Source organism: Mesorhizobium sp. G2-6-1 (assembly GCF_055809095.1).
Genome location: NZ_JBVVTF010000001.1, coordinates 109,524 through 166,393, shown reverse-complemented (window position 1 = coordinate 166,393; position 56,870 = coordinate 109,524). Strand labels below are relative to the sequence as shown.

Annotated in this window: 53 protein-coding genes and 4 pseudogenes; 39 read left to right on the top strand and 18 right to left on the bottom strand. The window is 59.7% G+C overall.

The window, feature by feature from the left end; translation table 11 throughout:
• Nucleotides 1-436: 436 nt before the first annotated feature.
• Complete coding sequence (locus AC0L7S_RS20410) at nt 437-1,345, bottom strand: LysR family transcriptional regulator (RefSeq protein ID WP_473474549.1); 909 nt, start codon at nt 1,343-1,345, stop codon at nt 437-439.
• Nucleotides 1,346-1,462: 117 nt separating this feature from the next.
• Here AC0L7S_RS20410 and AC0L7S_RS20405 point away from each other — a divergent pair, with 117 nt between their 5' ends.
• The 9 genes and pseudogenes from AC0L7S_RS20405 to AC0L7S_RS20365 all read left to right on the top strand — a co-directional run bounded on the left by AC0L7S_RS20405 (nt 1,463) and on the right by AC0L7S_RS20365 (nt 10,857).
• A complete protein-coding gene (locus tag AC0L7S_RS20405) occupies nt 1,463-2,404 on the top strand; it encodes a ring-cleaving dioxygenase (RefSeq protein ID WP_473474548.1) in 942 nt (313 codons plus the stop codon).
• 112 nt (nt 2,405-2,516) lie between these two features.
• Complete coding sequence (locus tag AC0L7S_RS20400) at nt 2,517-3,686, top strand: low temperature requirement protein A (RefSeq protein WP_473474547.1); 1,170 nt, start codon at nt 2,517-2,519, stop codon at nt 3,684-3,686.
• Nucleotides 3,683-3,820, top strand: a pseudogene (locus AC0L7S_RS20395) (NAD(P)H-dependent oxidoreductase); the annotation flags it as partial. The gene AC0L7S_RS20400 and the pseudogene AC0L7S_RS20395, both read left to right, overlap by 4 nt.
• Before the next feature lie 439 nt (nt 3,821-4,259).
• Nucleotides 4,260-4,955 (top strand): GntR family transcriptional regulator, encoded by a 696-nt coding sequence (locus AC0L7S_RS20390; RefSeq protein WP_473474546.1) that lies wholly within the window; start codon nt 4,260-4,262, stop codon nt 4,953-4,955.
• Between the two features lie 923 nt (nt 4,956-5,878).
• Nucleotides 5,879-6,871 (top strand): ABC transporter ATP-binding protein, encoded by a 993-nt coding sequence (locus tag AC0L7S_RS20385; protein WP_473474545.1) that lies wholly within the window; start codon nt 5,879-5,881, stop codon nt 6,869-6,871.
• 34 nt (nt 6,872-6,905) lie between these two features.
• Complete coding sequence (locus AC0L7S_RS20380; RefSeq protein ID WP_473474544.1) at nt 6,906-7,784, top strand: ABC transporter permease; 879 nt, start codon at nt 6,906-6,908, stop codon at nt 7,782-7,784.
• The gene (locus AC0L7S_RS20375) at nt 7,781-8,554 is read left to right on the top strand and encodes an ABC transporter permease (RefSeq protein WP_473474543.1); all 774 of its coding nucleotides are present in this window, start codon (nt 7,781-7,783) and stop codon (nt 8,552-8,554) included. Before AC0L7S_RS20380 ends, AC0L7S_RS20375 begins: the two co-directional genes overlap by 4 nt.
• Before the next feature lie 23 nt (nt 8,555-8,577).
• On the top strand, nt 8,578-9,624 hold the full coding sequence (locus AC0L7S_RS20370; protein WP_473474542.1) for an extracellular solute-binding protein: 1,047 nt from the start codon (nt 8,578-8,580) through the stop codon (nt 9,622-9,624).
• Nucleotides 9,625-9,675: 51 nt separating this feature from the next.
• Nucleotides 9,676-10,857 (top strand): amidohydrolase family protein, encoded by a 1,182-nt coding sequence (locus AC0L7S_RS20365; protein ID WP_473474541.1) that lies wholly within the window; start codon nt 9,676-9,678, stop codon nt 10,855-10,857.
• Between the two features lie 233 nt (nt 10,858-11,090).
• On the opposite strand, the gene AC0L7S_RS20360 is transcribed toward AC0L7S_RS20365, so the two are convergent.
• Together AC0L7S_RS20360 and AC0L7S_RS20355 are read right to left on the bottom strand one after the other, a co-directional pair.
• The gene (locus AC0L7S_RS20360; protein ID WP_473474540.1) at nt 11,091-12,518 is read right to left on the bottom strand and encodes an amidohydrolase family protein; all 1,428 of its coding nucleotides are present in this window, start codon (nt 12,516-12,518) and stop codon (nt 11,091-11,093) included.
• A gap of 28 nt (nt 12,519-12,546) precedes the next feature.
• Nucleotides 12,547-13,236, bottom strand: a complete 690-nt coding sequence (locus tag AC0L7S_RS20355) for a GntR family transcriptional regulator (protein WP_473474539.1) — start codon at nt 13,234-13,236, stop codon at nt 12,547-12,549.
• 193 nt (nt 13,237-13,429) lie between these two features.
• On the opposite strand from AC0L7S_RS20355, the gene AC0L7S_RS20350 reads away from it, so the two are divergent.
• The 16 genes and pseudogenes from AC0L7S_RS20350 to AC0L7S_RS20275 all read left to right on the top strand — a co-directional run bounded on the left by AC0L7S_RS20350 (nt 13,430) and on the right by AC0L7S_RS20275 (nt 30,297).
• Complete coding sequence (locus tag AC0L7S_RS20350; protein WP_473474538.1) at nt 13,430-15,004, top strand: ABC transporter substrate-binding protein; 1,575 nt, start codon at nt 13,430-13,432, stop codon at nt 15,002-15,004.
• 91 nt (nt 15,005-15,095) lie between these two features.
• A complete protein-coding gene (locus tag AC0L7S_RS20345; protein ID WP_473474537.1) occupies nt 15,096-16,079 on the top strand; it encodes an ABC transporter permease in 984 nt (327 codons plus the stop codon).
• A gap of 10 nt (nt 16,080-16,089) precedes the next feature.
• Nucleotides 16,090-17,016 (top strand): ABC transporter permease, encoded by a 927-nt coding sequence (locus AC0L7S_RS20340; RefSeq protein ID WP_473474536.1) that lies wholly within the window; start codon nt 16,090-16,092, stop codon nt 17,014-17,016.
• 5 nt (nt 17,017-17,021) lie between these two features.
• Nucleotides 17,022-17,990 (top strand): ABC transporter ATP-binding protein, encoded by a 969-nt coding sequence (locus AC0L7S_RS20335; protein WP_473474535.1) that lies wholly within the window; start codon nt 17,022-17,024, stop codon nt 17,988-17,990.
• Nucleotides 17,987-19,060 carry an ABC transporter ATP-binding protein gene (locus AC0L7S_RS20330; RefSeq protein WP_473474534.1) on the top strand — a complete coding sequence of 358 codons (1,074 nt, stop codon included), beginning with the start codon at nt 17,987-17,989 and terminating at the stop codon, nt 19,058-19,060. The genes AC0L7S_RS20335 and AC0L7S_RS20330 overlap by 4 nt, the downstream gene beginning before the upstream one ends.
• A gap of 10 nt (nt 19,061-19,070) precedes the next feature.
• Complete coding sequence (locus AC0L7S_RS20325) at nt 19,071-19,733, top strand: flavin reductase family protein (protein ID WP_473474533.1); 663 nt, start codon at nt 19,071-19,073, stop codon at nt 19,731-19,733.
• A 7-nt stretch (nt 19,734-19,740) separates the two neighbouring features.
• Nucleotides 19,741-20,490, top strand: coding sequence for an aspartate/glutamate racemase family protein (locus tag AC0L7S_RS20320; RefSeq protein WP_473474532.1), 750 nt, complete (start codon nt 19,741-19,743; stop codon nt 20,488-20,490).
• Nucleotides 20,491-20,503: 13 nt separating this feature from the next.
• Complete coding sequence (locus AC0L7S_RS20315; RefSeq protein WP_473474531.1) at nt 20,504-21,697, top strand: amidohydrolase family protein; 1,194 nt, start codon at nt 20,504-20,506, stop codon at nt 21,695-21,697.
• Nucleotide 21,698: 1 nt separating this feature from the next.
• The gene (locus tag AC0L7S_RS20310) at nt 21,699-23,183 is read left to right on the top strand and encodes an amidohydrolase family protein (protein ID WP_473474530.1); all 1,485 of its coding nucleotides are present in this window, start codon (nt 21,699-21,701) and stop codon (nt 23,181-23,183) included.
• A 399-nt stretch (nt 23,184-23,582) separates the two neighbouring features.
• Nucleotides 23,583-24,191 (top strand): plasmid pRiA4b ORF-3 family protein, encoded by a 609-nt coding sequence (locus AC0L7S_RS20305; protein ID WP_473474529.1) that lies wholly within the window; start codon nt 23,583-23,585, stop codon nt 24,189-24,191.
• Between the two features lie 50 nt (nt 24,192-24,241).
• Nucleotides 24,242-24,826, top strand: a complete 585-nt coding sequence (locus AC0L7S_RS20300; protein WP_473474528.1) for a hypothetical protein — start codon at nt 24,242-24,244, stop codon at nt 24,824-24,826.
• Nucleotides 24,827-24,922: 96 nt separating this feature from the next.
• Nucleotides 24,923-26,451 (top strand): annotated as a pseudogene (istA, locus tag AC0L7S_RS20295) (IS21 family transposase).
• Complete coding sequence (gene istB, locus AC0L7S_RS20290) at nt 26,441-27,238, top strand: IS21-like element helper ATPase IstB (RefSeq protein ID WP_473474527.1); 798 nt, start codon at nt 26,441-26,443, stop codon at nt 27,236-27,238. Before istA ends, istB begins: the two are co-directional and overlap by 11 nt.
• Nucleotides 27,123-27,602: a DUF5372 family protein gene (locus tag AC0L7S_RS20285; RefSeq protein WP_473474526.1), complete on the top strand. Its 480-nt coding sequence runs from the start codon at nt 27,123-27,125 to the stop codon at nt 27,600-27,602. The genes istB and AC0L7S_RS20285 overlap by 116 nt, the downstream gene beginning before the upstream one ends.
• Entirely contained in the window at nt 27,596-28,798 is a 1,203-nt protein-coding gene (locus tag AC0L7S_RS20280; protein WP_473474525.1) for a recombinase family protein, read from the top strand. The genes AC0L7S_RS20285 and AC0L7S_RS20280 overlap by 7 nt, the downstream gene beginning before the upstream one ends.
• Nucleotides 28,799-28,875: 77 nt before the next feature.
• Complete coding sequence (locus tag AC0L7S_RS20275) at nt 28,876-30,297, top strand: ISKra4 family transposase (protein ID WP_473474499.1); 1,422 nt, start codon at nt 28,876-28,878, stop codon at nt 30,295-30,297.
• A 144-nt stretch (nt 30,298-30,441) separates the two neighbouring features.
• On the opposite strand, the gene AC0L7S_RS20270 is transcribed toward AC0L7S_RS20275, so the two are convergent.
• The 5 genes and pseudogenes from AC0L7S_RS20270 to AC0L7S_RS20250 all read right to left on the bottom strand — a co-directional run bounded on the left by AC0L7S_RS20270 (nt 30,442) and on the right by AC0L7S_RS20250 (nt 37,434).
• Nucleotides 30,442-30,888, bottom strand: a complete 447-nt coding sequence (locus AC0L7S_RS20270; RefSeq protein WP_473474524.1) for a hypothetical protein — start codon at nt 30,886-30,888, stop codon at nt 30,442-30,444.
• A gap of 110 nt (nt 30,889-30,998) precedes the next feature.
• The gene (locus AC0L7S_RS20265) at nt 30,999-32,624 is read right to left on the bottom strand and encodes a peptidoglycan D,D-transpeptidase FtsI family protein (RefSeq protein WP_473474523.1); all 1,626 of its coding nucleotides are present in this window, start codon (nt 32,622-32,624) and stop codon (nt 30,999-31,001) included.
• Nucleotides 32,625-32,880: 256 nt separating this feature from the next.
• A complete protein-coding gene (locus AC0L7S_RS20260) occupies nt 32,881-33,612 on the bottom strand; it encodes a transglutaminase domain-containing protein (RefSeq protein WP_473474522.1) in 732 nt (243 codons plus the stop codon).
• Between the two features lie 134 nt (nt 33,613-33,746).
• A complete protein-coding gene (locus tag AC0L7S_RS20255; protein WP_473474521.1) occupies nt 33,747-34,652 on the bottom strand; it encodes a hypothetical protein in 906 nt (301 codons plus the stop codon).
• Between the two features lie 806 nt (nt 34,653-35,458).
• Nucleotides 35,459-37,434: pseudogene (locus AC0L7S_RS20250) on the bottom strand (M23 family metallopeptidase).
• A 289-nt stretch (nt 37,435-37,723) separates the two neighbouring features.
• Here AC0L7S_RS20250 and AC0L7S_RS20245 point away from each other — a divergent pair.
• The 4 genes from AC0L7S_RS20245 to AC0L7S_RS20230 are packed head-to-tail and all read left to right on the top strand — an operon-like array spanning nt 37,724 to nt 41,992.
• Nucleotides 37,724-38,131, top strand: coding sequence for a hypothetical protein (locus tag AC0L7S_RS20245; RefSeq protein WP_473474520.1), 408 nt, complete (start codon nt 37,724-37,726; stop codon nt 38,129-38,131).
• Between the two features lie 57 nt (nt 38,132-38,188).
• On the top strand, nt 38,189-38,872 hold the full coding sequence (locus AC0L7S_RS20240; RefSeq protein ID WP_473474519.1) for a MerR family DNA-binding protein: 684 nt from the start codon (nt 38,189-38,191) through the stop codon (nt 38,870-38,872).
• Nucleotides 38,869-39,549 (top strand): hypothetical protein, encoded by a 681-nt coding sequence (locus AC0L7S_RS20235; protein ID WP_473474518.1) that lies wholly within the window; start codon nt 38,869-38,871, stop codon nt 39,547-39,549. The genes AC0L7S_RS20240 and AC0L7S_RS20235 overlap by 4 nt, the downstream gene beginning before the upstream one ends.
• 13 nt (nt 39,550-39,562) lie before the next feature.
• Nucleotides 39,563-41,992, top strand: coding sequence for a heavy metal translocating P-type ATPase (locus tag AC0L7S_RS20230; RefSeq protein WP_473474517.1), 2,430 nt, complete (start codon nt 39,563-39,565; stop codon nt 41,990-41,992).
• Between the two features lie 64 nt (nt 41,993-42,056).
• On the opposite strand, the gene AC0L7S_RS20225 is transcribed toward AC0L7S_RS20230, so the two are convergent.
• On the bottom strand, nt 42,057-42,392 hold the full coding sequence (locus AC0L7S_RS20225; protein ID WP_473474516.1) for a YnfA family protein: 336 nt from the start codon (nt 42,390-42,392) through the stop codon (nt 42,057-42,059).
• Nucleotides 42,389-42,802: a MerR family transcriptional regulator gene (locus tag AC0L7S_RS20220; protein WP_473474515.1), complete on the bottom strand. Its 414-nt coding sequence runs from the start codon at nt 42,800-42,802 to the stop codon at nt 42,389-42,391. The genes AC0L7S_RS20225 and AC0L7S_RS20220 overlap by 4 nt, the downstream gene beginning before the upstream one ends.
• A 77-nt stretch (nt 42,803-42,879) precedes the next feature.
• Here AC0L7S_RS20220 and AC0L7S_RS20215 point away from each other — a divergent pair, with 77 nt between their 5' ends.
• Genes AC0L7S_RS20215 through merA form a run of 4 tightly spaced genes read left to right on the top strand, consistent with a single transcriptional unit; the run spans nt 42,880 to nt 45,297 of the window.
• Complete coding sequence (locus tag AC0L7S_RS20215; RefSeq protein ID WP_473474514.1) at nt 42,880-43,272, top strand: mercuric transporter MerT family protein; 393 nt, start codon at nt 42,880-42,882, stop codon at nt 43,270-43,272.
• 23 nt (nt 43,273-43,295) lie between these two features.
• Nucleotides 43,296-43,622, top strand: a complete 327-nt coding sequence (locus AC0L7S_RS20210; protein WP_473474513.1) for a heavy-metal-associated domain-containing protein — start codon at nt 43,296-43,298, stop codon at nt 43,620-43,622.
• Nucleotides 43,623-43,632: 10 nt separating this feature from the next.
• Nucleotides 43,633-43,854: a mercury resistance system transport protein MerF gene (gene merF, locus AC0L7S_RS20205; RefSeq protein ID WP_473474512.1), complete on the top strand. Its 222-nt coding sequence runs from the start codon at nt 43,633-43,635 to the stop codon at nt 43,852-43,854.
• A gap of 18 nt (nt 43,855-43,872) precedes the next feature.
• A complete protein-coding gene (merA, locus tag AC0L7S_RS20200; protein WP_473474511.1) occupies nt 43,873-45,297 on the top strand; it encodes a mercury(II) reductase in 1,425 nt (474 codons plus the stop codon).
• A 573-nt stretch (nt 45,298-45,870) separates the two neighbouring features.
• On the opposite strand, the gene AC0L7S_RS20195 is transcribed toward merA, so the two are convergent.
• Together AC0L7S_RS20195 and AC0L7S_RS20190 are read right to left on the bottom strand one after the other, a co-directional pair.
• Nucleotides 45,871-46,479 (bottom strand): glutathione S-transferase family protein, encoded by a 609-nt coding sequence (locus tag AC0L7S_RS20195; protein ID WP_473474510.1) that lies wholly within the window; start codon nt 46,477-46,479, stop codon nt 45,871-45,873.
• Entirely contained in the window at nt 46,476-46,961 is a 486-nt protein-coding gene (locus AC0L7S_RS20190; protein ID WP_473474509.1) for a hypothetical protein, read from the bottom strand. The genes AC0L7S_RS20195 and AC0L7S_RS20190 overlap by 4 nt, the downstream gene beginning before the upstream one ends.
• A gap of 90 nt (nt 46,962-47,051) precedes the next feature.
• On the opposite strand from AC0L7S_RS20190, the gene AC0L7S_RS20185 reads away from it, so the two are divergent.
• Nucleotides 47,052-47,525 carry a MerR family transcriptional regulator gene (locus AC0L7S_RS20185; RefSeq protein ID WP_473474508.1) on the top strand — a complete coding sequence of 158 codons (474 nt, stop codon included), beginning with the start codon at nt 47,052-47,054 and terminating at the stop codon, nt 47,523-47,525.
• Between the two features lie 496 nt (nt 47,526-48,021).
• Here the strand turns inward: AC0L7S_RS20185 and AC0L7S_RS20180 are convergent, their stop codons facing one another.
• Nucleotides 48,022-49,119, bottom strand: coding sequence for an IS1595 family transposase (locus tag AC0L7S_RS20180; RefSeq protein ID WP_473474507.1), 1,098 nt, complete (start codon nt 49,117-49,119; stop codon nt 48,022-48,024).
• A gap of 488 nt (nt 49,120-49,607) precedes the next feature.
• Here AC0L7S_RS20180 and AC0L7S_RS20175 point away from each other — a divergent pair, with 488 nt between their 5' ends.
• A complete protein-coding gene (locus AC0L7S_RS20175) occupies nt 49,608-50,126 on the top strand; it encodes a hypothetical protein (protein WP_473474506.1) in 519 nt (172 codons plus the stop codon).
• On the opposite strand, the gene AC0L7S_RS20170 is transcribed toward AC0L7S_RS20175, so the two are convergent.
• Genes AC0L7S_RS20170 through AC0L7S_RS20160 form a run of 3 tightly spaced genes read right to left on the bottom strand, consistent with a single transcriptional unit; the run spans nt 50,115 to nt 51,339 of the window.
• Nucleotides 50,115-50,645: an ImmA/IrrE family metallo-endopeptidase gene (locus tag AC0L7S_RS20170; RefSeq protein WP_473474505.1), complete on the bottom strand. Its 531-nt coding sequence runs from the start codon at nt 50,643-50,645 to the stop codon at nt 50,115-50,117. The genes AC0L7S_RS20175 and AC0L7S_RS20170 overlap by 12 nt on opposite strands.
• A gap of 2 nt (nt 50,646-50,647) precedes the next feature.
• Entirely contained in the window at nt 50,648-51,016 is a 369-nt protein-coding gene (locus AC0L7S_RS20165) for an ImmA/IrrE family metallo-endopeptidase (protein ID WP_473474504.1), read from the bottom strand.
• Nucleotides 51,013-51,339, bottom strand: coding sequence for a helix-turn-helix domain-containing protein (locus AC0L7S_RS20160; protein WP_473474503.1), 327 nt, complete (start codon nt 51,337-51,339; stop codon nt 51,013-51,015). Before AC0L7S_RS20160 ends, AC0L7S_RS20165 begins: the two co-directional genes overlap by 4 nt.
• 153 nt (nt 51,340-51,492) lie before the next feature.
• Here AC0L7S_RS20160 and AC0L7S_RS20155 point away from each other — a divergent pair, with 153 nt between their 5' ends.
• The 4 genes and pseudogenes from AC0L7S_RS20155 to AC0L7S_RS20140 all read left to right on the top strand — a co-directional run.
• A complete protein-coding gene (locus tag AC0L7S_RS20155) occupies nt 51,493-51,714 on the top strand; it encodes a DUF2188 domain-containing protein (RefSeq protein WP_473474502.1) in 222 nt (73 codons plus the stop codon).
• 68 nt (nt 51,715-51,782) lie between these two features.
• A complete protein-coding gene (locus AC0L7S_RS20150; RefSeq protein ID WP_473474501.1) occupies nt 51,783-52,526 on the top strand; it encodes a plasmid pRiA4b ORF-3 family protein in 744 nt (247 codons plus the stop codon).
• 165 nt (nt 52,527-52,691) lie between these two features.
• Nucleotides 52,692-54,092 carry an ISKra4 family transposase gene (locus AC0L7S_RS20145; RefSeq protein WP_473474500.1) on the top strand — a complete coding sequence of 467 codons (1,401 nt, stop codon included), beginning with the start codon at nt 52,692-52,694 and terminating at the stop codon, nt 54,090-54,092.
• Between the two features lie 180 nt (nt 54,093-54,272).
• Nucleotides 54,273-54,593 (top strand): annotated as a pseudogene (locus AC0L7S_RS20140) (helix-turn-helix domain-containing protein); the annotation flags it as partial.
• A gap of 45 nt (nt 54,594-54,638) precedes the next feature.
• On the opposite strand, the gene AC0L7S_RS20135 reads toward AC0L7S_RS20140, so the two are convergent.
• Together AC0L7S_RS20135 and AC0L7S_RS20130 are read right to left on the bottom strand one after the other, a co-directional pair.
• Nucleotides 54,639-56,060: an ISKra4 family transposase gene (locus tag AC0L7S_RS20135; RefSeq protein WP_473474499.1), complete on the bottom strand. Its 1,422-nt coding sequence runs from the start codon at nt 56,058-56,060 to the stop codon at nt 54,639-54,641.
• A 454-nt stretch (nt 56,061-56,514) separates the two neighbouring features.
• Entirely contained in the window at nt 56,515-56,715 is a 201-nt protein-coding gene (locus AC0L7S_RS20130) for a hypothetical protein (protein ID WP_473474498.1), read from the bottom strand.
• Between the last annotated feature and the right edge of the window lie 155 nt (nt 56,716-56,870).

Sequence of the window (56,870 nt, the reverse complement as noted above, 5' to 3'; positions counted from 1 at the left end):
TGGCGAAAATTGCGCCTGTCATAACCCTATTCCAACATCTGAAAGTGTAGTGGATTGGGTGGTTTGAAATTCCACTGCCGGGGTTACGGTTCGGCGCAATTTCACACTCAGTGCCTGCCTAAATTGCAAAATTGCGGCGAACTTTGGTCAGCCGTTCAAAGAATTCTATTATTCTGATTTGACATCATAAATTGGCGCGAAATGATCACGATCGTTAGCAAATCTGCGTCAGCCCAAGTTGGGTGAATTTTTGCATACAATGCCAGTTTTCGCCGCGAGGGCCGCCTTCGACGGGCACAATTCAAAACTATCGAGCTTGCTGCCCTTATGGAATTGACAATTTCCGCAATCCTACGCATGGCCATCCTCGTTCTGGTAAGCGAGGCTTCGGTCGGGAACCCATGGATGCAATGGTTCTGTCTCCCGGCGACATGTCTTAATTGGATCGCCAAGGCCGCTCCCCCTCGAGTTCGACCAGAAGATGGTCAACAAAGCGGCGCAGTTTTGGCGGCATTGGTGTGATCGACGGCCAGAGAGCGACGATTGGAAGGCGTCGGGTTTCCATGTTTGGTAAGATGCGCTCCAGTCTGCCCTTTGCAATCGCCGGGGTGGCGATGAAGCCGGGCAGGATTGCCAAGCCCAATCCTTCGATGGCCATGTCACGCATCGCTTCACCGTTGTTTAGCGTGATGCGACTGTGAAGCGTGGGCGGAACACCTTTGCCAAGTTCCCAGAGTTGCGCATTCGACAAATGATGATAGCCGATGATCTGATGAGCACCCAGATCGGCCAATCCTGTTGGTCGTCCGTACCGTTCCAGATAGGCGGGGCTGGCGCAAGGAACAGCTTCATCTTCGCAAAGCTTGCGCTGCATCAAAGCAGTGTCTCGCAGATGGCCGATGCGTATGGCGATGTCGAAGCCCTCGCGCAACAGATCGCGCGCTCGATCGTCATAATCAATGCGCAGGTCCAGCTCGGGATTCTGCGCCGCGAAGCCAGCAATAATTGGTGATAGATAAAGCGCACCAAAGCTCATAGGCGCGGCAATCGAGAGCGTTCCTCGCAGGGTGTCGTCGCCCCTTCCACCCCAGGCTGCACTTTCCGCGGCAGCCGTGAGTTCGGCGAGAGCCGGTCGCAGCCGGTCGTCGAGCCGAAGGGCAGCCTCCGTTGGCGTGATACGGCCTGCATTGCGCCGAAAGAGAGCTGCTCCAAGCGTGAGTTCGAGATCGGAAATTCGTTTGCTGATGACAGATTTCGACAGGTTCATCCGAGCAGCGGTGGCGGTGATGGTGCTAAGCTCCATCACGGCAAGGAAAGTCTCGATTTCGTCAAAAGTGTAGCGCATGGGGCGAGCTTATCAGGTGTCGCGTTGTTCGCAATAACAGAACGCGGCATTCGCTACCGTATCGCTGGTTCGAAACGCTCATTGCGCCGATATGTGATGCAATGAAAGGAGGCCATCATGGACCTGACCGGAATCCACCACCTGACGGCGATTACTGCCAATGCACCTGCGAACAAGCGATTTTATAAAGACACGCTCGGCCTGCGGTTAGTCAAGAAGACCGTCAATCAGGACGACACATCCGCCTATCACCTGTTCTATGCGGACGGGAAGGCGACGCCGGGTAGCGACCTCACCTTTTTCGACTGGCCAACTGCCCCGGAACGGCGCGGTACCCATTCGATCAGCCGCACTGGGCTTCGGGTCGCTGAGGACAGTTTTGAGTTCTGGGCGGGTCGTCTGAGCGACGCGGGTCTGACGCGCGGCGAAGTCGCCGCATTGGACGGTCGCGCCACGCTCGATTTTGAGGACCCGGAAGGACAGCGGTTCCGTCTGACTGCCGATGACGATGGGATAGTGTATCCGTGGGACCGCAGCCCGGTGCCAACGGAACATCAGATCCGCGGGCTTGGACCCATTACCATCTCCGTGCCCAACCTTGACCCCACCAAAGTGATGCTCACAGACGTCCTGAATATGCGTGAGGCGCGGGATTATGCCAGCCCCGATGGCAAAGGCACGGTGCATGTGTTCGAGATGGGCAGAGGCGGGACCGCGGCCGAGCTGCACGTCGCCGTTCAGCCTGATTTGCCGGTCGCGCGGCCGGGCGCAGGGGCAGTACATCATGTTGCGTTTCGCACACCGGACATGGAAACGAGCCGCGAATGGGCGAAGCGCCTGAACGAAGCGCGCGTTCCCAACTCAGGCGAGGTCGAGCGCTACTATTTCCGGAGCCTTTACTTTCGCGAACCGAGTGGAAATTTGTTCGAGATCGCGACCGACGGGCCGGGATTTGCCGTGGACGAGCCGATGGGTGCCTTGGGCGAAAGCCTCGCTCTGCCTCCGTTTCTTGAGGACCGCCGCGTGCAGATTGAGGCCGGATTAAAGCCACTTGACTGACCTTACGGCCGCCGGGCCATACCGGCGGTCTACCCAAACGGACATTTCGTTTCGAAAATCCCAAATACAGGAAATAGGTTAGAACAAACGATATGGGCAAATCCGGATCGATATGACGCAAAATAACTTCTTCTACTTTGCCGCCCGTAATCCTGACGAGGCACACCGCCCAGCGACGCCGCTTGAACTGATGTTCGATCTGGCGTCGGTGATAGCGATCGCCGCCGCCGCCCATGGGCTCGCGCACGCCGTCGAAGAAGCCCATGTCGTGCAGGGCGTGATCGGCTTCGCATGCAGCTTCTTCATGATATGGTTGGCCTGGATGAATTATACCTGGTTCGCATCGGCCTATGATGACAATTCCTCTGCCTTTCGCATTGTTACCATGGTCATCATGTTTGGCGCGCTGATGTTGGCGGCAGGCATCGGGGCGGTTTTTGAACATGAGCGGATCTGGTTGGCTCTGCTGGGATTCATCGTTATGCGGCTCGGGATGGCGGTCTTCTGGCTGGGAGCCGCAAGGGGCGATCCGGATCACCGCTCAACGGCGCTGCGCTATGCCAGTGGCATTACCGCGATGCAGCTCTATTGGATCGCGTTCGTCGTGCTCGTGTCGCCGACCTCGGCGGTCTATCTGCCGCTTTTTTTCGTCGGCGCTACGGGAGAACTGGCCGTTCCGGCCCTTGCCGAGCGTCACGGTGTTACTACCTGGCACCGGCATCACATGATCGAACGATATGGACTGTTGAACATCATCGTTCTGGCTGAAGTGTTCATTGCGATCACGGCGATGATCCAGATTGAGAGCGGCGCAGCGTTTCCCGATCCCAGATCTCTCTGGCTGGCGGTTTTGTCGGCTGTCATCGCTTTCTCGCTTTGGGGCATCTATTTCACGGACGATGAGCATCTGGCGAGTGACGAACTGGGCCATGCGCTGCTCTGGGGCTACGGCCATTTCGTCCTCTTCGCCGCCGGAGCTGCGACCGGGGCCGGCATGACGGTCATGTTGCGCATCCTGGACCAGTCCGCGCATGTCGATCCCCAGATAGGCATTCTGGCCATAGCTGTTCCCGTCGCGATTTATCTGGCAACGCTTTGGCTGATCCGTGACCGACTCTACCTCGATGGAGCCGGGCGCTGGTTGCTGCTGCTGGTCGCTGGTCTGATCTTGTTCGTAGGGTTGTCTGCGCCATTTGCGCTGGAAATCATCGCCACGCTTCTGATAGCGACCGCCCTTGTCCGCCGCAGTTTGAGCCGTGCAGAAACAGAAAGTATCCCATGACCACGATCCTTGGCCTCTCAGGCAGTCTGCGCCGCGCATCCTACAACGCTGGTCTGCTGCGCGCCGCAGCTGAACTCGCCCCCGATGACGTGACGATCGGGATCGGCTCGATTCACGAAGTGCCGCTCTATGATGTAAGTTCGCGCCGAACATCGACCCAGCACGAACAAGCACTATCATATTGATTTGACTAAGCAAATTAATCGTTTCAATCGGCAAAATTTGCGCCGATCGTAACCCCATTTTAACATCTAAAAATGTAGCGGAATCAGTTGGTTGGTATTCCACCGCTGGGGGGTTACGACTTGGTGAAATTTCACACCTTGACAGCGCCGACGGCCATCTTGCTCTTACCGGGACTGGGTCGCAACGCTCTGACAACGCCGGCTGAACTATTTCATTTCATGTCGCGCGGAATTTTTCGAGTGGGGCGCTTGCTTTTGATAACGCTGGTGCCGAGAATCGCCTCGGTAGTCACGCGCAAAACTTGTAAGATGCGTAATTCATTGGTACTTCAACAAAAATCAGGACATAAAATTGCACAAAAAAGCGGGCTCATCCGATATGCGGGAAATGGTGAAGGTCGCCGGTGGGCGATCGCAAGCGGTCCATCGCGCACTAAAGCGAGCAATCCTGGATCAAGCGCTCGTTCCAGGCGCTAAGCTGCCGGAGGACTCCATCGGCGAGCGTCTCGGCGTTAGCAGAACTCTGGTCCGTGAAGCGCTGGTGCGCCTGAGCGAAGAGGGGCTTGTTGAACTGCGTCTCAATAAAGGGGCCTGTGTGGCTCGGCCTAGCTTGGAGGAAGGCCATGACCTTTTTATCACACGGCTCGCGCTGGAACGCTTGGTCGTCGAAACCATCACAGGCAACCTCAGTGAAAAGGAACATGAGGAGCTGAGCGCGCACATCGCTGCCGAAGCGGAGGCCAACGGGCGTAATGATGGTAGGTCGATCCGCTTGGCGGGCGAGTTTCATTCAATGCTCGCCGCAATGACGGGCAATGCGATCCTCATACGCTACGTGAACGAACTTGTTTCACGCAGTTCTCTTATCCTGGCACTTTATGGGCGACCGCATTCCTCGGAATGCGCCGTCTCCGAACACCGCGAACTGTTGGCCGCCCTGAAATCCGATGATACAAAGCGGGCAGCCGACCTGATGGTCGATCATCTCACTTCCATCACGACTCGAGCATTGTTATCGCCGGAAGATGCCACCGACATACGCGACATATTGACCAGTTACGCACGTGCCGAAGGCTTAGGCTGAGATATTGCCAGACTAGAGATTACTATGGCGAGTGTTCAGCTATCGGGGCCTGCGAATAAGTTCAGGCCGCCTCCGCTTCAATCGCACACACGTTGATGTTCGACAAAATCAACTTGTTTTTCGCATCTGCTTTTTCAACTAGGGCTCCAAACTCATGGTGGGGAGATCAAGATAGCCATGCGTTCTCGCGTAGCCGTGGCCGCCGACGAGTCCGATTGAATCGAGACGGTTGGATCGATGTGGGAATTCGAATCGATAACTTTAGGATGGATGTGAACATATACGACTTCGCCGAAGACAATTTTCCGCAAGTTGCCGATGTTCAGGATCACATGGTGACAGCATTCAAGGGTGGTAGGGGCCTAGGCGATCAATCGCGGCACCACTGAGCCGATCAGCAGCTTGTAGCGCTCCTTGTTGCTCAGTTCTTGGAAATCGAGACCTTCCGATTGTCCCGAATCCATATTCTGTTGAAGCATCTTGGTAGCCGAAGGTTCTGTTTCGTGCCGTCTCAGCATAACAGAAGTCACTATATGGCGCACGAAAATAGCATACGACATTTAATGGCAGGTTGCCTTAAATGGTTTGCACATCCACTTTGCCGACCCTGCGGCATTATCGGATCGCGCATACTCCTTTATCACATCCCATCATACGGCGATGAGCCGCGAGTATGGCAATAGAAGAATTGGTGCGATGGTCTGGCAAAGGCAAAACAGTTGATATGCAAAGTGTTGATGCCGAGATGATACCGCCCAAGCCAAACGAAGTTTCATACTGAAGGAAGGTTAAGGCGTATCCATGAATTGGATAAAATAAATGGATGCAATCTTGACAGCGCCGTTCCCCGTGTCACAGTCACTTACTGACCATGGAGGCCTGATGTGACAGACTTGACTGCCTGCGCTGTGTCGGCGCGGAAAGTGTCCAAGACCTTTGGGCGCGGTGGCGCCACGATCCGGGTGCTTGACGAAGTATCGGTTGATATCGGACAACGCGAATTCTTCACGCTCCTTGGGCCTTCGGGTTGTGGAAAAACCACCTTCCTGCGCCTGATCGCGGGGTTTGATGAGATTGTCGACGGCGAGATCCAGATCGACGGGCAGCGTATCAACGATCTGCCGCCCTTCCGTCGTCCGGTAAACACCGTGTTCCAGAACTACGCATTATTCCCGCACCTTACCGTGGCAGAGAACGTCGCCTTCGCGCTGGAGATGCAGGGGATTGCGCGCACGGAAGCCATGCGCCGCGTCGGCGAAGCGCTTGAGATGGTTCGCATGGGCCAATATTCCAAGCGTCGCCCCGCCGAACTTTCCGGCGGTCAGCAACAACGTGTGGCGCTGGCCCGTGCTCTGGCACCTCGCCCACGGGTGCTGCTGCTCGATGAGCCGTTGTCGGCGCTGGACCTGAAGTTACGTAAGGAAATGCAGATCGAGTTGAAGCAGTTGCAGCACGACGCCGGCATCACCTTCATCTTTGTCACCCATGACCAGGAGGAAGCGTTGACGCTTTCCGACCGGGTGGCGGTGATGCAAGGTGGGCGTATCCTGCAACTGGGTAGCCCGCGCGACATTTACGAGCGCCCCGACCATCGGTTCGTGGCCGATTTCATTGGCGACATCAACCTTCTGAATGGCCAGGCCGAGGCTGGTGGCGCGATCAGGCTGGATTGCGGGGCTTTGGTGCACGCGCGCGATCAACTGGCGGCAGGCAGCATGGTGACGGTGGCGATCCGCCCCGAACGGGCGACTCTCGCAGCGGCGGGATCAGCCTCGCTCGACGCCGATGTGGTGCGTTCTGTCTATCTCGGAACGGCCTTACTGCATCAATTGCAACTGGCCGACGGCACGTTTTTCCTTATGCGCGACACCAAGGCGACCGCCGCTCCCCCGCCCCCGGCACTCGTGTCGGTGTGACGCTGCCTGGCGATGCTATCCGAGTTTTCGTGGCATGACGTCCGGTGTCAAACTGCGCCGCGCCACCCTTCTGACGCCTGCACTGTTGACGATCCTGATGCTGATCGGCATTCCGCTGGCCATCGTCACCTGGGTTTCCTTCCTCGGGCGTGGCGAAAACGCCGGGGTTGATTGGCACGCTTTGCCGACCTCGGCCAACTACCTGAAACTGTTCATGGAAGAGGATTTTGACGGCAACCTGATCTACAATCTGGGCTACGCGCTGATCTTTCTGCGCTCGGTCTTGCAGGCGAGTGTCACGACATTGATCTGCATTGTACTCGGCCTGCCTGTTGCCCTGTGGATGTCAGGCCTGTCGCGGCTCGGGCGCGACGTGATGGTTCTACTCATCACCATCCCTTTTTGGACCAACCTGCTCGTTCGCAACTACGCTTGGCTGATCATCCTGCGCGAGGACGGATGGGCCACCGCCGGCGCTCGTATCGTCTTCGGGCCGCAAACGGAATTACTCTACAACGATGTCTCGGTGGCGATCGGCCTGTCCTATTCCTTTCTGCCCTTCATGATCCTGCCGCTGTACGCGGTGTTCGAGAAATTCGACTGGGGGCTCTTGGAGGCAGCCTATGACCTTGGCGCCGACCGCAAACGTACCTTCCTCAGGGTGATCCTGCCGCTGGTCAAACCCGGAATCATGGCGGGCTCCATGCTGGTCTTCATCCCCTGCCTCGGGGCATTCGTTACGCCAGCACTTCTCGGCGGCGGCAAGACGTTGATGATGGGTAACGTCATCCAGATGCAGTTCGGTGCAGCGCGCAACTGGCCATTTGGGGCGGCGCTGTCCGTGGTGTTGCTGGCCACCATGCTGATCGCCCTTGTGGTCGCGGCCCTTTTACGTAACCGGAGGCGTGCATGAACCTGCGCCGCTTTCCAGTCATCCGCGAAATCAGCATCGGTATTCTGATTTACCTCTACCTGCCGATCGCGGTGCTGATCGTCTACAGCTTCAACGGCAACCGCACCGCGACGATCTGGACAGAGGCGTCGTTGCATTGGTATGGACGCATCCTCGTCAATCCCTCGATACAGGCTGCGACGTGGAATTCCCTGGTGCTGGCATTTTCCGCAGGCATTGGCGCGACGCTGATCGCGCTCTTGGCAGCCTTGGCCACCAAAGCCAGATTCCGCGGGATGGGTGGAATCGAGGCGGCTATCAACGCGCCACTGATATTGCCGGAAGTCGTTGTGGCGGTGGCGACGCTGATCCTTTTCGTCACCGTAGGAGTACATCTTGGCCTTGCGGCAATGATCCCCGCCCATATCGCCTTTTGCACGCCGTTTGCCTATCTTCCGATTCGCGCTCGGATGGAAGGTACGAACAAGAGCTACGAAGAGGCAGCGCAGGATCTCTATGCCAACCGCTTCGCTACCTTTCGTCGGGTGACGCTTCCCCTGCTATGGCCCGGAATTCTTGCGGGCTTCACGCTGGCCTTTGTCACTAGCCTCGATGATTTCCTGACCTCGTTTTTCCTGTCGGGTCCGGGCTCGACCACTCTGCCCGTTTATATTTACGCGGCCATCCGATCGGGCATCTCGCCCGAGATCAACGCTATTTCGACCATCATGCTGGTGATTTCAGTAGCGCTGGTGGTCCTGTCTTTCACCCTCGGCCGCATCCGCCGCTGAGACAATAACCAAGGGAGAGTAAAATGACATGGATCACCCGCCTTACCGCTGCACCGCTTCTGGTACTGACACTTGCCACCGGCGCGCAAGCCCAAGAAGAAAAAGTCCTCTATTTCTACAACTGGACCGACTACTACCCGGTCGAGCTTCTGGCTAAATTCGAGAAGGAAACTGGGATCAAGGTTACCCTTGACGGTTACGACAGCAACGAGACATTGCTTTCCAAGCTCCAGTCCGGAGGCGCCAATTACGACGTGATCGTGCCGTCGGACTATATCGTGCCAGGCTTGGTCAAGGACGGGCTGATCCAGAAGATCGACACGCCGAAAATGGCCAACTACCAATTTATGAAAGACAATTTCAAGAATCCCGACTTCGATCCGATGCGGGATTACACGGCTCCCTACCTCTGGGGCACCACCGGCATCGCCTATGATAGCGCCCAGGTTCCTGGTGGGGTGTTGGAAGACTCCTGGAAATCCTATTTCGTTCCGCCAAAGGAACTGGAAGGCAAGATCGCCGCGCTCAATACCGCCAGCGACGAGATTCTGGCCGCCTCGCTCTATCTCGGAATTCCGCAATGCACTGAAAGTAACGACGACGCCAAGCGCATTCTCGAGCTTCTGGAGGCTCAGAAGCCGGAGTTGAAGCTCTATTCTTCCGACGCGACGGTTGACCGCATGGCTGGAGGCGAGGTCGCGATGCATCATCTCTGGAACGGCGCGACAGCACGAGCACATGCGCAACGTGATACCATCAAATATATCTATCCGAAGGAGGGTATCCCGATGTTTCGTGACAATTTCGCGGTTCCAACCGGCGCGCCGCATCCGGAAAACGCCAGGGTCTTCATCAACTGGATGATGAGCCCGCAAAACGCCGCCGCCGTGTCGAACCAGATTGCCTATGCCAATTCCATCAAGAGCGACGAGTTTATGGACCCGAAATGGATGTCGACAGAAGCGATCAATATGCCGGCCGAAGATGCTTCGCGGCTGGTGCCGACCAAGGATTGCGGACCTGCCGCGCGTGAGTTGCAAGACAAGATCTGGACGCGCCTGAAAGGCTGAACGCTTAGGGCGCACCCTCTCTTAGGGGCGCCCTTTCAAAGGGAAGACGTGATGACCGCCAAACTCTACACCAATCTGCGCGACGTCGACGGTGCCTCGGTTTCCGTTCTCTGTCGCGACGGGCGCATTGCTGCAGCCGGTCCCTCCCTCGCTGCAAAAGATGCGCAAGTCGTGGAGGGAGCGGGTCGCCTGTTGATGCCTGCTTTTGTCGAGCCACATGTGCATCTCGACAAGACGCTCTGGGGCGAGGCGTGGCAACCGGGCAAGACGGCCACGCGGTTGATGGATTACATCACCAGCGAGCGGCGGGTGCTGACCGCCAATGCTACGCCCATCGCCACCCGCGCCGGGCGGCTTCTTGAACGGATGGTGTGCTTCGGCACCTTAGCCGTTCGCTCTCACATCGACGTTGCCCCCGACATGGGCCTTAGCCATGTCGAGGCGCTGCTGGCCCTGCGCGGCCAATGGGCCGACCGGATCGACATGCAGTTCGTGGCGTTTCCGCAGCAGGGTGTTCTGATCCGCCCTGGGACACTGGAACTGATGTGCGACGCCATCGGTATGGGCGTCGAAACCGTCGGCGGGCTCGACCCAGCCGGCATCGACGGTGACCCGGATGGGCAGTTGCGTGCGATCTTTGGCCTGGCCGAAAAGACCGGCGCCGGCATCGATATTCACCTGCACGACAAAGGCGAACTGGGCGCTTGGCAGATTGGTCGCATCGTCGATTTTGTTGAAGCTTCGGGGCTTCGGGGCAAGACAATGATTTCACACGCCTATTGCTTGGGTATGATCCCCGAGGCGGCGCTCGAACAGCTCGGCCGCCGGCTGGCGGACCTTGACATTTCGCTGATGACCTCGGCGCCGGCCGATGTGGCGGTGCCACCGGTGGCGGCGCTAACCGCAATGGGCGTCACCGTCTGCTGCGGTTCGGACGGGATTCGCGACGCCTGGTCACCTCTCGGCACCGGCGACATGATGGAACGCGCCTATCTCACCGCTTATCGTTTTGACTGGAACGGCGACGAGGAATTGACACTGGCGCTGGCCTGCGCCACCACAAATGCCGCCCGTGCCATCCGACTTCAAGACTATGGTCTTGCGACGGGCGACCGAGCCGACTTCCTGATGGTCGAAGCGCTCAACCCAGGCGACGCGCTGGCCCGTCGCCCCCGCGAACGCCGGGTGGTCCGAGCGGGCTGCATGATTGCCGATGACGGAGAGCTGGTTTGAAGGCCCTCTTGTGAAACCGCGCCTAACTTGAACCCCGACCCGAATATTTCTATCATGCTGATTTGATGTCACGAATCAGCATTTCTGGAGCGACGAAAATTGCACCAGTAGTGACCCTATTTCAACAATTGAAAATGTAACGGAATCAGTTATTTGGTATTCTATGGCTAGGGGTGTCGGTACGGTGAAATTTCACAGAGCCGATATTGCCTATGTCCGGGAATGGAGCGAACTCAGGGCTTTTTCCTGCCCGTTTTCCAAATGCCTGCCGTTTCCGCCCTGAGATTCGAAATTCCACCACGTTCGAACGAAAGAGCGGCTTCGCGCGCCGCGCCATCAAGGATCGACGCTTCGTCCAGATGGGTGCGGCGCCCCTGCATTAGTACCTTGCCGTCGACGATGGCCGTGTCGACGTCCGCCGCATTGGCGAAGTGTGCCAGTCGGGTGATGGGCATAACCGGCGGATAGAGATGCGGCTTCCTCATGTCGACTAGTACGATGTCGGCCTTCTTGCCGACTTCCAGCGAACCGAGATCCTTGTCCAGGCCGAGCGCCCGCGCGGCTTCGATGGTGACCATCTCAAGCACCTTGCCCGGCGACAGCACCTCGGGATCGCGGAAATGCCGGCGGTGGTAGTGCAGGCACTGCGCCATATGGCGAAACATGTCGAAGCCGCGGTCGGGCGCCGCAGCGTCCGAGCCAATGCAGACCGTGATGCCAGCCTCGATCAGTTCCGGCGCTGGGCAGCGGCCATAGATCGACATGATCGCGCTCGGATTGTGCACGATGGAGGCGCCGGTTTCGGTCAGCGCCGCAAAATCGTCGGGAGTCAGGTCGACGCTATGGCCGAGCAGCGCGAAAGTGCCGAGCAGGCCGCAATCGCGGGCCAGTGCGATGGAGCCTTCCCGGTGGCCGTCTTGGGTAAACAGGACATTGGTGCGGCGGCGCAGATCCATGACGGCGTCGCCGATCATACGTGCCTTATGGTCGACCAAATGGTCCGACAACTCCCCCGCATTGAAAACCGGCATGACCAAGCACACGCCGGTGCGCTGGTTAAGCACGTCGTTCCAGCGCTTGATGAGCGTCTCACTCACCTCCAACTGGCGTTGCCAGGTAAGGTCGAATTCCTTAGTCGTGTCGTCCGACAACCATTTCGCATAGCGCTTGGGGAAGGGCGGTCGGCCGACGCCCGCGGCCATTATGGTGCGCAAGCCCGATTCCATCGTCGCCTTGCAATGCGCGTCGCCGGCTTCGTCGTCGTCGGTACGATAGATGTCCGCGCCGCCGCCGAGCAGCGACACGGCCGTCGTCACGCCACCCTTTAACCGCTCAAGCTGAGCCAGCCGCTGTTCGGCCAGCCAAAAGTCGGGCGTCGAGACGCGCGCGTAGATTGTTTGGCAGACCTTGAACCAGGCGTCGACGTTGCCGGTTCCAGCGGCGCGCACCAGCGCATGGCCGGCATGGCTGTGGGCGTCGATCAGACCGGGTATGGCGACCATGCCGGTGCCGTCGATGGTCTGCGGCGCGGCAGGGGTGGCGCCTGTGCCGATCGCGGCGATGCGATCGCCCTCGATAGCGATCCAGGCATCGCCGAGGACGCGTCGCTCAGGATCGACGGTGACGGCGGTGACGCCGCCGATGACAATATCCAGCTTCATGTTCTTCCCTTGGCAACGGATTTCAGGCTCAGGGCGCCAGGATGTTGCGCAATTCCGGCACTGCTGCTCGGCGGTCTTCCAACTCTATTTTCCCCTCGATGTGAGCAAGGTGATGCCGCATCACGGCAAGCGCGCGCTCCGTTTGTTTTGCGGCGATGGCGTCGGCGATCACGCCATGTTCGTCGGGGCCGCAACTGATGACTTCACGAGTCTGGTAAACAGCGGTGATCAGCGAAGTGCGTGAGATCAGGTCGCGCAGCAGTCCGGCCAAGATCGGCGAAGCCGCGAGTTCCGCGATCAGCATATGGAAGGCGCCCGACAGGCGGATGACCGCCGCCATGTCGCCACTAGCGTGCGCCGTGCGTTCGGCGGTGACATGGGAGCGCAGCCACGCCACGCCGTCGGCGTCGATGATGCTGCACAGGCGTTCCACCAGCCGCTCCTCTATGGTGCGGCGCGCGAAGAAGACGTCGCGCGCCTCTTCAATCGAAGGTTTCGAAACGACGGCGCCGCGGTTGGGGACAAGCGTAATCAGGCCGTCGCGCGCCAGGTTCTGCAGGGCCTGCCGCACCTTGGCGCGGCTGGCGGCGAATATCTCAGCCAGTTCCTCTTCTTTGAGGCGGGTGCCCGGCACGAGTTGGTGCTCTGCAATCGCGGTCCATATCCGATCGTAGATATCCTGGTCCGTCCTGACGGGCTTCACGCTGATGTCGTCCATTCGGTTTTCCTCTGCCGGCTCCAGTCAACCGCATCGGCTCGCGATAATGACCAAAGCAGATTGTTGGCACAAGTCAATAATTTTGTATACAAAAATTGTTGACAATTACTTCCGGTGGCGCGATGATGACGACTATGCGGCATACGGAAGGTCTCGGGACCGATTGCCTGCCGCCTCGCCATAGGGAGGAAGAATGATGGGAAGACTGATGCTCGCCACGGCCATGGCTGTGGTAATGGGGTATGCCTCAGGTGCCTTTGCTGAAGGCAAGACGCTTCGCTACGCAACCGCGGGTGACATTTACGGCCTCGACCCGGATTCGGTGCCGGATAGCTTCACCAACAATTTCCTGCAGGCCATCTATGAGCCGCTGGTCCGCTACAACAAGGATCTGAAGATCGAGCCGGCGCTGGCCACCTCGTGGGAGGCGGTGAAGCCGGACGTCATCCGCTACCATCTGCGCCAGGGCGTCAAATTCCAGGAAGGCCAGGACTTCAAGGCAGACGACGTGGCCATCTCGCTGATGCGCATCGTCGACCCGCATTCGCCCATGAAAGGCAACCTGCCCGGATTGAAGTCGATCGAGAAGATCGACGATTACACGGTCGACCTGCACATGACCGGCCCTAGCCCGCTGCTCAACAACTACCTGACCAATGTCGGCATCATGGATGCAGGCTGGCTTGAGGAGCATAATTCCATCGCTCCGATCGACGCCCAGAACGGCGAGGAAGGCTATACGACCTCTCATGCCAATGGCACCGGACCGTTCAAGGTTGAGAGCCGCCGACCGGACGCGCAAACCGTGCTCGTCGCCAACCCGGACTGGTGGGACAAGCCGGAGCACAATATCGAGCGCGTCATCCACACGCCGATCGCGTCGGACGCCACCCGCGTCGCGGCGCTGCTGTCCGGCGAAGTCGACATCATCCAGCCGGCGCCGCTGCAGGATGCCGACCGCATCGCGCACTCGCCGGGCGTAAAGATGCTCGATGCGCCGGGCCTGCGTACGATCATGATGGGCTTCAACATGAACGATAAGCTGATCGGCGGCGACGTCGACGGCAATCCGTTCAAGGATGTTAGGGTCCGCAAGGCGCTCTACCAGTCCGTCAACATGAACCTGATCCGCGACAAGATCATGCGCGGCAAATCTCGCAACACCGGAATGCTGATCGCCCCGGACGTTCCCGGTTTCGACGCAAAGCTCGACGTGCGGCTACCCTATGATATCGAAGCCGCCAAGAAGGGTCTCGCCGATGCCGGCTATCCGGACGGTTTCCAGTTCGCCATGAACTGCCCCAACGATGCCTACGTCAACGACGAGGAGATCTGCCAGGCACTGGCAGCAATGATGTCCAAGGCCGGCTTCAAGCCGAAGCTGACGGTGGAGCCGCGCACTCTGCATTTCAAGAAGGCGCAGGGCGGTCAGACCGACATGTTCATGCTCGGTTGGGCTACCCTGCCGATGCTGGATGGCTTCAGTGTGCTTTCCGCCATGCTGCACACTCCGGACAAGGCGCTGGGAACCTGGAATCCCGGCCACTATTCCAACGAGAAGGTCGACAAACTGACCGATGCTGTCGATACCGAAATGGAGGAGACCAAACGCCGCGCGATGATGACGGAGGCGTTTGGCATCGCGGAGGACGACATCGCTTGGCTGCCGCTGCATCAGCAGCCGCTGTCTTGGGCCGTGCGCGATAATGTCGTGGTGCCGCAGACAGCCGACGACCTCTTGCGCCTCTGGCTCGTCACGATGAAGTAACAGCGCCCGCTGCCGATATGGCGGCGGTCGTTTCATCCGCAAGATTATCGCGTGGCCCGATGGCGGGTCGCGCCTGGTGGAGGACCCCGCGATGGCGATTTTCACGATCAGACGCTTTGGACAGGCGGTACTTGTCATGCTGTCCGTCGCCTTCATTGCATTCCTGATGTTTCATTTCCTTGGCGATCCGGTGACTAGCATCCTGCCGCCGGACGCTACCCAGGAACAGCGTCAGGAACTGCGTGAGCGGCTGCATCTCGACGACCCCTTCCTGATCCAGTATGGACGCTTCGTCGTCAACGCCGTCGAAGGCGATTTCGGTACGTCCTACCGCAACAACCGACCGGTTAGCACGCTGTTCGCGGAGCGCTTTCCGGCTACGGCCGAACTGGTCCTCGTCGCCGCGCTGATGTCGCTGGCATTTGGCATCCCGCTCGGCATCTACACCGCGCTCAGGCCAAGAGGGCTGCTCAGCCAGGCATTGCAACTGGTCTCGCTGATAGGCATATCGCTTCCCACTTTCGTCACCGGCATCCTGCTTATCCTCGTCTTCTCGGTATGGCTCGGCTGGCTGCCATCCTTCGGCCGCGGCGACGTTATCGATGTTGGCTGGTGGTCGACAGGCTTCCTGACGCTGAGCGGCCTCAAGGCGCTGATCCTGCCGTCCGTCATGCTGTGTCTCTTCCAGATGACGCTGATCATGCGCTTGGTGCGGGCCGAGATGCTGGAGGTGCTGCGCGCCGACTACATCAAGTTTGCCCGCGCCCGCGGCCTCAAGAACCGTGCCATCAATCTTCGCCATGCGCTCAAGAACACGCTGATCCCCGTTGTCACCATCTTTGGGCTGCAGGTTGGCGGGTTGATCGCCTTTGCCATCATCACCGAAACGGTATTTCAGTGGCCAGGCATGGGCGCACTCTTCATCCAAGCCGTCTCCTTCACCGACGTTCCGGTAATGGCGGCATATCTGGTGCTGGTGTCGCTGATCTTCGTCATCATCAACACCATCGTCGACCTACTCTACAACGTCATCGATCCCCGCCTGCGCACTGAGCGCACCCGAGCGGCAACTTGAGGAAACGACTATGGTCGCGCTCGTATCCGCCCGCCTGCATCGCTTCACCGAGAGCGACCTGTTCTATTCGTTCTACCACTCCAAGGTGACTGTGGTCGCCACGATCATGCTTGTCCTGCTGGTGCTGGTGGCTGTTTTTGCACCGTTCATCTCGCCGCAGGATCCGTTCGACATCGGCAGCCTCAGCTTGCTCGACAGCGAATTGCCACCGGCCTGGATGGAAGGTGGCAATCCGACCTACTGGCTGGGCACCGATATTCAGGCGCGCGATGTCCTGTCGTCGATCTTCTACGGCATGCGCATCTCGCTGCTGGTCGGCTTCGTCAGTGTCGCGCTGGCGGCCGCTCTGGGCGTCATTCTCGGCCTTCTCGGCGGCTACGTCGGCGGGCTGCTCGACGCCGCAATCATGCGCGTCGCGGACGTCCTCCTGTCCTTCCCGGCCATGCTGGTGGCGCTGCTGATCAACGGCGTGCTGCGCGGGGTGCTGCCGGCTGGAGAACAGGCGAGCACGGCGATCATCGTGCTGGTCGCCTCGATCAGCCTCACGAGTTGGGTGCAATACGCCCGCACCGTGCGCGGTTCCACTATGGTCGAGCGGCAGCGAGAATATGTCCAGGCAGCCCGCACCATCGGTGTCGGCCGGCTTCGCATCATGCTCACCCATATCCTGCCCAATGTGCTGGGGCCGGTGCTGGTCATCGCTACCATCAATCTCGGCATGGCGGTGCTGACGGAGGCGACGCTGTCCTTCCTCGGCGTCGGTATGCCGCCCACCCAGCCTTCGCTAGGCACCCTGATTCGCGTCGGCAACGAATATCTGTTCTCCGGCATCTGGTGGGTGGTGATCTTCCCGTCGGTGACGCTGGCCGTGCTGGTGCTTGCGGTGAACCTGCTCGGCGACTGGCTGCGCGATGCGCTCAACCCGAGACTGAGGTGAACGCCATGCCCCTGCTCGAAGTAGTTGGCCTGAAAGTCGAATTTCCCACGCGCCACGGCGCGCTCACCGCCGTAGATGGTGTGTCCTTCAACCTGGAGGCCGGCGAGATACTGGGCCTAGTCGGAGAGTCCGGCGCCGGCAAGTCGATGACCGGCGCGGCAATCATCGGCCTGCTTGAGCCGCCCGGCCGCATCTCCTCGGGTGAGATCAGACTCAACGGCCGTCGCATAGACAATTTGGGCGGGGAGGAGTTGCGCCGTATCCGCGGCAAGGAAATCGGCGCCATCTTCCAAGACCCGCTGACCAGCCTCAACCCGCTGTTCACCGTTGGCGAGCAACTGGTCGAAACGATCCGCACCCATCTGCGGCTTTCGGTGGCCGAGGCGCGCAAGCGGGCGGTCGCCTGGCTGGCGGAGGTTGGCATTCCAGCGCCTGAAAAGCGATTCGATCAGTATCCGCACCAGTTCTCCGGTGGCATGCGCCAGCGGGTGGTGATCGCGCTGGCCCTGTGTGCCGAGCCGCGCCTGATTATCGCCGACGAGCCGACGACCGCGCTCGACGTGTCGGTGCAGGCACAGATCATCGCGCTGCTGCGCCGGCTCTGCCACGAGCGCAACGCTGCCGTTATCTTGGTCACGCACGACATGGGCGTCATCGCCGAAACCGCCGACCGGGTGGCGGTGATGTATGCCGGTCGACTGGCCGAGATTGGCACGGTGGCGCATGTGCTGGAAAAGCCGCGCCACCCCTATACGGTCGGCCTGATGGGCTCCATTCCCCGCCTCGGGCCGCGGCCGGATCAATTGATCCAGATCGCCGGCGCCATGCCACGGCTGTCCGCCATTCCCGCGGGCTGCGCCTTCAACCCGCGCTGCGAGCGCGCCATGGCCGAGTGTCGCCACCGGCGTCCCGAACTCACCGGCGTTGATGCCGGTTCGGTGGCCTGCCTGCTTTATGAGGGAACGCCGTCATGAACGAGTTGAACATATCCTCGCCCGAAAAACCGCTGCTCAGCATACGCGGCCTGAAGAAGCACTTCGCGCTGCGGCGTCCGGCGCTGGAAAGGATGCTGGATCGCTCGGGCGAGCAGATTGTCAAGGCGGTCGACGGCATCGACTTCTCCATCTCGCGCGGCACCACGCTCAGCCTTGTCGGAGAATCTGGCTGCGGTAAGTCGACTGTGGCCAAGCTGGTCATGGGCCTGATCGGTGCCAGCGGCGGGACCATCGAGTTTGACGGCGCCGACCTGTCGCGGGCGCCGGCCGGCGAGCCGGCGGCGCTGCGACGGCGGATGCAGATGATCTTCCAGGATCCCTATGCCAGCCTCAATCCGCGTTGGCGGGTGCACGACATCGTGGCCGAGCCGCTGCGTACCTATCAACTGTACGCCTCACGCGCCGAAGAGCGCAAGGAGGTCGATCGGTTGCTCGAATTTGTCGGTCTGACCGCCGCCGACGGCGACAAGTTTCCGCACGAATTCTCCGGTGGCCAGCGCCAGCGGATCTCGATCGCCCGCGCTATCTCGACCAAGCCCGAATTCCTGGTTTGCGACGAGCCGACCTCGGCGCTCGACGTCTCCGTGCAGTCGCAGATCCTCAACCTCATGCGCGACATGCAGCGCGAACTCGGCCTGACCTACCTGTTCATCAGCCACGATCTCGCGGTGGTGAACTTCATAGCAGACCAGATCGGCGTGATGTATCTCGGCCGGCTGGTCGAGATCGCGCCTGCCGAACGCATCTTCGCCGCGCCGCAGCATCCCTATACGCGCCTGTTGCTCGACACTATCCCCGACCTCGAAATGCACCGCCGTGGCCGCGAGCCGGTCGCGGGCGAGGTGCCTAACCCGATCGACCCGCCGTCCGGTTGCCATTTCCACCCGCGCTGCCCCTTCGCCGAGGCGCGCTGCCGTGGCGAGGCCCCGCAACTGTTGCCGGTCGACGTCGGCGGCGGGGTTTCTTGCCACGGCGTCGAGGAAGGATGGCTGCCGCCTGCGATCGCAACCCGTCCCGGTGCCAGCGCCGCCCTGAAGCCCACCTTTTGAGAGCAAAAACATGGAATTCGACTTCACCACCTTGCCGGACAGGGACCGTTACCGACTGTTGTGTTCCTTCGTCGCACCGCGGCCGATCGCGCTCATCACCACCATCGCCGAGGATGGCTGCCACAACGCGGCGCCCATGAGCTTTTTCAACGTCTTTTCGCAGGAACCGCCGATCGTCATCATCGGCATGCAGAACCGGCCGAACGGGACGACCAAGGATACGGTCGTCAACATCCGCTGCAATCGCGAATTCGTCGTTCACATGGTCGATATCGCCATCGCCGAACAGATGATCGTCACCGGAATCAATTTTTCGAGCGACGTGGACGAAATATCCTTTGCTGGCTTGACCGCACTGCCGTCGGTCAAGGTAGCGCCGCCGCGTATCGCCGAGTCGCCCTGTGCGATGGAATGCGTAATCGAGCAGATGATCGATTACGAGTCCCGATCCATCGTGCTCGGCCGCGTCGTGCACATGCACGTTCGCGACGAGTGCCTGGATGCCCAGGGACGGTACATGGTGCCCGAAAAATACCTGCCGATCGCCCGGCTGCATGCCGACAACTACATCGTCGCCGACCGCCAGTTCGAGTTGAAGAAGCCGGTGGACCTGCTGCATCACGAGGCGGCCAGCGGATATGCCGAGCCGGTGCCGGTCAAGTCGGCTGTCTGAGGCGACAATGCGCATCCAACTCATCAATCCCAATTCCACGCGCGCCATGACTACGCAGATCGAAGCCGTGGCCCGCCGGGCGGCGGGCCACGGTACGGTCATCGAGGCGGTCAATCCTCTGGCGACGCCTGCTAGCATCGAAGGCCACGCCGACGAGGCGCTGTCGGTGCCGTCCATACTCGACCTGATCCGACAGGGGGAAGGTAGGGGCACAGACGCCCATGTTATTGCCTGTTTCGACGATCCAGGCCTCGGCGCCGCGCGTGAGATCTCCACCGGCCCGGTGATCGGCATCTGCGAGGCGGCGGTGCACGTCGTGACCATGATTTCCGCGCGCTTCAGCGTCATCACCAGCCTCGAGCGCTCGGTGCCGATCCTGGAGGACCTGATGTATGCCTATGGCGCGGAACGCCGTTGCCGCCGTGTCAGAGCTGTCGATTTGCCGGTGTTGGTTCTGGAGTCCGACCCGCTCGTCGCCCGCCAGAGGATTGCTCAGGAAATCGGCGCGGCCGTGTGGGAGGATCGCTGCGACGCCATCGTTCTCGGCTGTGCCGGCATGAGCGACCATTGCGCCTGGTTGCAACGAGACAGCGGCCTGCCGGTCATCAACGGCGTTGTGGCGGCGGTGAAATTCGCCGAGGCGCTGGTCGATGCCGGCTACGCCACCAGCAAGATCGGCGCCTATGCGCGGCCATTGGCGAAGATCCAATCCCCGCAGGTCGTGCTGGCCGCGCCGCTCTCTGACTTTCCCGTTTAAAGGACTGCCCATCATGACGGATATATTGCTCAAGAACGTTCGCCCGCGTGGGGCTCCTGCCACCGACATCTTGATCCGTGATGGCCGGATCGCCCACATTGGCGCGGACAGGCATGATGCCGGCGTGGTGATCGAGGAGGGTGGCGGTGCGCTGGTGCTTCCTGGTTTGGTCGAGGCGCATGCGCATCTCGACAAGTCGCTGTGGGGCATGGGTTGGCGCGCCCATCAGGCCGGTCCGACGCTGGAAAGCCGCATCGCCACCGAGCGGCGTCTGCGCGACGAGTGGAACATCGACCCGGCGCGCCAATCGGCAAGGCAGGTGGCGCTCTGCGCCAGTCACGGCACGACCGCGATCCGTTCCCATGTCGACATCGACACCGAGCAGATGCTTTGGTGCTTCGAGGGCGTTAGCGCGACGCGCGAGCGCTTCCGCGACATGATGGACATCGAGATCGTCGCCTTCCCGCAGTCCGGCCTGATGATCCGGCCGGGAACGCTGGAACTGATGGACGCGGCCCTTGCCGCCGGCGCGGACGTGGTCGGCGGGCTCGACCCCTGCGGCATCGACCGCGACCCGAAGGGCCAACTCGATGCGGTGTTCGCGCTGGCGGAAAAGCACGGCAAGCCGATCGACATCCATCTGCACGAGCCGGACGAATTGGGCGCGTTATCGCTGGAGATGATCATCGAGCGGACCCAAGCACACGGCTTGCGCGGCAGGGTGACGGTGAGTCACGCCTTCTGCCTTGGCATGACAGACCGCGTCAGAGCGGCGGGGTTGACCGAGAAACTGGTGGAACTTGACATCGCGATTGCCACCACTGCGCCTGCCTCACGGCCGGTGCCAGCTGCCGCCGAGCTGCGCGCCGCTGGCGTGCGGCTGTGCGCCGGATCGGACGGCATCCGCGACACATGGGGCCCCTATGGCAACGCCGACATGCTGGAGCGCGCCATGCTGCTTGGCCTGCGCAACAATTTCCGCCGCGACGAAGAGGTGGAATATGCACTCGATGTCTGCACGCAGGGCGGGGCCGACGTGATGGCTCTGCCGAGCTATGGCCTGAACGAGGGCGACTTCGCCGACCTGGTGCTGGTCGATGCCGAAACGACGGTCGAGGCCGTGGTGGCGCGGCCGCGGCGCAGGCTGGTGCTGAAGCGCGGCAGGCCGGTGGCGCGCGATGGCGCTGCGCTGTTTGCGGTGGAATGAGATGAGCGGTCGCACGCTTCTCACGGCCCGCTGGGTCGTAGGCCATCGTGAAAGCGGCCATTGCCTCTACTCCAGCGGTGAGATCGTTGTTGACGCCGACCGTGTCGTCTTTGTCGGCCATGGCTATGACGGCCCGGTCGACAAGAGGATCGATTACGGCAACGCGCTGATCGGACCGGGCTTCGTCGATCTCGACGCCCTGTCCGACCTCGACACCACCGTGCTCTCATATGATAATCAGCCTGCGTGGAAGAAGGGCCGTATCTGGCCGCGGACCTATATGGATCGCGGCCCGTTCGAAATGTATTCGCCGGAGGAACTCGCCTTCCAGAAGCGATATGCCTTCGCGCGGCTGATCCGCGGGGGCATCACCACCGCTCTGCCCATTGCCTCGCTGTTTTATCGTCAATGGGGCGAGACGGTCACCGAGTTCGAGGCGGCGGCCGAGTCCGCGCGCGAGCTGGGCTTGCGCGCCTATCTCGGCCCGGCCTATCGCTCCGGCAATTCCGTCGTGAACGACGGCGGCGCTATCGACTATGTCTTTGACGAGCAGCGTGGTCTGGCTGGCTTGGACGACGCTATTCGTTTCTGCCGGCGGCTTGAGGGGCAGGCGGGCGGCCTGATCCGCACCATGCTGGCGCCCGACCGCATCGAGACCTGTACGCCGGAGCTACTGAAGCGCTCAGCCGCCGCCGCCGAGGATCTCGACGTGCCGATCCGGCTGCATTGCTGCCAGTCGCGCTTCGAATATGACAGCGTGCTGAAACTGCATGGGGCAAGCCCGGCCGAATGGCTGCAGAGTCTCGGTTTTCTGTCGCCGCGCGCGCTGCTGCCGCACGGCACTTTTGTCTCGGGCAGGAATGGGATCGAACGTCCCGGCCGCGATCTCGACATTCTGTGCGATGCTGGTGTCACAATCGTCCACTGCCCGCTAGTGTCGGCGCGGCATGGCACCGTATTACAGTCGTTCCGCGCCTATCGCGACATGGGCCTGCGCATCGGTCTCGGTACCGACACCTATCCGCCGGACATGTTCTTGAACTGCCAAGTGGGGGTGATGGCCTGCCGCGTGGCGGAGGGCAGGGCGGATGCCTGCCGCGCCGAGGAATTCTATGACGCCGCCACTATCGGCGGTGCCGATGCCCTCGACCGTCCCGATCTCGGCCGGCTCCAGCCAGGCGCGAAGGCGGACCTGATGGTGGTCGATTTCGACGACCCGTTCATCGGCCAGGTGATCGATCCAATCCAGACGCTGATGCTGAACGCTTCCGCCTCAATGGTCACCAGCGTCATGATCGACGGCCGCTTCGTTATGCAGGACCGGGATATACCCGGCGTCCGTGACCGCGACAACCGACGCCACGCCCAGCACCAGTTCGACGGGATGGTAGAAAAATATCCGCTGAGGACCTTTGGCCATCCGCCGGTCGAAGAGATTTTCTTATCGAGCTATCCTATTGTCTGGCCATTGGTCCGTAAGTCCTGAAGCCTCCCACAACGCTCTCTTTGGCGTTGCAGGTTTGATCAATATATGAGGCAATATGCCAGATGAGACTCCTGTCAAATTTTGCCAATGCATGGGCCCGGCGCAGCGTTTGCACCGCAGGTGTCAGCCAGCCGGTCAGCGCCGGCATGTGGATTTGTACCGAACCAAAACCTTGGAGACCGACCATCAAGCATCTGATTTCACTACGCTTTTAAGGTTTGTCGAGTGGCGCAGTCAGCGCAATTTTCGACTCTGTGGAGGCACCATTTTTACCGTAAAATCCGCATGTTAGAACCTGTTCGACATGGGGTCCAAGTTTGGTGAAAATTCACACCCAACGGAGCGAGGGGAGCATGAAAAAGTTGGGGGTGCCATCGGCCATGGGTTAGCGTGGCCACCATGTCTTATGATGGCGCATCCGGTGTCTACCGTCTGAAAGTGAGCCTGCGACGGATCTCGCCAATGATCTGGCACCGGCTGCTGGTCCCGGAAGAAATGACGCTTTTCGGGTTGCACCGAACAATCCAGATCGCCTTCGGCTGGGAGGATTATCATCTCCATGCTTTCAAGCTGCACGGCCGGCATTATGGCACGACGTGGACAGGCGAGCGCCACCGAGACGCGGCAGGCAAAGAGATAGCGCTCGTCGATCTCCAACTGCGCGTGCGCCAGCGCATTTTATACGAGTATGATTTCGGCGATCTGTGGGAACACGAGATCCGAGTTGAAGCCATGCTCGAGCGAGAGGCTGGCAAGGTCTACCCGATCTGCATTGCCGGCGCGCGTGCCGACCCGCCCGAAGATATTGGGGGCCCAAGAGGCTATGACGTGCTCATCCATCGGCTCCGTTTCGGCGACATCGAACGGTTGTTTGGCGACGATGAAGAAGACATTGGCGAGGAATCTGATAACGATGATCCACTGCGCGTCTTCGAACCTGAGTACTTCAGCCGGCGCGGGGTGAACGCGGCTCTGAAGCGCGAACTTTCGAGGATCAGCAGGGGCTGACCCAAATCGGGCGAAATGCTTCCCTCTCCAGCAGATAAGGAGGGATGTTCATGCGATTTGCAATTCAACTCATGATCGACAGAGGCGACGCAGCCGGCGAAACGCAAGAGATTATCAGCTTCGAACGAACAGACGGTGCGCTGTTAATTGATGAGCTTGGCTTGTCGCTGGAAGAAGCGAAGACGGCACTTGCTGCACTCCAGATCGCGATTACCGATGCTCAGGTGATGGATCATTCCCGACGCCAGCGGCCGTGTCCGTGTTGCCGCCAGCCCAGGCAACTCAAGGACAAGCGCACAATCACCGTGCGCACGTGCTTCGGCAAGCTCGCGTTGCCGAGCCCACGATATCAATGCTGCCGATGTCACGAGGTGCCCGGCGTTGTCGCGCCTGTCGTGGCCGCTTTGCCCGAACGCGTCACGCCTGATCTCCTTGCGCTTGAGGCGCGCTGGGCTTCGCTCACAGCCTACGGTGTCACCGCTGCTCTGCTGGCAGACGTATTGCCGATCGACAAGGCCGTGAACGCGTCGACGATCAGAAACGACGCGATGCGTGTCGCCGAACGTCTCGAAGCCGAACTCGGCCCCGAGCAGGGAATGTTCGCAAGCGGATGCCAGGCTGTTGATTTCTGCTGAGAAGTGATCCGGAACAAGCGATTTTTCTAATGAGAATTGACCCATGTTTGAACGCTAACCTGCTCGCTTTGGGCAGGAGTTTTAGGAGTGTTAGACATGGCGTTTTTAAGCGTTATCCGGCGGTGGTTTTTCCGCGAGCAGCTATCGATCCGGGAGATCTCGCGGCGCACAGGCCTATCGCGCAATACCATCCGTAAATATCTGCGCTCGGATGCAGTCGAGCCGAAGTTCAAGGTGCCGGACCGGCCGAGCAAACTCAATGCCTATGCCGACAAATTGGCGGCGTGGCTGAGGACGGAAGCCAACAAACCGCGTAAGCAAAAGCGCACGATCAAACAGTTGCATGCCGATCTCGTGACCCTTGGCTTTGACGGTTCGTATGGGCGGGTGGCGGCATTTGCGCGTACCTGGAAAGAGGATCGTCAACGCGAGATGCAGACGAGCGGCCGCGGCACTTTTGTTCCACTGGCCTTCCAACCCGGCGAAGCTTTCCAATTCGATTGGAGTGAAGACTGGGCGATCATCGGCGGTGAGCGCACAAAGCTTCAAGTGGCGCACGTCAAGCTCAGCTACAGCCGCGCCTTTATTGTTCGGGCCTATCCCTTGCAAACGCACGAGATGCTGTTCGATAGCCACAACCATGCGTTCCGTGTCCTGGGCGGCGTGCCGCAGCGAGGCATCTATGACAATATGCGCACCGCCGTCGACAAAGTCGGCCGCGGCAAGGAACGGCGGGTCAATGCGCGGTTCTCAACCATGGCCAGCCACTATCTGTTTGAGGCCGAGTTCTGCAATCCGGCCGCCGGTTGGGAGAAAGGCCAGATCGAGAAGAACGTCCAGGATACGCGCCATCGCCTATGGCAACCCATACCGTGCTTTCCATCCTTGGATACCCTCAACACTTGGCTGGAGCAGCGCTGCAAGGAGCTGTGGCATCAGATTGCGCATGGCATCGAACCGGGAACGATTGCGGATGCCTGGGCGAGCGAGGTGGAAAGCCTCATGCCCGTGCCCAGACCGTTTGACGGGTTTATAGAACACACCAAGCGGGTCTCGCCGACCTGCCTCGTTCACCTGGAGCGTAACCGCTATAGCGTTCCATCATCCTTTGCCAATCGACCTGTAAGCCTGCGGGTCTATCCAGATCGCCTTGTCGTTGTGGCAGAGGGCCAGGTCATCTGCGAACACCAGCGGATTATGCAGCGTTCCCATGAGGGCGCGGGCAAACCATTTATGATTGGCGCCACTATCTGGCAGTGATCCAGCGCAAACCCGGTGCATTAAGGAACGGCGCGCCGTTTACCGAATTGCCCGATGCGTTCAAAGGATTGCGGCAGCACCTTCTCAAAAACCCTGGCGGCGACAGGGAGATGGTGGAGATATTGGCCCTGGTTCTCCATCACGACGAACAGGCCGTTCTCACGGCGGTCGAGATGGCATTGCAGGCCGGCGTTCCGACCAAGACCCATGTCCTCAACCTGCTGCATAGACTCGTGGATGGCAAGTCAATCACAGCTCCAGCAATTGATGCCCCGCAGGCTCTGACACTGTCCAACGAACCCAAGGCGAATGTCGAGCGTTACGATACCCTGCGCGGAAACCGGGAGGTTCGTCATGCGTCATGATCCCGCCAGTGCCGCCATCGTCATCATGCTACGCAGCCTCAAAATGCACGGTATGGCCCACGCCGTCAGCGAACTCACCGAACAGGGATCACCTGCCTTCGCCGCCGCCATCCCCATTCTCTCTCAACTGCTGAAGGCCGAAACGGCCGAGCGAGAGGTCAGGTCGGTGGCCTATCAGCTTAAGACGGCTCGCTTCCCAGCCTACCGGGATCTGACCGGCTTCGATTTTGCGAGCAGTGAGATCAATGAGGCACTTGTTCGCCAACTCCATCGTTGCGAGTTCATGGAGGAGGCCAACAACGTCGTGCTCGTCGGCGGGCCAGGCACAGGAAAGACCCATGTTGCAACCGCGCTCGGCATCCAGGCGATCGAGCATCACCGCAAGCGCGTCCGCTTCTTCTCCACAGTCGAACTCGTCAATGCGCTGGAACAAGAGAAGGCTCAAGGCAAAGCTGGCCAGATCGCCAATCGTCTCCTCCATTCCGACATGGTGATCCTTGATGAGCTTGGTTATCTGCCGTTCAGTGCATCAGGCGGCGCGCTACTCTTCCACCTGCTCAGCAAACTCTATGAGCGCACCAGCGTCATCATCACCACCAACCTAAGCTTCAGCGAATGGGCGAGCGTCTTCGGAGAGCCAAACATTACAGGGTGCCGCCATTCTCGACGGGGTGGTATCTCATTTAACCGTCACGGATCCGCGCCACGGCCTTGCGGGTCAGCATCTTCAGCTTTTGTCACCCCATTCGGCCCGAGGTCCAGACTTCATCGTTGTACGGCTGTCTGACGGGCGCCGACGTTCTATTCGGCGCTCGGTAACCGACCTCGCCGCGCCGTTCCCCGAAGAACAAGGCGCGTCGAAGTCGTTGGCGCGGATCAACGCCCGGACGCTGCTCACATTGATGCACCATTTGAACAGCACATTCGCCTCTCGTATCGAGGAGGTGATTCGCGATGAACATCCAGTCGAATCTACACCGCGTAGCGTCCCAGACCCTCACCGAACTTCCGAACCCGGGCATGACAACACTTCCGGGACTTTGGCTCAACTTGCCAGCGGAAACGCAAAAGCAGATCGCACAGAACCTTGCTCCCCTGCTGATGCGGATGCGACCAACGCGCGCGCTGCTCGAGGCGGATCGACATGTTGAGAGCGTCGAATAGGCCGGACGAATGTGTGACAGCCGCGCATCGCGGCAAGCTCGCTTACATTTACGTTCGCCAGTCTTCCGTGAACCAGGTGCGCCATCATCAGGAAAGCACGGAGTTGCAGTACCGCCTCGTTGATCGTGCCGTTGCCCTCGGCTGGCCGCATGAACGTGTGCACGTCATCGATGAAGATCTTGGCAAATCTGGGTCCGGGACAGTTGAGCGGACGGGTTTCAAGAAGTTGATCGCCGAGATCGGATTAGGCAATGCCGGCCTTGTCATCAGCCTCGACGCTTCGCGGCTTGCCCGCAACAATCGTGACTGGCATCAACTCCTCGATTTATGCGCGCTCTTCAGCGTCATCATTGCCGACGGCGAACGTCTTTATGACCCCTGCGCTTACCACGATCGCCTGCTGCTCGGCCTGTCCGGCATCATGAGCGAGGCGGAGCTTCACCAGATCAGGCAGCGTCTCCATCAGGGCGAACGCCAGAAGGCGGCGCGCGGCGAACTGCGGCTTCCCGTTCCCGCCGGACTGGCCCATGATCGCGCAGGCGGGATTGTTCTCAATCCCGATGAGCAGGTGCAGGCAAGGCTCAGCCTTGTCTTCGTCAAATTCCGCGAGCTTCACAGTGCACGGGCCGTGATGCGATACTTGCGAAAGAACGATCTGCCACTGCCTGTGCGCCCACTCCTGGGTCCTGCGCCGCACGATATCATGTGGCGCGAAGCCGATAGTTCACGCGTTCTCAGCATTCTCCAAAATCCTGCCTATGCCGGGGCGTATGTTTATGGTCGATGCCGGACGCAGGGCGGGCGGCTTCGCCATGACGTCTATCGCTCGAAGACGGTAAAGGTCCCCATCGCGGACTGGGAGGTTTGTCTTCAGTCTGCCCATCCCGGATACATCGACTGGGAGGAGTTTATGGAGAATCAGAGGCGCCTGGCAAACAACATTAACCGCTACAAGGCGGGCCATTCCGGCGTGCCGCGCAAGGGAGCGGCACTGTTGCAGGGTATTGCCGTTTGTGGACGGTGCGGTCGCCGGATGAGCCTACGCTATAGCGGTCCTGCAAGTAACTATCCCGTCTACACCTGTCGTGCCGACCGCGATCAGGACGGCGGGCCGCTATGCCAGGAAGTGCGCGCGCTGCCCGTCGATGTACATGTTGAAAGCATCCTGTCGCTTGGCACTTAATTGGAGACCGGAAAGAAGTTGGGGATTCGGCAAGCATTCGTCGGTAGCCTTTCGCCGATTTTGATCGGAGATGCCGAATGGAATGGACGTTGAAGCTGGAGCATAGGGATGCCGAGGGGAGATTGCATTTCTCAACGGTGACGACAATTGATCGTCCTGAGTTGACCGATGCTGGCGATCTCGGGCTGTCGCACGACACTGGAAAGCACTTGCTCTGGGCGGTCCAGATGGAAGTTGCCTCCGCACAGGTCCAATCGTTCATTACAAAAGCACGGCAATGCACCGGCTGCGGGCAACAGCTCACAACGAAGGATCGCCGGCGCCGGCGCATCGACACGATTTTCGGCCAGGTCCGTGTATCGGCGCCTCGGTTCGAGCCCTGCCGCTGCGGGCAGGTCGGTGACCTTTCGCCTGTGACGTCGTTGTTTCCGCATCGCTCTACGCCGGAACTCCGTCATCTGCAGGCCAAGCTGGGCAGCGAATTCTCCTATCGCCAGGCAGCGACCTTGCTGCGGGATTTCCTGCCGGACTCCGACCGCTTCAACCACGCTACGATCCGCAACCGCGTTCTCGAAATTGGACAACAGATCGAGGCTGAGACCGTCGCAGAAATCTCCAACAAGCCGGCGCCTCTCATTCCATCGGAGAACATGGTCGTGGGCATAGATGGCGGATTTGTCGGGGCAACCCGAACACATATGCAGCGACGGCAGTTTGAGGTGGTGCTGGGCCGGATTGAAGCTCCGGATCGCAGTGGCGAGATGTTCGCTGCCGTTCGCGATCTCGACGGCCTTGCCAAGGAACGCATCCGATCGGCACTGCGTCGAGCAGGGCGCGGGCCGGCAACGACGCTTACGGTCCTATCGGATGGCGAAGATGCAATGCAGCGCATGGCCGATGACTGGTTGAGCGGCGCCATGGAACATCGGCTGGATTGGTTCCACCTCAATCGACGCATCTCCTGGATGTGGAGGGCCGTCTATCACACCTTGGGAGTTGGCGATCTCGATCCTGAAACGCGGCTCAACCGATATCGCCGCGCCTTGCGAAGCGTTCGATGGAATTTGTGGCACCATGGCCGATCCCGGCATGCCCGATGGATGATCGCGATATCCCGACTTGGCGCTCTCATCCTGTCGCATCGTCTCGAAGCTGAGACGGCCCGGCAAAGCACTGCGAGGATCGACGATCTCCACAAACGCTTCCAGGAATTCCGAAACTACGCATTTCGAAACAAAGCTTCCTTGGCAGACTATGCTTCACATCGTCGGCGTGGGGAACGGGTCTCGACGGCCCATGTAGAATCGACTGTCAACCAGCTGATCAATCAGCGCATGTGCAAGAAGCGACAGATGCGGTGGTCGCGGACCGGCGCGCAATTGCTGCTCAATGTTCGGGTAGCTCATCTGAACGACAGGCTGGAGCGTTACACGAATGTCGTCCAGCCTCGAGTAACAGGCACGATATCTGACCTAGATTTATTGCCCATCGCCGCCTGACACCCCCAACTTCTTTCCGGTCTCTAATTAAATGCTAATTATCAGATTATGTGCCTGCGTAACGCCTTGATATTATTGTAAGTCGATTCTTGAGATTTAATGGAAAGTCACACGCCGTCTCGATTCGACCTACGGCCCAACTTGTCAGGACTCCGCAACTAGCGATGCCAATCCGCCTGCCTGCACCAACAGGCGCTGCGTTACTTGGTAATTACGCCAACGAATCCATATCGCCAATGCAGTGACCAGAACCCCAAGAGCGGCCAAATAGATGCGAATGGGTTCGAGATATGTTAGCAGCAGATTTGCCCCGAAGAGGGCCATCAGCAGCTTGTTGCAGATCGGGCAAGCCACTCCCAGGAAACTCAATATTCCGCCGGAGCTGGCAAGCTTGATTGCGCACGCCGGCATTGGAATCGTCACATAGACCCCCAACAGTGCGGCCTGCAACGCCAGCAATCCTATCTCGAAGCCGGATGTGGGTGTCATTCGTACAAAGAACGGATTGGCCCAAAGGGCCGACACCGTTCCGAGTAGCGCAAAAGAGCTGATCGCAAACACGGTCCCTTTTGCCAGCGCCTTCATCATCATGTTCTCATTTCCTCTATCTTCAACTTATCGACCAGTTCCGTCAAATCCCGCCACTCGATCTCCTGCGGAATCCAGGCATTCTTGCATTTCCATCTGCTCACACCGGCCGCTCACCGTGCCGCAGTCGCCTCGGTGGTGATTGTCAGTGCTCCTGATTTAGAAGCTCTGAAACGCTCCGAGCCCCATGCATTGAGGCGCACCATCGTTGGAAACGGATTCGAAGGAGGCTCGCTTCGAGGCGCGATGCCGAGCATCGGGAGTGCGCGCGTCATTATGGCCGCGGTAGTAGGCACAGCGTTCCAGCCCGAAGTCCGGAAGCCGAATGTCTCGGGCAGTCCCTTGGGTTCATCGAGAAGCGTCAAAAAGAGGTAGCGCGGATTGTCGGCGGGCGCCACGCCCATGAAGGCATTGCGTACTTTGTCCTCGGAGTAACGTCCGTTCACCACTTTGTTGGACGTACCGGTCTTGCCGCCTATGAAGTAGCCGCCGATGTTCGCCTTGGTGGCAGAGCCGACCTCGGCGTTGAGCCGCGTGAGATAGCGAATTGCCTCGCCGGTCTGCGGCGCAATGACGGCCCTCGCAAGAATGCGGTCCTCGACGCTCTTGCCCTTGATGAAGGTGGGCCGGATGAGAGTCCCGCCATTCACCACGGCGGCAACTCCCATGGCAGCCTGAATGGGCGCGACCGCGATGCCATGGCCGAAGGCAACCGTGGCCGTGCTCAACTCGGACCAATTCTGGGGGATAAGCGGCTGCGCGCTTTCGGGGAGTTCCGTGGTGAGGCGGTCGAGTTGGCCGACCTTCCGGAGGAATTGCTGCTGAGCGGCGGCGCCGACGCCCATTGCCATGCGAGCCATCGCGATATTGGATGAATAGACGAACGATTCTGGAACCGTGAGCGGTCTTCCCTGACCATGATAGTCGTTGATTCTGAATTTGCCGAACCGGAGGGGTTGGCTTGCATCAAGAACAGAGTCGATTTTGTAGATTCCCGAGTCTAGCGCCATCGCGGTTGTCAGCGCCTTGAACGTCGAGCCCATCTCGTAGACGCCAACATTTATCCGATTGATCCGGTCCGGCTTCAGCGCGTCTTCGGCCATGTTCGGGTCGAAGTCCGGCAGCGAAGCGAGCGCAAGCACTTCGCCATTGCGCACGTCAAGCACCATGCCGGCGCCGGCAATCGCGTCGAACTTGGCTATAGCCTTGGCTAGTTCGTCGGACAAAACGTGCTGGACACGCAGGTCTAGGCTTAGCTGGACCGGCGTCAGATCGGTTTTCTTGAAGTCGATCCCCGTGTCTTTCAGATCCTGAAGACCACTGGTGTCGATCCACTTTTCGATCCCGGAAATGCCGCTGTTGTCGAGGTTGACCGACCCCAGAACATGGGCTGCCTCGCGCCCGTTCGGGTAGAACCGGCGCGCTTCGGTACGAAATCCGACGCCCGGTATTCCCAGCGCCCAAATCTTCTCCTTCTCGGCAGGCGTGACCATGCGCCTGATCCAGGCAAAGCCACGTCTGCCCTCAAGTTGCCGGCGCAGGTCGAGTGGCAACATGTCCGGGAAAACGCTGGTCAAGCCCTCTACCGCCTCGTCGAGGTCGATCATTCGGTTTGGTTCGGCGAATATTGAGATGCGGGGGATGTCGGTGGCTAGCGTGGCTCCGTTGCGGTCGACGATGTCGGGCCTGGCCACGGGCACGGGTAGAACCTTGGCCAAGTCGTGCTTCGGCGATTCCATGCCGAGCATTGTCAGGCGAATGGCGATGATTCCAAAAAGGATGGAGAAGAAGCCAGCGACGATGGCAACGCGTAGTCTGGGATTGAATTTCGGTTCGAGCGGCCGTGACCAAGCATCATCTGCTGAGGACAGGTCACCGGATTTGGCGTACCACGTCCCCCCGTGAATATAGTCGTCGCCGTTTGGTGATCGGTCAGGCCGTCCGGTGCGCGCTGCTCTGCCGGCAAAATGAAGTTTGACGGCGGCCAACTTTGCTTCAATGCGCATCGCTGACAGCCTTGTCTTGCGCACGCAGCGCATCTGTCCAGGCGTTGAATGCACGGTTGAACGCCAATGTGCGCTCGCGTTCTGGCCATTTCATCCCAAAATGGGCGTAGAGGTCGGTACCTGCCTTCAAGTCTCCTCGCCGCACGACCATTGTCGCGCGCGGCGTGATGGGCAGGGTCGGTTCGACACCGTCCCAATTTAGGAGGACCGGGAAACCTGCCTTGGCGAGCGCTGGATCCCAGGTCGGGTCAACCAGGATCCAGGAGCCATTGACTTTGACTTCGACCGTATCGTGGATACCCCGGGTTTCCGCCAGCGGCTGAAGCACCGATTTGGGTATTGGGAGGTCGGCCCAGTCGAAGGGGACCTGGACCGGCCGCGCATCGAATTTGCAGGTTCGCATCAGCTTGATCAGGGCAGCAGATTTATGACGGCAGTCGCCACGATCGATGGCGAAAAGGCTGTTTGGGTCTCCCGTCCAGGCGGTAAGTTTGTAGGGAACATCCCGCACAATCTTGAACGCTGCGATGCGGCGCTCGCGATCGGTCAAATCCGCTTGTAGCCTTTCGGCGATCCAATCCGCGGAAATGGGACTCCCCTGGACGCGACTCGCTATCATTTCGCGCTGCAAATCGGCAACCCGCGCGTCGAGCGCCTGCCGGGACTGCTCCGTTGCATCTGCGCCAGCGGAGGGAAGGACAGCCAACATGGTGGAAAACAAGAACGTCCTCCGGTTCATCGTGTTCTCCCCGGCACGCCTTGAATCTCCGTCATTTTTCGAACCTTCCGAGCGGGGAAGTTTCACTAGATGCGACGCGCGCCCATGGCTTGGTGGTAGCGTGCGATTCGAAGTCTTCAAACGACATGGCGCTGCTCCTCGCCTGCCGATGGCTGGTTTCGGGGCCCCGACCGCATCCTGACCAGTTTGGATGTCGGCATCTGACTCGCCGGCAAGCGCCGCTTTTCGAATGCGACTATCACGCCGTTCATTCCGCCGAGATTGCACCACTTGCGGACCAGCAGACCGTGTGAGCGGGCATAGTCCGAGACCGAGCCGGCGTAGTCGGGCCGAAGGTTGAATATAAGCAGCCCTCCGGCTCGCAAGAGAGTTGAAGCCGCCATGAGAAAGGAGATTATGTCGACTTCAAAATACGCGGCTGCTTGGGAGTACAGGATGTCGATGGTCCCGCTTCGAACCCCTTGCGTGTCGAGGACAGAAAGACCTGCCGCCGTGACGTAGGGATGTTCGACAATCCCCTTCGGCAACTCGCCATGCCATTGCGTCAGATTGGTAAAGTGAAAGAAAGCGGTTTCACCGACCGCCGGTCCAAAAAACCTGGCAAGGCCGGCGATATCGCGAGGGCCTTGCGCAGCAGGATTTTTCAAACCAGCCCAGCCGCCGCCAACTTCCAGATATTGCAACACGCCTCCCGATCGTAGGCGCGTATCCGCTTCATGGAGAAGGTCAAAACCAAGCTGCTCCGCGAGCCGAAACGATCCGCCGCTGGACGTCCAGGCTCCGTCGTGAAGAAGCGAACTGAAGGCGCCGCGGATCGATCCGGTCTCGCGAAATATCGTGCCGAGGTATTGAAGCGGGTTTCGCCGCGACGGTATCGAAACGTTGGGACGCAGGCGGCGGGCCTGAAGGTCCCGCTTTATGCCCATGCGTATCGACCGCCATGCGACCTCGTCAGGCTCACATCCGATGATTGCGAAGTTATGTAGAATAGCTTTGCGCGCACGCGCTGCTGCGATGAACATTGTAAAATTTCCGCTGTAGCTTGGTCGGCCGGCCGCATTGCGGTCGACGGGTGAGCACCGAGCGGATGTGTAGATTCGACGCCGGTTGATGGCGTCAGAAGAGATACGCTCGGTATGCTATGACCAAGCGGCTCGCGGAGGGCGGTCGAAGTATGATTGGAAGATGCGCGCGTTGTCCTGGCGCACCAATGCACTTGTTTGGGTTGCCTGCCCGGTGATGTCCGCAGCGTGTTGGCTGATCATCTCAAAATGATGGTCATGATGCACGACATGATGTGACAGATTGCCGGTATCCCTGGACCCTTGGTCGTGCACGTGAGCTATAGTCGCGTTGGGAAGATCGGCGGCTTCAAGCGCTGGGGGATGAGCGGCAAACGCAACCAACAGCATCACCGCTGCGATGGCAGCAGTGAAAAAACGACGAGTCGGCCAAATTGAACGAGCAGTCCGCATACTTCAATTTTGCATCTTGGCGTTAAGTTTTGATCCAGTTTCCGCACGACATACTGACGCTTCCATAGTCAACCTAATCCTAAGCACGAACATTGTCCACATGTTGGCCAGTCGGACAGCAAATTTGATCGGGAGCTTGGCGTGGCCCCGCTCCGGCTCCTATATGCTTTGCCGAGGTATAGGAGCACCAATGGCCCACACTGTCATCTGGTCCGGAAGACAAGGTAGTCTTTAACGCCAATGATCAGGTGACTATGAGGTAGTATCCGTTGAAGTTCGCAAGGACAACGGTGCTGTCGTCTTTAGCCATGCGGAGAACTAGGGTCCGGACCCTAGAAAGCTGCCGCAGAATCTTAACAAATTGTTACACAGTCGTCGCCCTTTGCACTTGCTACACTTAAGTGGTCGCTATCTTCCCGTTTGAGCAGGTCGTCGATGCGCTCGCTCGCGCGCTTGAAGGCAACAAGATCATCGCGCTTCAGCACCTTGCCGACCGGTAGGCGAACACGCATAGCATCGACCTTGGTGCCGTTGACAATCAACTCGTAGTGGAGATGAGGACCAGTGGAAAGGCCGGTCGAGCCAAGATAGCCGATGATCTGTCCTTGCCGCACTCGAGCCCCCGGCACGATACCCTTGGCGAAGCCGTTCTGGTGATTGTAAGAGGTCACATAGCCGTTGGCATGACGTAATATTGTCTGCTTGCCATAGCCGCTGGCCCAGCCGGCCTTCTCGACGACGCCGTTGCCGGAGGCAATGATCGGCGTCCCGACCGGCGCCGCCCAATCTGTTCCAGTATGCATTTTGACGTAACCTAGGATTGGGTGACGCCGCGGCCCGAAACCAGAGGTAAACCTGCCATTGGGCACAGGATTGCGTAGCAGGAACTTTTCTGTGCTGCGTCCATCCTGATCGAAATAGTCCGATTCGCCGTCCTGCATCTGAAACCGGTAAAGGGTTCGCGTCTGGCCGCCGAATGTCGAAGAAACATAGAGCAGTTCGGAATCGTCGGACGCCTGATCGTCGCCGTCGGGCTGGGAGAACAGCACTTCAATGCGGTCCGTGGGGCTTAGTCTCGACTGGAAGTCGACGTTGGGCGCCAGCAGCTTGACCAATTTTTTGGTCATCTTCTTGGACATTCCATAGGAATAGGCGGCGCGATAAATGCCGTCATAGATGTTCGGCAACGTGCCACGCACCGCCACCGGGGGCGAATCGTCGAATGCCGTCAGCAATTCGGGGTTGGGCTCCGGCTCCTTGGCCGGCACGTACTGGCCATGGTCGTCAATCGCGATGGTGACGATGTGCTGGATTTTGTCGTAGACGCTGGTGCGGACGATCTTGGCCTGATCGCCCCGGATTTCCAGGCCGACGCGGAGCACGGTTCCGGCCTTTAGCGCCGTTGCATTCAGCAATTTGCCGATCGCCTCGGCCATGCCGGTCGCATCCTCGCCCGTATAACCGGAATCGGCGAATGCGTCGGCGATGCCGTAATCCTTGGTGAAGGGGATGATTTCCTCGGCAAAGGAGGGCGCATGGTCGTCGGGTTCCACGCGCGGAGCTACCGACACGTTTTCCGGTACGATCTTGACGCCGTAGGAGCCGGCCATGCTTTGCGCCAGTTGATCGCCGAACCGCTGCGGGTCGACGTAATGGAGGGCTGCCACGTGGATGGCGCCATCGCCGAGTTCGGCGCCCGCCTCGCGCACGACCTTTTCCACCTCGTTGGCGGAGAGATCATTCCTTTCATCGAAGGCCGCGGTCTCGATCGGAAAATCGATCGTCTTCAGGCTCATCTCGCTTTCGACCTTGGCGCCGTAGATCTGGCCGGCGAAGAGCGTCGAAGGGGCCAGCTGGTCGGCGGTGTCGTCGCCAAACACATGCATCGGGTCGAACGCGGGGTAGGGGCGGGTGGTGGTATGGCCGGCGGCGAGGGTCATCTTGATCTGTACGAGCGGCATGGTGTGGATGACGTCGCGGTCGCCGACCTTGGTGACCATCGACACTTCCATGCGCCTGCGATCCTTGGCCTTGGCGATCTGGCGCAGCGGCACCAGCCGGGGGTCTTGGCGGCTTCGCCGGAAACAACGCCACCTGCGGGATGGTGGGTCAACTCAGCGATTTCAGGTGGCGTTGCCAGTTGCTGGCGTCCGTCGAGGGCCGCAAATAACGCGACACCCATCAGTACGCTCGAAGTTACGCCGGTAAGAAAGGTCCCCGTCAACCAGCGTGCCGAAACCTCCCGCCGGTCGGGCGGGCGGCTCCGACCGACCGCAATCAGCGGGGGCTCGTTGCCGAGCGCAACTACGACGTCGACCTTATCTTGCATTCTGAGAGGTTGCTTCTTCCCCGGGAGGAACGGCCTATCGCCATTCTAGTTAAAACAATTGCCTGCTTACAGTTGATAAAGCAACGAAGCGGCTGATGGCTCGCTTCATCCGACCGCCTCGTCCACATCGGTTTCCGATGGCATTGGGGCGGCAGTTAGGTCCAAATGTGGCAATCAGAATTTTTATAATTGGGAAATTGCCCATGTACGTTTGCTTAGTTTGTTCCGCTCCTCACCAACAACGAGGGCTAAGCGGTCAAAGGAGGTCAGATGTCGGTGTCACCATGCGTTGCTGATCGTGCGCGTGACTATCATATATGCGCCGTACTTTTTGACGGTGAATGCGATGGTTAGCTTCGCCTCGGTCGTTTCGCTTGGCAGTTCAACGCAAGAATGCGGCGGATTCACTGAAGAGACCGGTAACTTCTCTGGGGTTGACGACGGTTTGTTTGCACCGGGCGGTCCATCATCATCGTTTTTGTTCAAGGAGGCGACGGTGGCGGTGGAATGGACGATCACGATTGAGGGCAGGAACGAATTTGGCGACACGTGCCGGAAGGAGGTCCGCATCAACAAAAGCTGGGGGTGTCTGTTCGACGGCGAAATCGGTCTGTCGATCGACGACGGCAAGAAGATCATGGCGACGCTGCAGTGTGCGGTGGTGAGCCATGAAGCGGAGACCTATGCCCCGGAATAAGCTTGACTCCGTACCATGGTACGGAGTGCAGGATGTATCTTCGGAGGCGAAGGAACGATGAGTACATTCCCGATCGGGCGGGCCGCAAGGGCTGCCAATGTCAATGTCGAGACAATCCGTTTCTATGAACGGCGAGGTCTAATCGGCCAGCCGCCCGCACCCGCCGGAGGCGGTGCGCGACAATATGACTGCGAAGCGATTGCGCGTATTCGCTTTGTGCGCCAGGCGCAGGCGATTGGATTCTCCCTCAATGAAATTGGCGAACTGCTGTCGTTGCGCACGGACCCGAAGGCGGACTGTTCCGATGTGCGCTTGCGCGCCATCCTGAAACGCGACGAGGTGGAGGCGAAGCTCGCTCACCTTGTCCAGATCCGCGGCGCGTTAGACGAACTCATCGCGCGCTGTCCCGGAGAAGGTGCTGTCGAAGCATGCTCAATATTGGAAGCCATGGACAAGAATACACGTGCGCTGCACCCCGAACGGCGTGATCCGGACGATCAAGATAAAACGGAGACAAGAGATATGAAGACCACAACATTATCCATCGAGGGCATGCACTGCGACGGTTGCGCCAACACCATCGAGGGGCTTCTGTCGCGGGTGTCTGGCGTACGCAAGGCCGAAGTATCCTTCGCCGAGCGGCGGGCAAGGGTGCTGCATGATCCGGCGATCGCATCCGATGCCGACCTCGCCGCCGCGATCCAGAAAGGCGGCTTCAAGGCGAAGACGAACCAGGAATGATCGAGGCAAGCTTCTCAAGCCTCATTGCAGTTCCGGCAGGTCTCGGCCTGATCGGCTTCGTCGAACCGTGTTCGATCGGCTCGAGCCTCGTCTTCGTCAAGTATCTGGAGAGAAAGGGACCTGGCGCGAAAATCTTCGAAACGGCTCTGTTTGCGCTGACGCGCGCAATTTTCATCGGCATTCTCGGTGCGCTCGCCGCTATCGTCGGAACGCTGTTTCTCGATCTGCAACGCGGTGCCTGGTTTGTCCTCGGAATTCTGTATGTCGGCCTCGGCCTTCTCATCGCTACCAATCGGGCGGGTCCGCTGATGGTGTCGATTGGACCACGGCTGAAGCGTCTCGGTGCGATGCGCGGCTCAGCCGGGCTCGGCATCCTGTTTGGCTTCAACATCCCCGCCTGCGCCGCGCCCCTTCTCCTGGCGCTGCTTGCCGGAGCCGCTGCCGGTGGGGCTGCGACGGCGCTCAACGGTTTCGTGGCGCTTGCCGTCTTCGGGCTGTTTCTGTCGCTGCCCCTCGTCGCCATCGTCCTGATACCGGCGGCGCGGGGGCTCCTCGATCGTCTCGCCGGCCTTTCCGGCCGCTATTCGGCGGTCGCCGGACTTGTCCTCATTGCCCTGGGGGCATGGTCCATCTGGTTCGGATTGTTCGTCGATATCGCGGCCGCGCCAGTGAGGTGAAAGGACATCCATCATGACCGCCACAACCATGGCCGCCGACACCTCGACCCCGTGGAGCGAGGAAGAGTCCGAGCGGACCGGTCGGGCCCGTATTCGCGCCCGCATCGGCGGCCTGCATTGTTCGCTGTGCACCGGCACCATCGAAAAAGCACTTGGCAGGCAGCCGGGCGTCGACAAGGTGGCCGTCAGCCTGACCCATGAACAGGCGCTGTTCGAATACGATCCGACGGTCGCCCAGCCGCAGGTACTGCTGCAGATCCTGCGCGACATCGGCTACACGATCCACGATCCGAACAAGCTTCGGCCCTTCGAGGAAGAGGAACGCGAGCTTGTGCGCGAAGGTCGCCGATTCCTGGTGGCAACGAGCTTCAGCCTTCTGGCGATTGCCCTGATCACGTCGCCCGCCGGTCCAGTGTCACTGATTCTGCCAACTATAGCGACGATCAGCCTCGTCGCCTTCGTGTTCCTTGTATTGAGGGCACGCGGATTGTGGCCGGCGATCGTCGGTGCTGCCGGTCTCGGCGCCCTGACTGTGACGCTGTTGGTGCTCAAGGCTCAGGGTATCCTGACCGGAGCCACGCCCTGGCTGGTCGGCGAACTGGCCGTCGTGCTCGTCTTCGGGGTCGCCCGACATATCCTGGTGATGGCGGTACAGGCGCTGCGCCGCGGCATCCTCAACCAGCATGTCTTGCTTGAAACAGGGGCCTTCGCAGGCCTTGCCGGTGGCATCATCGGCCTGGTGCGCGACGTCCCCGGCTATCCGACCGCACCGTTCTTCGCGGTCGCCGTCATGGTCGCCACCTATCATATCTTTTCCGAATGGCTGTCGCTGATCGTCAAGACGCGCTCGTCGCAGGCGGTCAAGCGGCTCATCGATCTACAACCCGATACGGCGCGAGTCGTACGCGACGGCAATGAGAGCGAAATTCCCGTCGGCGACGTGGCGCTGGGCGATCTCGTCCGCGTCCGGCCGGGCGAACGATTGCCGGTCGACGGCGAGGTGACGGAGGGCCGTTCCGCGGTCGACCAGTCGCTTGTCACCGGAGAGCCGATGCCGGTCGAACGTAAGGCAGGTGACCCCGTCATTGGCGGAACGATCAACGGCAACGGTACGCTAGTTGTGCGGACCACGGCCGTCGGCGCGGAAAGCTTCCTGCAGCGTGTGATAAACGAGGTCGAGGACGCACGGGCACTGAAGCCGGGTCTTCTGCATCTCGTCGACCGGCTTCTGCGCGTCTATACACCGGCGGTTCTGACGATCGCGCTTGTGGCCTTCCACGGCTGGGCACTCCTTCCGCAGATGCTCGGCTTTGCGCCGGACTTGCAACGCGCCATCTTCGCGGGCCTGAGCGTTCTCGTCATGGGGTATCCCTGCGCTGTCGGAATTTCCGCGCCGCTGTCGATCGTGCGCGGCGCTGGCGAGGCGGCCGAAAAGGGCATCCTGATGCGAACCGGCGAGGCCTTCCAAGGCTACAGGCTGGTCAAGCAGATCGTCTTCGACAAGACCGGAACGTTGACCGAAGGCAAGCCGCGCATCCAGGAGATCGACACCGTATCCGGCGACAAGGACACTCTCCTGGCGTTGGCAGCGGCAGCCGAGGCGTCTTCGGAACACCCGCTCGGCGAATCGATCGTCGGAGCGGCCTTCGAGGCGGGACTGACACCGCCCGATGTGGAGGGTTTTGAGGCGGCGCCGGGCCAAGGCGTTGCCGCGCGCATCGGAGGAGCCGACATCCTGGTCGGCAGCCCGCGCTTTCTCGCCGAAAGCGATGTCGACATGGGCGGTCAGGACGAGCGGATCGGCAAGCTGGAAGCTAAAGGCCGCACCGTCATTGCTGTCGCACGTAACGGTCAGTTGCTCGGCATGGTCGCTTTTGGCGACGCCGCCCGTGTGGACGCCGTCGACACGATCGCGACCTTGCGCAAGTCGGGGGTTCGCACCGTTTTGATAACCGGCGACAATCAGCGTACCGGCGAACGTGTTGCTCGCGAGTTGGGCATTGATGAGGTCCACGCCGGAGTGTTGCCGGGCGAAAAGGCCGATCTCATCCGAGATCTCCAGAAAAAGGGCCGTACCGCGATGGTCGGCGACGGGATCAACGACGCCCCGGCGCTGATGCAGGCCGATATCGGCATCGCCATGGGCTCGGGCACTGACATCGCCATCGATGCCGCCGACATCATCATTCTCAACAACCGTCTTTCAGCTGTCGTCGAGGCGCGTGAAATCAGCCGCACCGGGTACCGCAAGATGCTGCAGAACGTCTCGCTGGCGTTCCTGTTCAACGGCATTGGCGTGCCTCTCGCGGCCACCGGTCTCGTCTATCCCGTCTGGGCGATGATCGCCATGGCCGCCAGCGTGACAGCCATCTTCGTCAACTCACTCTGGGGACGACCCGGCCTCTTCTTCAACGCCATCCTTAGCGTCGGGCGGCCTTCATGAATGCTGCGAAGCATTCCACCCTTGCGACTTCACCGATTTGAAGGCCTTCCCGGATGCCAGTGAATCAAAGCGTCCCGCTGCGCGGTCCCCAGAGAATCACCGTGGCGCCGACCAGGCAGATGAGGGCACCCACGATATCCCACCGATCCGGCGCCCTGCTCTCCACGATCCAGAGCCACAGGATCGAGGCCGTGATGTAGACGCCGCCATAGGCAGCATAGGTCCGACCCGCGAAATCGCTGTCGATTCGCGCGAGAAGGAAGGCGAAGAGCGCCAGGCTAAGCACTCCGGGCGCCAGCCAGAAAGGCGATTTGCCGAGACGCAGCCATGCCCAAAAGGCAAAACAGCCGGCGATCTCGGCCAGCGCCGCACCGACATAAATTCCGATGGTAGCGATCATGACGCCAACGCATCGAGAACGGGACATTCCGGTACATCCTCGCCTGAACATTGTGCCGCCGTCGCCGCCAGCACCCGCTCGATACGCTTCAGGTCGACGATCTTGGCGCGCACGTCCGCCAGATGTTGTTCGGTCCTCTCCTTGATTTCGGCGCAGGTCTGGTTGCCGCCGTCGACGAGTTGGAGCAAACCCCGGATTTCCTCGATGGCGAAGCCGAGCTCGCGGGCGCGCAGGATGAACCGCAGCCGCGAAACGTGCGCGTCGTCGTAAATCCGATAGCCGGCAGCTGTTCGCGATGGATCCGGCATCAACTTTATCTTCTCGTAGTAGCGGATGGTTTCGAGATTGCAGCCGGTCAGCCGCGCTAGTTCGCCACGCTGGATGCCCCTCCCGGAAACGTGATCGCGCATCGCTGAAATAACCCCTTGAGCCTGTAGCAGCTACAGACCGTATACACGAATCCAACGGAAATTCGAAAGACAAACCGATGAGTGTGACGACAAACAAGACGGCGGCACTTGAATCTGGCTCGCCGGACGGCAAGAAGGGCTGGTTTGCTGCGGGCGGTGCAGCCGGCGCGATCCTCGCTTCGGCCTGTTGCATCGGCCCGCTCGCGCTGCTTTCTCTCGGCATCTCCGGCGCCTGGATCGGCAATCTTACCGCACTCGAACCCTACAAGCCGATTTTTGCAACCGTCGCGCTGGTCTTCATCGGGCTGGGCTTCCGGCAAATCTATTTCAAGCCGAAGGCGGCCTGCGACGTGGAATCCTACTGCGCGCGGCCAGCATCTGCTTTCATTGCAAAGACGGCGCTGTGGCTTTCGACCGCCCTCGTGATTTTAGCCCTGACCATCGGTTGGTGGGCGCCGCTTTTCTACTGAACCCGACACCCGGAGACGATGCCATGAAACGACCTATCTTCCTTGCCGCTTCCGCGATGATGCTGAGCGGCATCTACCTTTTCGCGCCCCTCTCCAGCCCCACCTTCGCTCAGACCACGGGGTCGGGGGCAGCGCTTCAGTCTGCCATTTTCGCGATCCAGAACATGACTTGCGCGCTCTGTCCGGTCACCGTCAAGAAAGCGATGGAAGGCGTCGATGGTGTTCAGTCCGTCGATATCGACTTTGATGCCAAGACCGCGACCGTCATCTTCGATCCTTCGGCAACCACGCCGGACGTGATCGCGGCCGCCTCGGCGAATGCCGGATATCCCGCAGCGGCAAAAGGTTGAGGTTGCAGGTTTGAAGGACGCGACAATTCTCAAGACAGGCATTGCCGGGTCCGTGGTCGCGGCGGTCTGCTGCTTTACGCCAGTTCTCGTCATCGGCCTCGGAGTAGTTGGCCTTTCGGCCTGGCTCGCCTGGCTCGATTACGTCCTGCTTCCCGCGCTCGTCCTGTTCGTTGGTGTCACCGCCTACGGGCTCTGGCGGCGCCAGCGCAGCGCAGGCCCCACCAGACCTTGAAGAACGAAAGAAAATGATATGGACGATTGCTGTTCGGTCCCGCGCAAAGGGGGCTACGACCTCGCCGTGATCGGCGCAGGCTCCGCCGGGTTTTCGGCGGCGATTACGGCGGCCAACGAAGGAGCCCGCGTCGCGCTGATCGGCCACGGCCTGATCGGCGGCACCTGCGTGAACATCGGCTGCGTGCCGTCCAAGACCATGATCCGGGCCGCAGAAGCCTTGTATGGAGCGAAAGCCGCATCGCGTTTCGCCGGGATCGCGGGCGAGGCGAATGTCACGGACTGGTTCGCTGTCGTCTCGGCGAAGGATGAACTGGTATCGATGCTCCGGCAAAAGAAGTATGCCGACCTGCTGCCGGATTATGACGGTGTGACCTACATCGATAGTCGGGCCCAATTCGCCGGCGACACCCTAAACATCGATGGCGCACCGATAGGCGTCGGCAAGATCATTATCGCGACAGGTGCCGCGCCTGCCCTGCCGGATATCGAAGGCATCGCTGACGTGGCGGTTCTCACAAGTACGACGGCGCTGGAACTGACCGAACTGCCAACTTCGCTCCTCGTTATCGGCGGCGGCTATGTTGGTTGCGAACTCGCACAAATGTTCGCGCGGATGGGCACGGCGGTCACTCTTGTGACCCGCAGCCGGGTTTTGCCCGAGGCGGAGCCCGAAGTATCGGCAGCGCTCACTGACTATCTTCGCGCGGAAGGCGTCACCGTTCGAACGGGCCTATCCTATCGCCGGATCAACCGGAGCAATGACCGGATGACGCTTATTGTCCGGGTTGACGGTCGCGACGAAACGCTAACGGCCGCCCAGGTTCTGGCGGCCACGGGACGAACGCCCAACACATGGGGCATGAACCTCGCCGAGGCAGGCGTTGAGACCGACGTGTGGGGCGCAGTGGTGGTCGATGACCGGATGCGCACGACGAAACCGAGAGTGTATGCGGCCGGCGATGTGACGGGCAGAGACCAGTTCGTCTATATGGCCGCATACGGCGCAAAGCTGGCGGCGCGCAATGCCCTGAACGGCGACAGCCTGATCTATGACAACAGCTTCATGCCCTGGGTGGTGTTCACCGATCCTCAAATTGCCGGCGCGGGACTTACGGAAGCACAGGCGCTTGCGGCTGGATATGAGGTAAAGACCTCGATTGTCCCGCTTGACCAGGTTCCGCGGGCGCTGGCCGCCCGTGACACGCGCGGCCTCATCAAGCTTGTGGCGGATGCCCAAACCGACCGGCTGCTGGGCGGCCAGATTCTGGCGCCGGAAGGCGCCGACACGGTTCAGACACTGGTCCTCGCCCTGAAGCATCGAATGACGGCGCAGGCGCTCGGAGAGACGATCTTCCCCTATCTCACCACGGTCGAGGGGCTGAAGCTTGCCGCCCAGACGTTCGATAAGGACGTAACGAAACTTTCATGTTGCGCCGGGTAGCCTTCATGAACCATCCCCCAGGGGGCTTACCGATCGGCGCGGTAATTTCTGCCATTTCACTGGCACATTTCCTAGCGACGTTTGTGTCGGAGGGGCGCTCATCGGCTCGCGAACAGCACATGTGATTTACATCGGAGACGGGAACGGCGGGCCAGCGCAGATATCGGATGGGCTGCGTGCTCAGTCGATGGTCAAGTTTTGTAGCATCGGAAATGCTGGAAACGAACAGGTCGAAATTCGCATGTGTTGCCATGGATGCGATTCAGGTCGCGCGTTTAGGAATCGCAAAAATCCCTATTTGCGACGCTTCACAACCTGCCCGGAATTCGCGACACTGCCTAGCGGGGTTCGAACCGATGCTAATGTTGCATGTTGTGCAGGATCAATTGAATTCTCAGCCAGAAATGTATCACAAAAATTCAGAAGACGGCCATCGCACACACCGTTTCCAACGGGCTCTGTGTCTAGGGATTACGATACCTCCAAGGAAATCCGTAGCTTGGTCTTTTTCAACCAATTCAGATTCTGGAACCCGCGGCCCCGTCCGCACCCCGGCGCAAACTTTCTCAAAATTCAGTCCGCTTCCAATATCTCGAAGCCACGCTTGACTGCCGGACGCTCCATGACTCGCGCGTACCATGCGGCCACTTCGGAATAGTCGCCAAGTGTCATGTCCCAGCGCTGAAGGGCGCGCAGCCACGGCACGAGTGCGATATCGGCAATGGAATAATCGCCGGCGATGAAGTCGCGTGTCGCCAGCGCACCGTTCATCACCTCAAGCAGACGCAAGACTTCGTTGCGATAGCGCGCAAAGGCATAGTCCAGACGGGGTTGGTGACGCCGGAAATGATTGTATTGTCCGGCCATCGGACCGACGCTGGAAACCTGAAAAAACAGCCATTGAAGGGCTTCCGTGCGGCCTGTCCCTTTAACCGGCAAAAGCATTTGCGACTTTTCGGCAAGATAGATGAGCACAGCCCCGGACTCGCCGATCGTAAGGTTTGTGTCACGATCAACGATGACCGGGATTTTGCCGTTGGGATTGAGGCGCAAGAATTCCGGCCGATGCTGATCTCTTGCCGATAGGTCGAGCCTGTGGAGATCGTACCTCAAGGTCGTTTCCTCGAGCATGATCGTCGCCTTACGCCCATTGGGTGTGCTCGCGGCATACAGATCGATCACGTCCTCGTTTCCGGCGTCAACTGCGCGCGATCCCTGAACGCCAGCCGGCAGCCGGCCCACAGAAACAAGGCGAACAGCAAATGCGGAAAGAGCGACGCGATAATCAATTTCGGACTGATCCCCAGACCAAGGAACCCCCAGCCGGCGATCGGAAACATGACCACAAGAGCAATCACCCAGAGCGCCAGCGCGAGCCAGAGCGCATTGAGGAACGTGAGCCTGTCGCGAAACAGCACCACAAACACAACGGACCAGAAGGCCACGTAGACCAAGTGAAACAACAGACCGATCGGCAGGGGCAGCGTTCGTCCGAAAAGCGTTTCCGCGAAGGCCAGGCTTGGCTGTTCGGGCATTGGCGCAATGCCGGACTTGAACGCCGGAACCATCACGGCTGACAGAAGAATTGCGTTCAGCACGCCGATCCCGATAGCCTTCCAATAGTCGCGTGTCGGAAAGCTCCGTATCTTGTCGGGTAACGCCATCACAGGGTCTCCTCTTCTCGCATTTCGCATTCTGTTGAACAGGCACAACAGACAGTGTACTTCCTGTAGGAGCTACAGGAGCAACGGGCGATGATCGAAACATCAATCACAAAGACGAGAGCGGACCCCTTTACGATTGGCGCTCTGTCTAAACGAACAGGCGTCAATATCGAAACGATTCGCTACTATGAAAAGATTGGGCTCCTGGCCGTACCGGCGCGAACGGCCGGCGGACGACGGGTCTACGATCAGACGGGGCTGCGACGGCTGACGTTTATTCGGCGGGCTCGAGAACTCGGCTTTCCAATCACTGAAATAAGGAGCTTGATCGCACTGGGTGAACCCACGCAGATGGGCTGTCTTGACGTTTGCTCGATCGCCGAACGCCACCTCGGCACTGTCCGCGCTCGGATCGCCGACCTCAATCGGCTCGAACGTCAGCTTGCGCTGGCGATGGAGCGATGTCGGGTGGAAGGCGGTGCTTCCGATTGCGGTGTTGTGGACGCGCTCTGCGTCTCAGATGCGGACAGGTTCGACGAGCATGAAAGCGAAAGAACTGCTTAAGCGACGGTCCCGTCAATTCGACACCCGGTTCCTCCAACGTTTGAAGGCCACGAGCGTCCAAATAGCCTCGACCAAGCCAAACGGCCAGGCACCGTGCAAAAAACCATAAACTGAGGCCAGAACGTACGCAAACGCAAACGAGTTGGATGCGACTGCGTCAAGCACTTTGCCGGTGCGGAGGATGAAGCACATGGGACCATGGGAAGCCAACTGTGTCGCCCACACGCGCAAGCGCGCCATCTGTTTGCCGACGCCCATGGCGCCGGCGCATGAAATTGTCCCAAAATTGTCCGGGGATTATTACAATCCGCGCTGAATCAGATGACACCGCGTGCCCGCTTTGCCAGACATTTCGCAATCGCGTCCACAGCCACCATACGCGGCATACCAAGTCTGCCTTGCTCGGAACGAGCGGGTCCACCTCCATCTCATTAGGCGCCACTTATTCTATGATGAGGGCATCGCGTTGAGAGTACGCTAAACAACGCGGCCTTTATCAACCAAAGACAGCTACGACTGATTTGATGACGATGCCGCCGTCTGGGCTTCTGCGCATTTGGCGACCGGTGGCGGCGCGGAAGACCTGGAGCAGTTGCAGCGCCGGCGGTACGCGTGACCAGAGCGTCTGCACGATCTGGCGGCCCCGCCGCGTCTTGCGTACAGCCTGTCCCGTAACGACCCGCTGCGACCAGCGGAAGCCCATCTCATGGAAATACAGGTCGGCATGCTGCGGGCTGATGTGATGAAAAACACCGGCAATAGTTCGCCGAATGCGGGAGTTGAATCCTTCGGCGGAATTGACGTGAACAGCATCGCGAACGTACTCGCGATTAGAGTGGTTTACCGTCTCATGCGCCGCAAAGCTCTCGCCGACAGCCATGAAGGCCTTCGCTTCATCGCTCATCAGGTGGGCATCGGGCTCGATCCGCATCTCAATCGCGCGTTCGGCTGCCCGCAATGAAAGGCCAGTAACAACTGCAGCACGCGCATCACCGGCAAGTGTGCCAGGTACATTGTCTACTGACCGCTGCACCATTCCGAGAACCGGTGCTTTCACGGTCTTCGCTTGACCTTTGCGGCCTCGTCCCGGAGGTGGCTCGTCAGGTTGCCTCCTTGGCCGGCCGCCGAGATAGAAGTGATCGATCTCCACCGTTCCCGCCAACGGGTTCTCACGCGCCACCATCAAACGCAGCGCGTGTCCCATTCTCCAGGCAGTGGGCTGGCTAACTCCGAGAGCTTCGGCCAATCGCACCGAGGACATCCCCTTGTCCGATTGTAGCATGAGCCACATCGCTTTCAGCCAGATGCGCAGCGGCAGCTTCGTCGAATGCAGGGGCGTGTGTGTCGTGACTGTGAACTGGAACCGGCAATCACCGTTCGAACACTGGTACAGCCCCGGTCTCGCGCGCCGCTTGCCCATGTCACGGCCGGCAATTGAGATCGAACGCTTGTATCCACAGGCCGGGCAGATGCGCCCATCTGGCCAAACCATGCTTTCAAGCAATCGTCGACAGTGATCCTCGTCGCGAAAGGCGACGATCATGTCCTCAACGGTACGAATTTCAGCAAGGGCAGCCAGTACGGCTTCTGACATTCTCATCTCCTCGGATCACGCCGAAGAATCTCATGAAATGCCTTTCACCGCAAGACAATTGCTGTCTTTGGTTGATAAAGGCCAGACACGCTAAGACCGAACGAAGCATGAATATGCCGTGCCGAAAAGCCTACCCGCGCTCGCTATTCAAAACTCCCGCGCAACTTAGCCCCACCGATCATCCTTGTCAGCATAGCAGAGCGCCACAGTTTGCCATCGGGAACGAATAGTGTACAAAGTTCTGCCCGCATGGTTGGTTTGAATGACGTTGGCGTGCGGGGAATGACGGGTTACCAATGGGCGTGGCCACAGCCCGAACGCAATCCGCAAGGCAGAAGCGGGGCCACCAGGACCAACCTTGATCCTGCAAAGTAGCTGCCATCTTTCGCGCAAAGGTCATCGAGCCGCGAAAGGCCTGAAGGCGACGGGCCGGCTCCGACGAGCATGAACAGATAAAGAGAGCTTAGAGTCATACGGAGATATCGGCCATGACCGGCAAGTGGTCACAGCAAGGCGTCCCGCAGAAGGGTTGGACGTGCACCGATGTCGACGACCTGGGCGAACCCGCAGAAACCTGCGAAATGTGCGAGGTGGTCCAGATCCGCTATGTGCATTACATGAGCCATCCTGATTTTGTGGGCACCCTGGCCGTCGGCTGTGTTTGCGCCGAGCGGATGGAGGACGACTACACCGGCCCTCGCCGCCGGGAACAGGCCCTTAAAGGCGCCGCTGCGTGGCGCGGCCGCTGGCTCCTCCGCAAGTGGCAGAGGTCGCGGGCAGGCAACAGCTACATCAACACCGACGGGTTCAATATCAATATCTACGCCAAAGCAGGAGGAGGCTGGGGCGGCCGCATTCTCGAGCGTGCAGCCAACCGAGTGGTCGAGGCTCGTAGGCAATACCCAACCGAGGATGCCGCCAAGCTCGGGGCCTTCGCCGGTATGATATTCCTTAAAGGTCGCGGCTGGGGTGTGGCTCGACCTTTAAGGCCGGGTTTATCGACTTAGGCGACGTCTCAGACGTTCCGCAGACGTCATTTCGGCCTCTTCATCATCTTCCTCCTGATCGCCGGATACGGCGTCCCGCGAAAGCATGACCAGGGCGAAGCCCTCACGCTGAAGAAGGACCTGCTCATAGAGCGGCGCGGGTTGTCGACCTCTTTCCACCTGGAGCCACACGCCGGCATCGGTTTCATCAATGTCACTGGGCACACCCATCTCATGCTGTCGGCGGCGTAGCAGCGAATGTGCGGGGACCATGGCCCCGGCCGGGATCGAAAGTCTTGGAAATTTGAGGGGGTCGCGATAATCGCGCAGCACCTTGCCGTTCTGCGTCACCACGATCGCGACAGGTTCTTCCCGAAACCGTACGTAAGCGCGGCCAGCCGCCTCTTTGCTGACTTCATACTTCAGGGCGATGCCTGATAGCTGGCGGATGTCGGGGTCTTTGCCCGCGGCAGTGTCCACGCGAAATTTCGGCGGGGGCATGAGGATCTGCGAGGCAAAGCGATTGGCCTCGACTTCCATCTTCAGACGACGGTCCGATTCTCCCCTTTCAGCTCCCGCATGTCCTGCAACTTGCAAAGAAACCGCCCTTCGGCCGACGGCACATGCGACGGCATCAAGAAATGCCCAAGCTCGTGGGCTATGGTGAAGCGCCGACGCTCGGGTGGGCTCGCCTCGTTGAAAAGAATCGATCCGTTAAACTTGTCGGGCATGGTGATAAGCCCGCCTTCGTAGCCTTGTGTCGTCAGCGGCACGATCTCGTGGATGTCCAACGCCAGGCACAATTCCTCGATAGGCACCGGAATCGGCAATTGCGGCTCGTGTCTCAGGATTTCCAGGACGAGGCGCTCGGGGCCGCCCGCGTCGGCCAAGTCCATACGCGTGATGTTCATGGTTTCCGACTGGCCTTCAGCCGCTCGGCAATCAGCGCAATGGTCTGGCGGTCCTCCGGCTCCAGTTCGCTGAGATTGCGATAAAGGGCCACCAGATCAGGTTCTTCCGCCGCAGCGGTCGGATCTTCACCGACCAGTTCGGCGACGCCGATCTTGTAGAAGTCCGCCAGGCTCTTAAGCAGTGTAAGCGAGGGGTTCTTGCTTGCACCGCGTTCCAGGTCCCAGATGTGGGCCTTCGAGGCGCCGACTGCATCCGCCACTTCCTGCAGGGATTTCCCGCTCCGCACCCGCAGCTGTTTGAGCTTCACCGCCAACTCAACCATTCATTCCGTACTCCACGTGACAGCGGCGCGCACGCTTGCGCGGCACGCCGTCTGATTTGTTTCCACAGGATCATACCACAAAACTTGACGCAAGCCTTGTCGTAAGATAAAGTCGTACACATATGTATGGTGTACACCGCAACGGAGACCTTTATGGGCAAAAATCAGCATGTCGTTCCCCGTAAAGGCCAATGGGCCGTCGTCGGCGCCGGTAACAGCCGGGCCACGTCGCTTCATCCCACGCAGGGCGGCGCGATCTCATCTGCACGCGACATCGCCATCAACCAGCACAGCGAGGTGGTGATCCATCGGCCCAACGGGCAGATCCGTGACTCTAACTCCTACGGCAACGACCCCTACCCTCCCAAGGGCTAACAGAAGGGGGAGCATGAGGAATTGTGTGGCAGGTGCCCGCCCCGGGTGAATGCGATATAGGTTTTGCGATGATTTCCGCCGAGGCCGCATTCTTGAAACCGTCATGCACGAGAGGACGTTCACGGCCCGCGACAGATCGCAAACCGCCGCTGGATGAGACAACGTCGACGACCCTGCAATTTCGGATCTGGCTAAAAGGCGTGAGCCCGATGGTGTGGCGTCGGGTGCAGGTACCGTCGACAATGAACCTGCGCGAGTTTCACGGCGTTCTTCAGGTCGCGATAGGCTGGGAAAGCATCCACCTCTACCAGTTCATCGTGCATACGGTCCGCTACGGTTCTTGGGAAACGGCGGCAAGTTCGCCCAACATTTCGCTCGGCGACCTGAAACTGCGCAAAGGCAGCCGGTTTTTGTACGAATACGACCTCAACATTCCCTGGCAACATGAAATCCGTCTGGAAGACCGCCGCATGCCTGCACCGCCATCGCATTATCCGTGCTGCGTCGGCGGCGACGGCAACTGCCCCCCGGAGGATAGCGGTGGACCTGAAGCCTGGATGCGGCAGCTGGACGATGCGCTCGGCTATGAGATGTATGACGATCTCGCCACGACGACTGAATTGATCAAGGAGATCAGCGAAACGCGCTCGTTTGCAGTCCTCGACGATCCGGAGCGCGCTGAGGAATTGCGCGAGACGCTTTTGCGGATCGAGGAAGGCGCAGCCCTGTTGGGCAAACACTTCGAGCAACGGCAGGTGAACAAGCGCCTGCGGCAGGACGAACATCTCGACCTCATGTATCAGCAGATGTGATCTGGCTGCTTTAGGCTGTGTCCGTCCGAGAGACGATCAACCTCCAGGAAGGCCGCGTCGTGACCGCTTTTATGTTGGATACTGTGTAGCGGGGAAACATCCGGTTCGGAAGGTTATCGGTTTTCCACGCTGTCAATTCCGGAAACCCGTTACGTGAGGTGCGGCATGCAGGTTCGAATCATCATGGAAATCACTGGCGAGGACGGTGGGCTGATCGCAAGCGAGGTTGCCGCCGATTTGGACAAGATCACGAAGGGCGCCGAGGATCTCGGCCTGTCGCTCACCGAGGGCAAGGCCCTGCTTGCGAAACTCCAACAAAAGATGGTGGAGACGCAGGTGGAATTATGGCTGAAGGAAAACCGCGAGAAAGACGGCCACCGTTTGCGGCACAAGGGATACTATCCCGTAACGTTCCATACCCTTTTCGGCGATGTCCGGCTCAAGAGTCCACGATACGGCCTGCCGAGCGGGGAAGGAAGCAACGGTCCAGCGACGATTTCGCCTTTGAGGCAACTCATTCCCGATCATATCGCGCCCGAACGCCTGTACCTCGAAACGCGCTGGGCCTCGCTGGTGCCCTTTGCTGCCGCGGCCGAGTTGCTCTCCGATGTGCTTCCTATCGACTGCGGCGCCAACGCCACCACGGTGCGGCAACACGCGCTGCGAACCGCTGCCCGGATCGAGCGGGAACTGACGGAAGAACGGGTTTCCTTCATGCAGGCTTCTTGTCCACGTGACTGGATGGATCTGCCGGTTCCGGATGGTCGAATCGTTATCGGTCTGGATGGCGGATACATCCGGGATCGCAACGACCGTAAGAAAAACTTCGAGTTGATCGTCGGACGCTCACTGCCCGAGGACGGCGATCCGCGCTATATTGGCTTCGTCCATGGCTATGATCGAAAGCCGCAGCGCCGAATCCTGGATCATTTGAAGAAGCAGGGTGTGCAGGCCAACCAGGATATTACATTCATCACCGACGGAGGCGAGGAAGTCCGCTCGCTGGCCGAAATGATCGCTCCGGCCAGCGAGCACGTGCTCGACTGGTTCCACATTACCATGCGGATCGCCGTGCTTCGCCAGTTCGCCCAGGGACTTCGCAACCATGACGAGGAAGCCGGCAACGATTTGCTCGGCATGCTCTTCCGAATCAAATGGTATCTCTGGCACGGCAACACGTACCGGGCTCGTGAGGAGATCGGCGACTTGTATTGCAGTGCCGAGTGCGTGGAAACCGACTATCCCAACATGCGCAAATTCCGGACCGCGATCAGCGAATTCCAGTCCTACATCGCCGCGAACAACGCAAGCCTGATCAATTACGGCGAGCGCTACCGATCCGGAGAGCGGATATCCTCAGCCTTCGTCGAGGCCACCGTCAATGCCGTCATCAGCAAGCGCTTCGCCAAAAAGCAGCAGATGCAATGGAGCCGGACCGGCGCGCATCTCCTGCTGCAAACCAGAACCCAGACCCTCGACGGCTCTTTGCGCTCCACATTCGAGAAATGGTATCCGGGCATGGCAAACGACAATCAGAACGTTGCCGACAACCGAGCGGCCGCCTGACTGCCACACAGATCCTCATGCTCCCCTTATTGTGCTGAAAGCGTTGGTCCCGGGGTGTAAAATCGCATGCAAAGTTGGCCCCCTTAGCGGGGATTTTCGCGACCAAAACTGACCCCTGCTGAACTGTTTTACAATCCGCCCTTCCGGCCTTTCGGGCTGCAGGGAGGGCGATGCGGGGGAATGATTGACGTGGATTTGATAGGGCAGATACGGCGTGCGTTTCATGACCAAGGCCGGGGGATCAAGACGATCGCCCGGGAGTTTTCGGTGTCGCGGACGACGGTTCGCAAGGTCGTGCGTGGCGGCGAGACAGAATTCCGATACGAACGTGGCGTTCAGCCGGCGCCCAAGCTCGGGGCGTATGTCGAAGAGCTGACGCGGATTCTGACATCGGAAGCAGCGCTTCCCCGTCGGGAACGGCGCTCGACACAACGTCTTTTCGAGGAACTGCGCGGTCGCGGCTATGAGGGCGCCCACGACAGCGTTCATCGGTTTGCCAGGATGTGACTTTCCATTAAACCGGAGACCGGAAAGAAGTTGGGGGTGTCAGGCGGCGATGGGCAATAAATCTAGGTCAGATATCGTGCCTGTTACTCGAGGCTGGACGACATTCGTGTAACGCTCCAGCCTGTCGTTCAGATGAGCTACCCGAACATTGAGCAGCAATTGCGCGCCGGTCCGCGACCACCGCATCTGTCGCTTCTTGCACATGCGCTGATTGATCAGCTGGTTGACAGTCGATTCTACATGGGCCGTCGAGACCCGTTCCCCACGCCGACGATGTGAAGCATAGTCTGCCAAGGAAGCTTTGTTTCGAAATGCGTAGTTTCGGAATTCCTGGAAGCGTTTGTGGAGATCGTCGATCCTCGCAGTGCTTTGCCGGGCCGTCTCAGCTTCGAGACGATGCGACAGGATGAGAGCGCCAAGTCGGGATATCGCGATCATCCATCGGGCATGCCGGGATCGGCCATGGTGCCACAAATTCCATCGAACGCTTCGCAAGGCGCGGCGATATCGGTTGAGCCGCGTTTCAGGATCGAGATCGCCAACTCCCAAGGTGTGATAGACGGCCCTCCACATCCAGGAGATGCGTCGATTGAGGTGGAACCAATCCAGCCGATGTTCCATGGCGCCGCTCAACCAGTCATCGGCCATGCGCTGCATTGCATCTTCGCCATCCGATAGGACCGTAAGCGTCGTTGCCGGCCCGCGCCCTGCTCGACGCAGTGCCGATCGGATGCGTTCCTTGGCAAGGCCGTCGAGATCGCGAACGGCAGCGAACATCTCGCCACTGCGATCCGGAGCTTCAATCCGGCCCAGCACCACCTCAAACTGCCGTCGCTGCATATGTGTTCGGGTTGCCCCGACAAATCCGCCATCTATGCCCACGACCATGTTCTCCGATGGAATGAGAGGCGCCGGCTTGTTGGAGATTTCTGCGACGGTCTCAGCCTCGATCTGTTGTCCAATTTCGAGAACGCGGTTGCGGATCGTAGCGTGGTTGAAGCGGTCGGAGTCCGGCAGGAAATCCCGCAGCAAGGTCGCTGCCTGGCGATAGGAGAATTCGCTGCCCAGCTTGGCCTGCAGATGACGGAGTTCCGGCGTAGAGCGATGCGGAAACAACGACGTCACAGGCGAAAGGTCACCGACCTGCCCGCAGCGGCAGGGCTCGAACCGAGGCGCCGATACACGGACCTGGCCGAAAATCGTGTCGATGCGCCGGCGCCGGCGATCCTTCGTTGTGAGCTGTTGCCCGCAGCCGGTGCATTGCCGTGCTTTTGTAATGAACGATTGGACCTGTGCGGAGGCAACTTCCATCTGGACCGCCCAGAGCAAGTGCTTTCCAGTGTCGTGCGACAGCCCGAGATCGCCAGCATCGGTCAACTCAGGACGATCAATTGTCGTCACCGTTGAGAAATGCAATCTCCCCTCGGCATCCCTATGCTCCAGCTTCAACGTCCATTCCATTCGGCATCTCCGATCAAAATCGGCGAAAGGCTACCGACGAATGCTTGCCGAATCCCCAACTTCTTTCCGGTCTCCCGCCTGAGGCCGCGGGAGCATTACCAGGAAGTTGCGATGACGTAGGTCGCTTGCCATTCTGAATTGCGTCCACTTCACCGGATGCACTGAAACGTCCCTGCCCGGACGTAGGTCGGATCATTCCGCTGATGCCGTTGCAGGTGAACGTCTACCACGTTCACACTGCGTCCATTACACTGGAATATCCCTCCCGCGAAAACCCATCATGCGGCGATCAAGTATCGACCGCGCAGACAACCATGCTCCCGGCAAACGTCAATCAGCGACCAATGCGAAACAGCGCTTCGCACTATATTCCGCTTCTCAACGCATCGTCTGGTCGGACACGACCGGTGGTCGGCCGAATAATGTCAAAAAGGCCTTGATTCAGGACTTGCGATTAGTTTCCGTTGTGATCAAGCACGTTTTTCGACCCATAGGCGATCCGATCAATCGGCCATTGCCCAAGCCAATCAATCAACTCTTTGAGGCCTTTGATGGTATTGGCAAATTGTCGCTCGCAGTCTGCAGGAAAGACATAGACATCAAGTGTAGCTTTTGAGATGTCGATGCCGACCGTTTGGGGTAGAGTGTTGTCCATCTTTTCCGCTGTCCTACTCTTGTCATCCGGGCCCGAAGCCCTGGTTTCCGTCCAGGTCTGGTGGAAAAGAAAGGGGTGATCACACTAATCGACGGTCCTCAACGACCGAGACAACTTCGATCCTTCCCCTTCCACCCGATCCGGGGTGGCCATCC

Coding starts and splice junctions, on each gene's coding strand:
- AC0L7S_RS20410 (WP_473474549.1), bottom strand. CDS start 1,345: ATGCGCTACACTTTTGACGAAATCGAGACTTTCCTTGCCGTGATGGAG.
- AC0L7S_RS20405 (WP_473474548.1), top strand. CDS start 1,463: ATGGACCTGACCGGAATCCACCACCTGACGGCGATTACTGCCAATGCA.
- AC0L7S_RS20400 (WP_473474547.1), top strand. CDS start 2,517: ATGACGCAAAATAACTTCTTCTACTTTGCCGCCCGTAATCCTGACGAG.
- AC0L7S_RS20390 (WP_473474546.1), top strand. CDS start 4,260: ATGGTGAAGGTCGCCGGTGGGCGATCGCAAGCGGTCCATCGCGCACTA.
- AC0L7S_RS20380 (WP_473474544.1), top strand. CDS start 6,906: ATGACGTCCGGTGTCAAACTGCGCCGCGCCACCCTTCTGACGCCTGCA.
- AC0L7S_RS20375 (WP_473474543.1), top strand. CDS start 7,781: ATGAACCTGCGCCGCTTTCCAGTCATCCGCGAAATCAGCATCGGTATT.
- AC0L7S_RS20370 (WP_473474542.1), top strand. CDS start 8,578: ATGACATGGATCACCCGCCTTACCGCTGCACCGCTTCTGGTACTGACA.
- AC0L7S_RS20365 (WP_473474541.1), top strand. CDS start 9,676: ATGACCGCCAAACTCTACACCAATCTGCGCGACGTCGACGGTGCCTCG.
- AC0L7S_RS20360 (WP_473474540.1), bottom strand. CDS start 12,518: ATGAAGCTGGATATTGTCATCGGCGGCGTCACCGCCGTCACCGTCGAT.
- AC0L7S_RS20355 (WP_473474539.1), bottom strand. CDS start 13,236: ATGGACGACATCAGCGTGAAGCCCGTCAGGACGGACCAGGATATCTAC.
- AC0L7S_RS20350 (WP_473474538.1), top strand. CDS start 13,430: ATGATGGGAAGACTGATGCTCGCCACGGCCATGGCTGTGGTAATGGGG.
- AC0L7S_RS20345 (WP_473474537.1), top strand. CDS start 15,096: ATGGCGATTTTCACGATCAGACGCTTTGGACAGGCGGTACTTGTCATG.
- AC0L7S_RS20340 (WP_473474536.1), top strand. CDS start 16,090: ATGGTCGCGCTCGTATCCGCCCGCCTGCATCGCTTCACCGAGAGCGAC.
- AC0L7S_RS20335 (WP_473474535.1), top strand. CDS start 17,022: ATGCCCCTGCTCGAAGTAGTTGGCCTGAAAGTCGAATTTCCCACGCGC.
- AC0L7S_RS20330 (WP_473474534.1), top strand. CDS start 17,987: ATGAACGAGTTGAACATATCCTCGCCCGAAAAACCGCTGCTCAGCATA.
- AC0L7S_RS20325 (WP_473474533.1), top strand. CDS start 19,071: ATGGAATTCGACTTCACCACCTTGCCGGACAGGGACCGTTACCGACTG.
- AC0L7S_RS20320 (WP_473474532.1), top strand. CDS start 19,741: ATGCGCATCCAACTCATCAATCCCAATTCCACGCGCGCCATGACTACG.
- AC0L7S_RS20315 (WP_473474531.1), top strand. CDS start 20,504: ATGACGGATATATTGCTCAAGAACGTTCGCCCGCGTGGGGCTCCTGCC.
- AC0L7S_RS20310 (WP_473474530.1), top strand. CDS start 21,699: ATGAGCGGTCGCACGCTTCTCACGGCCCGCTGGGTCGTAGGCCATCGT.
- AC0L7S_RS20305 (WP_473474529.1), top strand. CDS start 23,583: ATGTCTTATGATGGCGCATCCGGTGTCTACCGTCTGAAAGTGAGCCTG.
- AC0L7S_RS20300 (WP_473474528.1), top strand. CDS start 24,242: ATGCGATTTGCAATTCAACTCATGATCGACAGAGGCGACGCAGCCGGC.
- istB (WP_473474527.1), top strand. CDS start 26,441: ATGCGTCATGATCCCGCCAGTGCCGCCATCGTCATCATGCTACGCAGC.
- AC0L7S_RS20280 (WP_473474525.1), top strand. CDS start 27,596: ATGTTGAGAGCGTCGAATAGGCCGGACGAATGTGTGACAGCCGCGCAT.
- AC0L7S_RS20275 (WP_473474499.1), top strand. CDS start 28,876: ATGGAATGGACGTTGAAGCTGGAGCATAGGGATGCCGAGGGGAGATTG.
- AC0L7S_RS20270 (WP_473474524.1), bottom strand. CDS start 30,888: ATGATGATGAAGGCGCTGGCAAAAGGGACCGTGTTTGCGATCAGCTCT.
- AC0L7S_RS20265 (WP_473474523.1), bottom strand. CDS start 32,624: ATGGAATCGCCGAAGCACGACTTGGCCAAGGTTCTACCCGTGCCCGTG.
- AC0L7S_RS20255 (WP_473474521.1), bottom strand. CDS start 34,652: ATGTTCATCGCAGCAGCGCGTGCGCGCAAAGCTATTCTACATAACTTC.
- AC0L7S_RS20240 (WP_473474519.1), top strand. CDS start 38,189: ATGAGTACATTCCCGATCGGGCGGGCCGCAAGGGCTGCCAATGTCAAT.
- AC0L7S_RS20235 (WP_473474518.1), top strand. CDS start 38,869: ATGATCGAGGCAAGCTTCTCAAGCCTCATTGCAGTTCCGGCAGGTCTC.
- AC0L7S_RS20230 (WP_473474517.1), top strand. CDS start 39,563: ATGACCGCCACAACCATGGCCGCCGACACCTCGACCCCGTGGAGCGAG.
- AC0L7S_RS20225 (WP_473474516.1), bottom strand. CDS start 42,392: ATGATCGCTACCATCGGAATTTATGTCGGTGCGGCGCTGGCCGAGATC.
- AC0L7S_RS20220 (WP_473474515.1), bottom strand. CDS start 42,802: ATGCGCGATCACGTTTCCGGGAGGGGCATCCAGCGTGGCGAACTAGCG.
- AC0L7S_RS20215 (WP_473474514.1), top strand. CDS start 42,880: ATGAGTGTGACGACAAACAAGACGGCGGCACTTGAATCTGGCTCGCCG.
- AC0L7S_RS20210 (WP_473474513.1), top strand. CDS start 43,296: ATGAAACGACCTATCTTCCTTGCCGCTTCCGCGATGATGCTGAGCGGC.
- merA (WP_473474511.1), top strand. CDS start 43,873: ATGGACGATTGCTGTTCGGTCCCGCGCAAAGGGGGCTACGACCTCGCC.
- AC0L7S_RS20190 (WP_473474509.1), bottom strand. CDS start 46,961: ATGGCGTTACCCGACAAGATACGGAGCTTTCCGACACGCGACTATTGG.
- AC0L7S_RS20185 (WP_473474508.1), top strand. CDS start 47,052: ATGATCGAAACATCAATCACAAAGACGAGAGCGGACCCCTTTACGATT.
- AC0L7S_RS20180 (WP_473474507.1), bottom strand. CDS start 49,119: ATGTCAGAAGCCGTACTGGCTGCCCTTGCTGAAATTCGTACCGTTGAG.
- AC0L7S_RS20175 (WP_473474506.1), top strand. CDS start 49,608: ATGACCGGCAAGTGGTCACAGCAAGGCGTCCCGCAGAAGGGTTGGACG.
- AC0L7S_RS20170 (WP_473474505.1), bottom strand. CDS start 50,645: ATGGAAGTCGAGGCCAATCGCTTTGCCTCGCAGATCCTCATGCCCCCG.
- AC0L7S_RS20165 (WP_473474504.1), bottom strand. CDS start 51,016: ATGAACATCACGCGTATGGACTTGGCCGACGCGGGCGGCCCCGAGCGC.
- AC0L7S_RS20160 (WP_473474503.1), bottom strand. CDS start 51,339: ATGGTTGAGTTGGCGGTGAAGCTCAAACAGCTGCGGGTGCGGAGCGGG.
- AC0L7S_RS20155 (WP_473474502.1), top strand. CDS start 51,493: ATGGGCAAAAATCAGCATGTCGTTCCCCGTAAAGGCCAATGGGCCGTC.
- AC0L7S_RS20150 (WP_473474501.1), top strand. CDS start 51,783: ATGATTTCCGCCGAGGCCGCATTCTTGAAACCGTCATGCACGAGAGGA.
- AC0L7S_RS20145 (WP_473474500.1), top strand. CDS start 52,692: ATGCAGGTTCGAATCATCATGGAAATCACTGGCGAGGACGGTGGGCTG.
- AC0L7S_RS20135 (WP_473474499.1), bottom strand. CDS start 56,060: ATGGAATGGACGTTGAAGCTGGAGCATAGGGATGCCGAGGGGAGATTG.
- AC0L7S_RS20130 (WP_473474498.1), bottom strand. CDS start 56,715: ATGGACAACACTCTACCCCAAACGGTCGGCATCGACATCTCAAAAGCT.